This window comes from Streptomyces sp. NPDC091272 (assembly GCF_044757485.1).
GTDB lineage: Bacteria > Actinomycetota > Actinomycetes > Streptomycetales > Streptomycetaceae > Streptomyces.
In genome coordinates, this window is record NZ_JBIVVC010000014.1 from 57,672 (window position 1) to 115,342 (window position 57,671).

General features: G+C 72.2%; 41 protein-coding genes (2 of these 41 cut by a window edge). 18 read left to right on the forward strand and 23 right to left on the reverse strand.

The features are described from left to right. On the reverse strand, nt 1-2,505 hold the 5' portion of the coding sequence (locus tag ACIQM4_RS30090; RefSeq protein WP_401598092.1) for an alpha-L-rhamnosidase. Its footprint begins 726 nt before the window's first position; 2,505 of the gene's 3,231 nt are visible here — the first part of the coding sequence; it begins with the start codon at nt 2,503-2,505; its stop codon lies off the left edge, out of view. A gap of 353 nt (nt 2,506-2,858) precedes the next feature. On the opposite strand from ACIQM4_RS30090, the gene ACIQM4_RS30095 reads away from it, so the two are divergent. From ACIQM4_RS30095 to rhaS, 4 genes are all read left to right on the forward strand, one after another. After that, nucleotides 2,859-4,355, forward strand: a complete 1,497-nt coding sequence (locus tag ACIQM4_RS30095; RefSeq protein ID WP_401598093.1) for a sugar ABC transporter ATP-binding protein — start codon at nt 2,859-2,861, stop codon at nt 4,353-4,355. Continuing rightward, nucleotides 4,352-5,389 (forward strand): ABC transporter permease, encoded by a 1,038-nt coding sequence (locus ACIQM4_RS30100; RefSeq protein WP_401598095.1) that lies wholly within the window; start codon nt 4,352-4,354, stop codon nt 5,387-5,389. The genes ACIQM4_RS30095 and ACIQM4_RS30100 overlap by 4 nt, the downstream gene beginning before the upstream one ends. 66 nt (nt 5,390-5,455) lie before the next feature. Beyond that, complete coding sequence (locus ACIQM4_RS30105) at nt 5,456-6,376, forward strand: ABC transporter permease (RefSeq protein WP_401598278.1); 921 nt, start codon at nt 5,456-5,458, stop codon at nt 6,374-6,376. Nucleotides 6,377-6,406: 30 nt separating this feature from the next. After that, nucleotides 6,407-7,498: a rhamnose ABC transporter substrate-binding protein gene (gene rhaS, locus ACIQM4_RS30110; RefSeq protein WP_401598097.1), complete on the forward strand. Its 1,092-nt coding sequence runs from the start codon at nt 6,407-6,409 to the stop codon at nt 7,496-7,498. 88 nt (nt 7,499-7,586) lie between these two features. On the opposite strand, the gene ACIQM4_RS30115 is transcribed toward rhaS, so the two are convergent. The 9 genes from ACIQM4_RS30115 to ACIQM4_RS30155 all read right to left on the reverse strand — a co-directional run bounded on the left by ACIQM4_RS30115 (nt 7,587) and on the right by ACIQM4_RS30155 (nt 16,817). Continuing rightward, on the reverse strand, nt 7,587-8,645 hold the full coding sequence (locus ACIQM4_RS30115) for a vWA domain-containing protein (protein WP_401598099.1): 1,059 nt from the start codon (nt 8,643-8,645) through the stop codon (nt 7,587-7,589). Nucleotides 8,646-8,751: 106 nt separating this feature from the next. Then, entirely contained in the window at nt 8,752-10,158 is a 1,407-nt protein-coding gene (locus tag ACIQM4_RS30120; RefSeq protein WP_401598101.1) for an NADase-type glycan-binding domain-containing protein, read from the reverse strand. After that, the gene (locus ACIQM4_RS30125; protein ID WP_401598103.1) at nt 10,155-10,712 is read right to left on the reverse strand and encodes a phage tail protein; all 558 of its coding nucleotides are present in this window, start codon (nt 10,710-10,712) and stop codon (nt 10,155-10,157) included. Before ACIQM4_RS30125 ends, ACIQM4_RS30120 begins: the two co-directional genes overlap by 4 nt. After that, nucleotides 10,709-12,667, reverse strand: a complete 1,959-nt coding sequence (locus ACIQM4_RS30130; RefSeq protein WP_401598105.1) for a putative baseplate assembly protein — start codon at nt 12,665-12,667, stop codon at nt 10,709-10,711. Before ACIQM4_RS30130 ends, ACIQM4_RS30125 begins: the two co-directional genes overlap by 4 nt. Next, nucleotides 12,667-13,110, reverse strand: coding sequence for a GPW/gp25 family protein (locus ACIQM4_RS30135; RefSeq protein WP_401598107.1), 444 nt, complete (start codon nt 13,108-13,110; stop codon nt 12,667-12,669). Before ACIQM4_RS30135 ends, ACIQM4_RS30130 begins: the two co-directional genes overlap by 1 nt. 111 nt (nt 13,111-13,221) lie before the next feature. After that, the gene (locus tag ACIQM4_RS30140) at nt 13,222-15,123 is read right to left on the reverse strand and encodes a VgrG-related protein (protein ID WP_401598109.1); all 1,902 of its coding nucleotides are present in this window, start codon (nt 15,121-15,123) and stop codon (nt 13,222-13,224) included. Beyond that, nucleotides 15,123-15,848, reverse strand: coding sequence for a tail protein X (locus ACIQM4_RS30145; RefSeq protein ID WP_401598111.1), 726 nt, complete (start codon nt 15,846-15,848; stop codon nt 15,123-15,125). Before ACIQM4_RS30145 ends, ACIQM4_RS30140 begins: the two co-directional genes overlap by 1 nt. Nucleotides 15,849-15,984: 136 nt before the next feature. After that, nucleotides 15,985-16,410, reverse strand: coding sequence for a phage tail protein (locus tag ACIQM4_RS30150; protein ID WP_401598113.1), 426 nt, complete (start codon nt 16,408-16,410; stop codon nt 15,985-15,987). Between the two features lie 107 nt (nt 16,411-16,517). Continuing rightward, complete coding sequence (locus ACIQM4_RS30155; RefSeq protein WP_401598115.1) at nt 16,518-16,817, reverse strand: hypothetical protein; 300 nt, start codon at nt 16,815-16,817, stop codon at nt 16,518-16,520. A gap of 2,887 nt (nt 16,818-19,704) precedes the next feature. On the opposite strand from ACIQM4_RS30155, the gene ACIQM4_RS30160 reads away from it, so the two are divergent. Next, entirely contained in the window at nt 19,705-20,004 is a 300-nt protein-coding gene (locus ACIQM4_RS30160; RefSeq protein WP_401598117.1) for a hypothetical protein, read from the forward strand. A 41-nt stretch (nt 20,005-20,045) separates the two neighbouring features. Here ACIQM4_RS30160 and ACIQM4_RS30165 read toward each other — a convergent pair whose 3' ends face one another. The 4 genes from ACIQM4_RS30165 to ACIQM4_RS30180 form a co-directional block, all read right to left on the reverse strand. Beyond that, nucleotides 20,046-20,201: a DUF6760 family protein gene (locus tag ACIQM4_RS30165; RefSeq protein ID WP_401598118.1), complete on the reverse strand. Its 156-nt coding sequence runs from the start codon at nt 20,199-20,201 to the stop codon at nt 20,046-20,048. Continuing rightward, nucleotides 20,198-20,707: a hypothetical protein gene (locus tag ACIQM4_RS30170; RefSeq protein ID WP_401598120.1), complete on the reverse strand. Its 510-nt coding sequence runs from the start codon at nt 20,705-20,707 to the stop codon at nt 20,198-20,200. The genes ACIQM4_RS30165 and ACIQM4_RS30170 overlap by 4 nt, the downstream gene beginning before the upstream one ends. Continuing rightward, entirely contained in the window at nt 20,707-21,150 is a 444-nt protein-coding gene (locus tag ACIQM4_RS30175) for a phage tail protein (protein WP_362421830.1), read from the reverse strand. The genes ACIQM4_RS30170 and ACIQM4_RS30175 overlap by 1 nt, the downstream gene beginning before the upstream one ends. 153 nt (nt 21,151-21,303) lie before the next feature. Then, the gene (locus ACIQM4_RS30180; protein ID WP_401598122.1) at nt 21,304-22,905 is read right to left on the reverse strand and encodes a phage tail sheath subtilisin-like domain-containing protein; all 1,602 of its coding nucleotides are present in this window, start codon (nt 22,903-22,905) and stop codon (nt 21,304-21,306) included. Nucleotides 22,906-23,238: 333 nt separating this feature from the next. On the opposite strand from ACIQM4_RS30180, the gene ACIQM4_RS30185 reads away from it, so the two are divergent. After that, on the forward strand, nt 23,239-24,642 hold the full coding sequence (locus ACIQM4_RS30185) for a hydrolase (protein ID WP_401598124.1): 1,404 nt from the start codon (nt 23,239-23,241) through the stop codon (nt 24,640-24,642). 124 nt (nt 24,643-24,766) lie between these two features. Here the strand turns inward: ACIQM4_RS30185 and ACIQM4_RS30190 are convergent, their stop codons facing one another. From ACIQM4_RS30190 to ACIQM4_RS30200, 3 genes are all read right to left on the reverse strand, one after another. Then, the gene (locus ACIQM4_RS30190) at nt 24,767-27,046 is read right to left on the reverse strand and encodes an ATP-binding protein (RefSeq protein ID WP_401598126.1); all 2,280 of its coding nucleotides are present in this window, start codon (nt 27,044-27,046) and stop codon (nt 24,767-24,769) included. A 179-nt stretch (nt 27,047-27,225) separates the two neighbouring features. Beyond that, on the reverse strand, nt 27,226-27,900 hold the full coding sequence (locus tag ACIQM4_RS30195; protein ID WP_401598127.1) for a DUF4255 domain-containing protein: 675 nt from the start codon (nt 27,898-27,900) through the stop codon (nt 27,226-27,228). Nucleotides 27,901-28,034: 134 nt separating this feature from the next. After that, a complete protein-coding gene (locus tag ACIQM4_RS30200; RefSeq protein WP_401598129.1) occupies nt 28,035-28,685 on the reverse strand; it encodes a LuxR C-terminal-related transcriptional regulator in 651 nt (216 codons plus the stop codon). A gap of 374 nt (nt 28,686-29,059) precedes the next feature. Between ACIQM4_RS30200 and ACIQM4_RS30205 the strand changes: the two genes are divergently transcribed. Both ACIQM4_RS30205 and ACIQM4_RS30210 read left to right on the forward strand, forming a co-directional pair. Further along, a complete protein-coding gene (locus ACIQM4_RS30205) occupies nt 29,060-32,065 on the forward strand; it encodes an AAA family ATPase (protein ID WP_401598131.1) in 3,006 nt (1,001 codons plus the stop codon). Between the two features lie 337 nt (nt 32,066-32,402). Then, nucleotides 32,403-33,632 (forward strand): M23 family metallopeptidase, encoded by a 1,230-nt coding sequence (locus ACIQM4_RS30210; protein ID WP_401598133.1) that lies wholly within the window; start codon nt 32,403-32,405, stop codon nt 33,630-33,632. Between the two features lie 78 nt (nt 33,633-33,710). On the opposite strand, the gene ACIQM4_RS30215 is transcribed toward ACIQM4_RS30210, so the two are convergent. Then, nucleotides 33,711-35,030 carry an ROK family protein gene (locus ACIQM4_RS30215; protein WP_401598134.1) on the reverse strand — a complete coding sequence of 440 codons (1,320 nt, stop codon included), beginning with the start codon at nt 35,028-35,030 and terminating at the stop codon, nt 33,711-33,713. 186 nt (nt 35,031-35,216) lie between these two features. On the opposite strand from ACIQM4_RS30215, the gene ACIQM4_RS30220 reads away from it, so the two are divergent. The 9 genes from ACIQM4_RS30220 to ACIQM4_RS30260 all read left to right on the forward strand — a co-directional run bounded on the left by ACIQM4_RS30220 (nt 35,217) and on the right by ACIQM4_RS30260 (nt 48,385). Next, nucleotides 35,217-36,530 (forward strand): ABC transporter substrate-binding protein, encoded by a 1,314-nt coding sequence (locus ACIQM4_RS30220; protein ID WP_401598135.1) that lies wholly within the window; start codon nt 35,217-35,219, stop codon nt 36,528-36,530. Between the two features lie 13 nt (nt 36,531-36,543). Further along, a complete protein-coding gene (locus ACIQM4_RS30225; RefSeq protein WP_401598136.1) occupies nt 36,544-37,542 on the forward strand; it encodes a carbohydrate ABC transporter permease in 999 nt (332 codons plus the stop codon). Nucleotides 37,543-37,570: 28 nt separating this feature from the next. Next, nucleotides 37,571-38,410, forward strand: coding sequence for a carbohydrate ABC transporter permease (locus ACIQM4_RS30230; RefSeq protein WP_401598280.1), 840 nt, complete (start codon nt 37,571-37,573; stop codon nt 38,408-38,410). Between the two features lie 123 nt (nt 38,411-38,533). Next, nucleotides 38,534-39,898 (forward strand): GH1 family beta-glucosidase, encoded by a 1,365-nt coding sequence (locus tag ACIQM4_RS30235; protein WP_401598138.1) that lies wholly within the window; start codon nt 38,534-38,536, stop codon nt 39,896-39,898. A 149-nt stretch (nt 39,899-40,047) separates the two neighbouring features. Continuing rightward, nucleotides 40,048-42,249 carry a discoidin domain-containing protein gene (locus ACIQM4_RS30240; protein WP_401598140.1) on the forward strand — a complete coding sequence of 734 codons (2,202 nt, stop codon included), beginning with the start codon at nt 40,048-40,050 and terminating at the stop codon, nt 42,247-42,249. 247 nt (nt 42,250-42,496) lie between these two features. Continuing rightward, nucleotides 42,497-44,686 carry a discoidin domain-containing protein gene (locus tag ACIQM4_RS30245; RefSeq protein WP_401598142.1) on the forward strand — a complete coding sequence of 730 codons (2,190 nt, stop codon included), beginning with the start codon at nt 42,497-42,499 and terminating at the stop codon, nt 44,684-44,686. A gap of 97 nt (nt 44,687-44,783) precedes the next feature. Further along, a complete protein-coding gene (locus tag ACIQM4_RS30250; RefSeq protein ID WP_401598144.1) occupies nt 44,784-45,875 on the forward strand; it encodes a DUF1996 domain-containing protein in 1,092 nt (363 codons plus the stop codon). 251 nt (nt 45,876-46,126) lie between these two features. Continuing rightward, nucleotides 46,127-47,905 carry a chitinase gene (locus ACIQM4_RS30255; RefSeq protein ID WP_401598282.1) on the forward strand — a complete coding sequence of 593 codons (1,779 nt, stop codon included), beginning with the start codon at nt 46,127-46,129 and terminating at the stop codon, nt 47,903-47,905. Nucleotides 47,906-47,968: 63 nt separating this feature from the next. Beyond that, nucleotides 47,969-48,385, forward strand: a complete 417-nt coding sequence (locus ACIQM4_RS30260) for a DUF5133 domain-containing protein (RefSeq protein ID WP_401598146.1) — start codon at nt 47,969-47,971, stop codon at nt 48,383-48,385. Between the two features lie 79 nt (nt 48,386-48,464). Here ACIQM4_RS30260 and ACIQM4_RS30265 read toward each other — a convergent pair whose 3' ends face one another. Further along, nucleotides 48,465-48,725, reverse strand: a complete 261-nt coding sequence (locus ACIQM4_RS30265; protein ID WP_401598147.1) for a hypothetical protein — start codon at nt 48,723-48,725, stop codon at nt 48,465-48,467. A 196-nt stretch (nt 48,726-48,921) separates the two neighbouring features. On the opposite strand from ACIQM4_RS30265, the gene ACIQM4_RS30270 reads away from it, so the two are divergent. After that, nucleotides 48,922-52,941: an amino acid adenylation domain-containing protein gene (locus ACIQM4_RS30270; RefSeq protein WP_401598149.1), complete on the forward strand. Its 4,020-nt coding sequence runs from the start codon at nt 48,922-48,924 to the stop codon at nt 52,939-52,941. A 36-nt stretch (nt 52,942-52,977) separates the two neighbouring features. Here the strand turns inward: ACIQM4_RS30270 and ACIQM4_RS30275 are convergent, their stop codons facing one another. The 4 genes from ACIQM4_RS30275 to ACIQM4_RS30290 form a co-directional block, all read right to left on the reverse strand. Further along, on the reverse strand, nt 52,978-54,591 hold the full coding sequence (locus ACIQM4_RS30275; protein ID WP_401598151.1) for a glycoside hydrolase family 13 protein: 1,614 nt from the start codon (nt 54,589-54,591) through the stop codon (nt 52,978-52,980). A gap of 181 nt (nt 54,592-54,772) precedes the next feature. Beyond that, a complete protein-coding gene (locus ACIQM4_RS30280) occupies nt 54,773-55,648 on the reverse strand; it encodes a carbohydrate ABC transporter permease (RefSeq protein ID WP_401598153.1) in 876 nt (291 codons plus the stop codon). A gap of 17 nt (nt 55,649-55,665) precedes the next feature. Continuing rightward, a complete protein-coding gene (locus ACIQM4_RS30285) occupies nt 55,666-56,625 on the reverse strand; it encodes a carbohydrate ABC transporter permease (RefSeq protein ID WP_401598155.1) in 960 nt (319 codons plus the stop codon). 96 nt (nt 56,626-56,721) lie between these two features. Next, nucleotides 56,722-57,671: the 3' portion of an extracellular solute-binding protein gene (locus ACIQM4_RS30290; protein WP_401598156.1), read on the reverse strand. Its footprint extends 472 nt past the window's final position; 950 of the gene's 1,422 nt are visible here — the last part of the coding sequence; its start codon lies beyond the right edge, outside the window; its stop codon occupies nt 56,722-56,724.

Sequence of the window (57,671 nt, forward strand, 5' to 3'; positions counted from 1 at the left end):
GCGCACACCGGTGAAGAGCGCGGTGTGGGGCGCCGGGTCCTTGCCGAGTGCCTTCGCCGCCCGGGACACCAGGTCGGCGGCGTGCGCGAAGTACGCGGTGGCGATGACGTCCTTGGGCGTCTCGTCCTGGATGTTGAGCCAGTCGCCGTAGCCCTCCGCAGGCCGCAGGAAGCCGCTGCTGTGCTTCTCCAGGTAGTCGAGCCACTTCACCATCGAGGGCCAGGACTCCTCCAGGACCCGGGTGTCGCCGTACGCCTGGTACAGCGCCCAGGGCACGGTCACCCCGGCGTCGCCCCAGCCCGCCGCGCCCGCGCCGACCGTGCCGACCATGGGGGCCACGTCGGTGAACGCGCCGTCGTCGGCCTGGCCGTCGCGCAGGTCGACGAGCCACTTGGTGAGGAAGCGCCCGGCCGCCATGTTGTAGGCGGCCGTCGGCGCGAAGACGTTGATGTCACCGGTCCAGCCGAGCCGCTCGTCACGCGCGGGAGTGTCGGTGGGTACGGACACGAAGTTGCCGCGCTGCCCCCAGGTGATGTTGCTGTGCAGCTGGTTGAGCATCGGCAGGTTGGTGGAGAAGTCCATGGTGAGGGGCGCGTCGGTGTGCACGACCCGGCCCGTGACCGCGCTGAGCGGCGGCCTGCCCGGGTAGCCCGTCACCTCGACGTAGCGGAAGCCGTGGAAGGTGAACCGCGGCTCGTACCTCTCCTCGCCGCCGCCCTTGAGGGTGTACGTGTCGGTGGCGCGGGCGGTGCGGAGGTTGGTCGTGTAGATCGTGCCGTCCGGATTGAGCACCTCCGCGTGGCGCAGGGTGACGACCGTCCCCGCCGCGCCGGAGACGGTGAGCCGGACCGCACCGACCATGTTCTGGCCGAGGTCGTACACGAAGACGCCGGGCTTGGGCTCGGTGACCTTCCTGGCGGGGACCTCCTGGACCGCGCGGGTGGGGCCACCGACCTCGGCGACCACGGCAGCGCCCGTCCGCTCCACCGCTTCGGCGGGCGACCAGGCGGAGTCGTCGAACCCGGGGCTCGCCCAGCCGGCGGTCTCCCGGCGGGCGTCGTAGTGCTCGCCGGACATGATGTCGGCGCTCGTGACGGGGCCGAGGGCGACCCGCCAGCCGGTGCCCGACAGCACCCGCTCGCTCGTGCCGTCGGTGTAGGTGACCTCCAACTGCCCGAGGAAAGCAGGGCGTTCGCCGTACTGGTGGGGGCCGAACATGCCGACGTTCCCCGCGTACCAGCCGGTGGCCACGCTCACGCCGAGGGCGTTGACGCCCGGCCTGAGCAATGGCGTCACGTCGTACGTCTGGTACTGCACCCGGGTGCGGTAGTCCGTCCAGCCGGGTGCGAGGCGGTCGTCGCCCGCCCGGCGGCCGTTGATCTGTGCCTCGTACAGCCCGAGGGCGGTGGAGTGGAGCCGGGCCCGTGCGATCTTCCGGTTCTTCAGGCGGAACTCGTGGCGCAGTTGTACCACGGGATCCGACAACGTTGTCACCTTCCCCCACGGACCGGCCCCCCACCGTGCGACGTCCTTGGCCGGCTGCCAGGCCCCGTCGTCGTACCCGGTCGCGCGCCAGTCGCCGGACGGCTCCTTGTCGGTGGCCTTCCAGGCGGTGCCGGTGGTGAAGGTGCGCACCCCGTCCGCGGTGGTCAGTTCGAGCAGGCCGATGAGGCCTGCCGGGCTCACCGTGGCGTTCGTCGCGGCCACGGCGATCACCGCGGCGCCGGGGCGCAGCTGCGAGGTCACGTCGACGAGGACCGGGCGGCGCCAGTTGTCGGCGGGGCCGTCCGCCTCGACGTGCGCGGCCCGCACTCCGTTCACATGGGCGGTGAAACCGTCGTCGGCGCTCATGACCAGGCGCGCCCTGACCACGCCTGCGGGGACGTCCACGGAGCCGCGGAAGTAGCGGGTCCCCGCGGGGGCCTCGGTGGCCGGGTCACCCTCGGCGAACCAGATCCAGGAGGCCTCGTCGAGCGCCGGGGCGCCGACCAGTGCCGCGGGCGCGGCGATCCACTTCGCGGCCCAGTCGGACGCCACGCCCAGACCGGTCTCCCACCAGGATGGCTCGCTCCACGCGGAGGCGCGGTCCTTCTCGTCCCAGACCTGGACCGACCAGTAGTAACGGGTACGGGACTTGAGCGCGGGGCCCGCGTAGGGAACCAGGGCCGAATCCCGGGAGGCCACCTTTCCGCTGTCCCACACGTCGGGTTCGGCGAGGCGCCCGGGTGAGCTCGCCACCCGGATCCGGTAGGCGCTCTGGGCCAGCTCCGGCGCGTCGGAGACCAGGGGCCAACTCAGCCTGGGGCGGGGCACGTCGAGCCCGAGCGGGTGCTGCGCGTACTCGACGGTGGGCGCGGTCACGCGTACGGCCCCGGCCGCCCCGGTTCCTCCGGCGGCGGCTCCGGGGGCGGGGGACGCCTGGGCGGCGCCCGGTACTGCGGACGTCAGGGCGGTCGCCACAGCTGCTGTGGCGGTCGTGCTGAGCAGTCGTCGCCTGCTGATCACACTGAGCTCCCTACGACTCGGCGGTGAATCGTTTCAGTCGAGGAAACTAGGGTGGGGGAACTGCCGTGTCAAGGGTTCGGACGGGCCTGCGCACGCTTCGTGGACTTCCACGTCTGTGCCATCGGATTTCCACGTCCCCACCATTGACGCCGCCCTGGGTGCGGGGCTAGCTTCCGTGCCATCTCTTTGAAACCTTTCATACAGCGGCTGCGCCAACGGCCGGCCCCGGGACCTCCTGCCGCTCCACCTTCCGGCCGGCCCCGCAACTCCCCTTTCTCGGACGGCCGTTCACCTTCCTTCGGTCGGCGCTCCCCCTTCCCAGCCGGCCCTTCAGACCCGATCGGTGCCATCCCATGAAAGAGCCTCCCGTCCTGGCCGTGCAGGGTCTCACCAAGTCCTTCGGGGCCGTGCGCGCCCTGCACGGTGTGTCCCTGCGACTCCACGCAGGGGAAGTACACGCTCTCGCCGGTGAGAACGGCGCGGGCAAGTCCACCCTCATCAAGATCCTCGCCGGTGTCCACCGCCCGGACGCCGGGTCCGTCCTGCTCGACGGTGATCCCGTCGTCCTGCACGGCCCCAAGGACGCCCGGGACGCCGGGATCGCGGTCATCTACCAGGAGCCCACCCTCTTCCCCGACCTCTCCGTCGCCGAGAACATCTTCATGGGGCGCCAGCCCCGGCGCAGCCTCGGCCGGATCGACCACCGGGCCGTCAACTCCGCAGCGGCCACGCTGTTCGCACGCCTCGGTGTCGACCTCGACCCCGACCGGCCCGCGCGCGGGCTCTCCATCGCGGACCAGCAGATCGTCGAGATCGCCAAGGCGCTCTCCTTCGACGCCCGGGTACTGATCATGGACGAGCCGACGGCCGCGCTCACCGGCAGCGAGGTCGCCCGCCTCTTCGCGGTGGTGCGCACGCTGCGCGAGCAGGGCGCCGCGATCCTCTTCATCTCGCACCGGCTTGAGGAGGTCTTCGCACTCTGCCGGCGGGTCACGACGTTGCGCGACGGCGCTCTGATAGCCGACGAACCCGTCGCGGGCCTCACCGAGGACGACCTGGTGCGCCGCATGGTCGGCCGCGATCTCGACGAGCTCTACCCGAAGCAGCACACCGAGGTGGGCGAGGTCGCGCTGCGCGTGCACAGGCTGACCCGCGAAGGCGTCTTCACCGACATCTCCTTCGAGGTGCGGCGCGGTGAGATCGTGGGCCTGGCCGGGCTCGTCGGGGCCGGCCGCAGCGAGGTCGCCCGCGCCGTCTTCGGCGTCGACCGCCGGGACGCGGGGACCGTCGAGGTCGAGGGCCGCGCCCTCGTCAGCGGTGCGCCGAGCGCCGCGATGGCCGCCGGGCTGGCCCTGGTACCGGAGGACCGACGGGCCCAGGGCCTGGTGATGGGCATGTCCATCGAGCGCAACATCGGCCTCACCGGGCTGCGTTCGACGGTACGGGCGGGGCTCGTGGACCGGCGCGCGGAACGCAGCCGGTCCCTCGACTGGGCGCTGAAGCTCCAGGTCAAGTACGCGCGGATGGCTGACGCCGTCGCCACCCTGTCCGGCGGCAACCAGCAGAAGGTGGTACTCGCCAAGTGGCTGGCCACCGGGCCGCGGGTGCTGATCGTCGACGAGCCGACCCGCGGCATCGACGTCGGCACCAAGGCCGAGGTGCACCGGCTGCTCTCCGCGCTCGCAGCCGAGGGCGTGGCGGTGCTGATGATCTCGTCCGACCTGCCCGAGATCCTCGGCATGGCCGACCGCGTGCTGGTGATGCACGAGGGGCGGCTCACCGCCGAGATCCCGCGTGCGCGGGCCACGGAGGAGTCCGTGATGGCCGCGGCGACCGGGAGGGCCGCATGACCACGACCGGGAGCGCCACGACCGCGACCGGTCCGGCACCGCGGGGCGGCGCCAGACTCGTCGACCGGGTCTTCAAGGTGCGTGAACTCGCGATCCTGCTGGTGTTCCTGGTGATGATCGGCGTCACCCAGGCCGGCAACAGCGAGTTCCTCTCCGAGCAGGGCATCAGGGACCTGCTCCTGAACGCCACCATCCTCGTCCTGGTCGCCACCGGGCAGGCACTCGTCGTCGTCACGAGGAACGTCGACCTGTCGGTCGGCTCGACCCTCGGCGTCTGCGCCTTCGCCGCCGGCAACCACCTCCAGGGCGGCGGCAGCCCGGCCGTCGCGCTCGTACTCGCGGTGCTGCTGGGCGTCGGTTGCGGGCTGCTCAACGGGGCGCTCGTCAGCCTCGGCCAGGTGCCCGCGCTCGTGGTGACCCTCGGCACGCTGTACGTCATCCGGGGCATCGACTCGATCTGGGTCGGCCCCCGTCAGATCACCGCATCCGACCTGCCGGGCGGCTTCGTGGACTTCGGCTCCGGCGGGATCTCGGCCGTACCGTATCTCGCCCTGATCGCCCTCGCGGTGCTGGTCGTCGTCGCCTACTACCTGCGCCACTTCGGCGGCGGGCGCGAGCTGTACGCGCTCGGCTCCCACCCGGAGGCCGCGCGACTGGCCGGCATTCCGGTACGCAGGCGGATCCTGGCCGCCTACACCGCGTGCGGAGCGCTCGCGGGGCTGGCGGGCGCCCTGTACCTCGCCCGGTTCGGCAACGTCGACTCGGCCACGGGCACCGGCTACGAACTCACCGTGGTCAGCGCCGTCGTGGTCGGCGGCGTCGCCTTCACCGGCGGCTCCGGCAGCGTCTACGGGGCCGCGCTCGGCGCCCTGCTGCTGACCTCGGTCAACAGCGTGCTGCCCGCGCTGGGGGTCAGCTCCGTCTGGGTGCTCGCCATCAACGGCGTGCTGCTCGTCCTCGCCATCGCCGTCGACCGCGTCGTCGCCCTGCGCGTCGCCAGGGCCCTGAAGAAGAGGAACGCCCGCCATGGCTGACTCCCCCTCACCCGTGCCGTCCGCTGGGACACCGTGGTGGGCGCCCTTCTGGTGGTCCTCCTGCTGATGTCGTTCGGGTTCGTCGACGGCTTCGGGAACGCGCTCAACCTGTTGTTCCTGCTCGGCAACACGCTGCCCATCGCGCTGATCGCGCTCCCCATGACCATGCTGGTGATCTCCGGTGAGATCGACCTGTCGGTGGCCTCCACGGCCGGGCTCTCCGGGGCCGTGATGGGCGCCCTGTGGAACGCCGGGATGGCCATCGAGACGATCATCCCGCTGTGCCTGGTGCTCGGCCTGGTCTGCGGCCTGGTGAACGGTCTGCTGGTGACCAGGCTCGGGCTGCCCTCCCTCGCCGTCACCATCGGCACGATGGCCGCCTACCGGGGAATCGCGCAGATCGTCCTCGGCTCGGACGCGGTCACCGACTTCCCTCCGCAGTACCTGGACCTCGCGTCGCAGCCGATCGGCGACACCTTCGTCCCGTACGCATTCCTGCCGTTCCTGGTGCTGCTCGGGATCGCGGTCGTCGTGCTGCACGCCACGCCCTTCGGCCGCTCGCTCTTCGCGATCGGCGCCAACGAGGAGGCGGCCCGCTTCGCGGGGGTCCGCGTCAGGCGGCACCGGCTGTGGCTGTTCGTCTGTACGGGGCTGATGGCCGCGCTCACCGGTGTGTTCTGGGCGCTGCACTACGCGAGCGCCCGCTACGACAACGCCATGGGCCTGGAGCTGTCGGTCGTCGCGGCCGTCCTGCTCGGCGGCATCGACTTCGACGGCGGCAAGGGCACGCTCGGCGGCGCGGTCGCCGGGGTGTTCCTGCTCGGCGCCCTGCAGAACGCGATGAGTCTGCTCGACGTCTCCGCGCAGTCGCAGATCGTCGTCACCGGTGTCCTGCTGATCGTCTCCGTGCTCGGACCGCGGACCGCGCGGCAGCTCGCCACCGCGCGGGCCGGCCGGGCCGCCGCCGCTTCCTCCCCCTCCCGCTGACCTCACGCACCCGCCCGAAAGGGGCCCACCGTGTTCTCTCCCTTCCCTCCGTCCCTGCGCCGTGCCGGTGCGACGCTGGCCGCCGTCAGCTGCCTCGCCCTCGCCGCCACCGCCTGCGGCGGCACCACCAAGGACTCGGCGAAGAACGACGACTCCGCCAAGTCCTCGGCGGCCAAGGCCGATCCGGGCGCGGCCACCAAGAAGGGCCTGACCGTCGCCTTCCTGCCCAAGCAGGTCAACAACCCGTACTTCACGACCGCCGACAAGGGCGGTGAGAAGGCCGTGCAGTCGCTGGGCTCCACGTACAAGGAGACCGGTCCCAACAGCGCGACCGACACCAGCGGCCAGGTCTCCTACGTCAACACGCTCACCCAGCAGCAGGTCGACGCGATGGCCGTGTCCGCGCAGGACCCCGGCGCCCTCTGCACGGCGCTGAAGCAGGCCATGAAGAACGGCATCAAGGTCGTCACCTACGACTCAGACACCAAGACCGACTGCCGGCACGCCTTCGTCTCGCAGTCCGGCGCCGAGGCCCTGGGCCGTACCCAGGTGAAGCTGCTCGGTGAACAGCTCGGTTACAAGGGCGACATAGCGATCCTGTCCGCCGCGCAGACCGCGACGAACCAGAACACCTGGATCGACTTCATGAAGGACGAGCTGAAGCTGCCGAAGTACCGGAACATGAAGCTGGTGAAGATCGCTTACGGCAACGACGACGCCCAGCAGTCCTTCCAGCAGACCCAGGGGCTCCTCCAGGAACACCCCTCGCTGGCCGGGATCGTCTCGCCGACGACCGTCGGCATCAAGGCAGCGGCGCAGTACCTGTCCGGCTCCAAGTACAAGGGGAAGGTCGCGCTCACCGGCCTCGGCACCCCCAACGACATGCGCAAGTACGTCAAGAACGGCACCGTCGAGGCGTTCGAGCTGTGGGACCCGGCGAAGCTCGGCGAACTGGCCGCGCACACCGCGGTCGCGCTGTCGTCTGGGCAGATCACCGGCAAGGAGGGCGAGGTCTTCACCGCCGGCGGGATGGGCCGGTTCACCGTCGGCAAGGACGGGGTGATCGACCTCGGCAGGCCGACCGTCTTCGACAGCAAGAACATCGACAGCTTCAACTTCTGAGCGCGGGCACGGCGACCCCGGGCACGGCGGCCCCGGTCAGGCGACCCTGGGCACGGCGACCCCGGCCAGGCGACTCCGGGCAAGCGGCTCAGAGCAGGATGAGCAACCGGGTGTTCGGCTTGAGCTTGCGGTTCACCGACTTGCTCTGCACATAGACCTCCAGCTTGGGGTTGTTGCCGGCCTTCACCGAGACGGTCCCCTGGATGCCCGTACCGAACAGCAGGCTGCGGGCCGCGTCGCCCGTGTAGGCGCGGTCGGTGTCCTTCTCGACCACGATGACCTCCTTGTTCGCCTGGACCTGGGCGCGGGCGCCCAACTGGTAGTAGCAAGAGCCCCGTTCGTAACTGACCCCCGGGTGCGAGTCGACGAAGGGGCGGATCTCGATCTCCTTGTCGACCTTCAGGAGCCGGTACCTGTCGGCGGGGACCGGTTCGAGGTTCGCCCGCACGTCGTCGACCGAGAGGTCCTGGCCGACGGCGAAGAGGTTCTTCGTGCCGCGCACACCCTGCTCGCGGGCGCGCAGGAAGTTGGTGGCGGCGGCGCGCACGGTGCCGATGGCCTCCTCCACGCCCGCCTGGGACTCGGCGTCCCAGACTGCGATGTTCCCCGCGGGGAAGCCGTAGTTCTGCGCGGTGCGCTTGGCCAGCGAGTTCGGCACGAGGATCGCGGAGGTCCAGTGGCCGGGCAGGGAGCCCATCGTCCCCGCGATCCTGTCCAGCCACGGGCCGAGGATGCTCATGTCGCCGTCGTGCCGTCTGTCGCCGCCCGAGGCGTTCTCCTCGCCGTCCGTCACCACGATCTGCAGGAAGCTGTGCTCGCCGTACTCCTCCCATATGTGACCCAGGTCGTCCAGGGACTTCAGCGAGGCCTCGATGAGGGCCGTGGCGCCGTTGTTGACCCGGTAGAGGCCCCGCATCGACGGCAGGTGCTTCACGTCCATGTCCCAGACCAGGTTCTCCACCTGGTGGTCGAAGGAGTAGAGGCTGATCCGGGTCTCGTGGCCGAGGCTGTCCGACTCGGCCGCGAGACCCGCCACGAACTCGTCGACCACCCTGATGAGCTGACTCTGGTGCGGACGCATGGAACCCGAGCAGTCCACTACCAGCGCGACGTGGTTCACCTTGTGCTGGATCCTGCTGGCGAACATGGCTGTGCTCCTTCTCCGAGGCTTCCCGAGTGATGAACTCACACTATGGGGAGGCACTGACAACGGGCCTTGACTGCCCGTCACCCCCTCGCGGGCGGCGCCGGGCTCAGGCGTTCTCACCCCGCGAGGGGCCGAAGAACTCGATCTCGGCGAGCGCCACCTGCTTGCTCGCGGAGGCGCCGTAGGCGGACTCCACGGTGAAGCGGACCTTGGTGACTTCCGCGACGCGGAAGGCGCGCCGCTGCCCGCCAGGACCCTGGTCCAGGATGAGCGTGCGGGTCGTGGTCCTGCCGTCCTTGGTGGTGACGGTGGCCTTCAGCCGGTGCGGCAGGGCGGACTCGCCGAGCCGGTTCGCGTTCTTGGAGACGCCGGGGGTGAGGATCAGGTCGAGCAGCCTGGTCGGCTCGTCGAAACGGGCCTCGATCCACTCGCCCTCGCCCGTCTGCGAGACGCCCGGCCCCCACCAGGTGTTGCTCAACTTGTCGAAGAGGAGCGCCGGTTGGTGTCCCTTGAAGGAACGCGACGCGGTGAACTCGTCCGGCGACACCGGGGCCCGCTTGGCGAAGTGGTCCTTGGTGGCCTGCACGGCGGCCGGCGCCTTCATGCCCAGGAAGATCAGCAGGGCGAGCACGACGGCGGCGCCGACCCAGCGCAGCACGCTGTCGAAGGTGCGCCGCAGCCGGGGGCGGTCACCCGCCCACGGGGTCTCCCCGCCGCGGGAGCCCAGGAGGCGGCGCCACCACGGCAGGCGCCCGCGGAACTGCTCCTCACGGCGGGTCATGGGCATCGCGCAACGGGCGCAGAAGTGCCGGTCGGGGCGGTTGGGGGTGGCGCACCACGGGCACGCGAGGCCGCCCGCGGCGCCCTCCTCGTGGCCGGGGGTACGCACCTGGGGCCGGTCGGCGTCGGGCCGGCCGGGCAACACGGGTGCGACCGACGGGAACTCGGCGGCGCGCGGCTCCGGGTCGGCCACCGGCACGAGCAGGGAGCGGGCCCGGCGGTCCTCGGGCCGCTCACCTCCCGCGCCCGCGCCCGCGCCGGACGCGGGACCGTGCTCGGGGGAGACGGCGTACGGGTCCGGGTCGGTGGCGGGGGGCCGGTGCTGTCCCGGAACGCCGGCGTCCGTGCCCGTGACCGTGCGGGCCGTCGGGGCGGTGCGTTCCTCCTCCCACCTGCTGTCGTGCGGGGCGGCGGTCGCGGGGGCGGCCGTACGGACCGACCGTGGCGATGTGAGCGTCCCGTCCGTACGGGACCCCTCCCGCACCACGTCCGTACGCGCACCATCCGTACGCGACCTGTCCGCACGGGCACTGTCCGCACGGGCACTGTCCGCACGGGCACTGTCGGTACGGGCACTGTCGGTACGGGCACTTTCCGTACGCGACCTGTCCGTGCGTCCGGAGGCGCCCGGCTCCGCGCGGCCGGCCCAGCTCAGTACGGCGCCGCAGGCGTCGCAGAACGACTGGTCCGGCTCTGCCCTCGTACCGCAATCGGCGCAGTTCTGGGTGGTCATCGTTCCGAGGTCCTTTCGGCGGCGGTCACCTTGACCGTGTACGGCATGTGGGCGGGGCGGGCGGCCGCCACGAGGGCGCTCAGACGGTGTTCGTCCGCGGGGCCCGGGTCGTCGAGGCGCACGGTGACGTGCAGATACGGTCGGGCTTCGCCGGGGAACGGGCCGAGCGGCCTGGCGCTCCACGCCGCTCCGCCGCTCTCGGTGATCTCCGGCTCGACCCCGAAGGCCAGGCGCACCGTCTCGGCCAGGCCGTGCCGGGTGCCCCTGACGCGGTGCAGGTAGGCGGCGGCGGCCACGGCGGCGCGCAGCCTCGCCTCAGGTTCGGTGCCGTCGGTCTCGGCGCCGACCCAGTCGGCCAGCCAGCGGGTGAAGTCCACGGGGGCCAGCGCCGGGTCGAAGTAGGCGGGCAGGCAGTCGAGAACGTTCAGGATGGGCGCGACGACCTCGTCGAGACCGGCCACGAAGCGCTGCGCGAGGTCGTCGTCGGCGAACACGGCGGGCAGCATGGCGCCGAGCGGGGCGGACGAGCCGAGCCCGTCGACCGATCCCCTCACGAGGTCCCCCCGAGCACGCGGACGCGGTGGTCGAAGGAGAAGACCAGGGACGGTGCCTGGAGGTCGATCCGGTCGGTCGCCTCACCGCGCTTGCCGGTCAGGGGGTCGGCGGGGTGGAGGGTGACCTCGTCGACCAGTTCCACGCCAGGGACGCGCTGCAGCACGGCGAACACCTCGCCGGACTGCACGGGCCGCCCGAACGGCCAGCCGGTCCCGTCGACGCCGCCGGTCAGCGGGTCCAGGTGCCGGTAGAGCGCGTCGTGCGCCTGGCGCCGCACGCGGTCGGTGTCCACGCTCCTGAAGGCGTGCACGGTGGCCACGACGGTGACGCCCTGGTAGTAGGGCGGCCCGACCGCGAGCCGGGTGCCGATCAGCCGCCGCTCGTCGAGGTGGTGGGTGATCCGCTGCAACAGGGCGTCGCCGGGCACGAGTTGTTCGAAGCGCAGCCGGCCGCCCGGGTCCGGCACCGCCTGCGGTACGACCAGGACCCGGACCGCGTACGAGCCGTGCTCGTTCTCGCGGCCCTCCAGGCAGGTGATCCGCGCGGTCTCGGGGGCGGCGCGGCGGGCCAGTTCCTCGTAGTCGCGCAAGGTCACGGCGCGCTCCTGGGCGCGCAGCGTGATGGGCGCCCTGACCTTGGCCTCCTCGACCGTCTCCCCCTCGACGCCACCGCGGGCGGCCACGCGGTTGACCACCTCCGAGACGTAAGGCACGGAGGTGCGCAGCACCTGGACGGCGCCGCGGGCCACGTTGCCCGCCCGGCCGCCGCCGATGCGGTAGCGGCGGGCGCGCAGCACCGCTCCCTTCGCGGGTACGGCGCCGTACTGCCGCAGGGTGCCGTCGGGTTCGCGGACGGAGGGGCCGAAGGCGACCTCGCCCGTCGTGGCGTCCAGCGTGACGTGCCGGTCCTGCGGCCTTGAGGCGGCGAAGTGCGGGACGACCGCCCAGTCCTCCCAGCCCTCGCGCCCCGCGCTCTGCAGCAGCAGCGGCGGGTTGTCGCCCACCACGGGTGCGTGGGCGAGCCGCAGCCGTTGGCCCGGCAGTCCCGTCGACTCGCCGAGCGCCTCGTCGAGGACGGTCTCGGCGTGCACCGCGGGGGTGGTGCCGCCGATGGTGCAGGCGTCCGCGGAGCGCACCGTCGGACTGGTCGTGTAGAAGGGCTGGTTGGCCAGCGGCTCGGTGACCCGGCAGCGCAGCCAGCCGGCCTCCTGGCCGCCGGAGCGGGAGAGCACATGGCCGCCGGGAACGTGCAGCACGACGTCACCGGGGCGGTTGAGCCCGCCGGTGCCGTCCCGGTCGATCTCGCACTCCTGCCAGCCGTCCTCCGTCCACGCCTCCCACACCAGGGGCGGCTGGCGCGGGTCGACGCCGACGCCGTCCACCCGGCTGTCCAGTTCAACGGCCACCGCGCAGTGCGGCGCCGCCGCGGTCAGCCCGAACAGCAGGCAGTCACCGGGGCGCGGGGCCTCGGCGAAGCAGAACACGTCCTTCTGCTCGGCGAGGTCGGTGGTCCTGTCGGTGACCGGTTCGCCGTGCAGCTGGACCACCAGGTGCCGCAACGAGGTGGGCGGCAGCGGGAGTTCGTGCTCGGTGGCGAAGACGACCGCCTCCTCGCTCTCGGTGCGCAGGGTGGCCACCTCGGTTCCGGCGGGCAGCAGCACCGTCTCGTCCTGGGGTGCGGAGAGCCAGAACGTGACGTCGGTGCGGGCGGCGGTGGGCGGGAAGAGGGTGATGCCCACGAGGTCGAGGAAGGCCAGGTGGTTCTTGTCGGGCACCCGGTTGAGCCGGTAGACGACCTGGTCGGCCATGTGGGCGACGGTCTCCACCAGGGTGACGCCGGGGTCGGAGACGTTGTGGTCGGTCCACTCGGGTGCGCGCTGCTGGATGTAGCGCTTGGCGTCGTCCACGAACTGCTGGAACCGGCGGTCGTCGAGGTTCGGTGCGGGCAGGGCCATCAGTGATCGCTTTCGTGGGGGGTGCCTGGCCCGCCGGCCGGGCCTGGCTCCTCGTGGGAGGGGATGACGTAGAAGGGGAAAACGAGGCTGCGCGGGTTGTTGGTGCCGCGGATCGAGTAGCGGACGTCGATGAAGAGCACGCTCTGCTCGGTGCCCGCGCTGACCTCGACCTCGTGCACCTCGATGCGCGGCTCCCAGCGGTCGAGGCTGGCGTACACCTCGTGCTGGATGCGGCCCGCCGTCGCCTCGTTGACCGGGGCGAAGACCATGTCGTGGATGGCGCAGCCGAACTCCGGGCGCATCGGCCGCTCGCCCGGCGCGGTGGCCAGGACCAGCCTGATGGCCTCCTCGACCTCCCGCTCCCCGCTGACCAGCGCGATGCCCCCGGTGGGCCCGATGCGCAGGGGGAACGCCCAGCCCGAGCCGACGAACTGTTCAGCCATCTCCGGTGCACCTGCTTTCGTCTTCGCCCGCCGTCGCGGGGCCTTCGTCCTCGCCCGCCGTCGCGGGGCTCCCGTCCCGTGTCGACGGGCCGTCGTCAGCCTGACGGGACGTCACGGGATCGGGTACGGCTTGTTGTTGACCAGGACGACGCCTTGCAGCAGCAGGCTGGCGGCCCGGATGCCGACGTTCGCCGTCGCGTTGACCTGCACGGTGCCGCCGGAGCTGAGCGTGGCCGCGCCCGCCGCCTTGAGGCTGAGCGCGCCCACGGCGTCCACGTTCACCGCGCCGCCGAGCGATCTGAGATTGACCATGCCGCGCCCCTGGATGCTCAGCGGGCCGCCGCTCTTGATGGTCAGTCTCCGGCCGGCGCTCAGGGTGAGGTCCGTGCCCGCCTCCACCGACACCGACCTGCTGCCGGTGATGCTGACCGACCCCTTGCTGTCCACGGTGATCTCGGTCTGCGCGCGGTCCAGGTTGATGACGAGCTTGTCGTCACCGCTGCTGAGCCGCACGCCCTGCTTGCCGCCGGTGCGCTGGCTGAGCAGGTCCATGCGGTTGCCGGTCCGGTCGGAGAGGGTGTGCCGGGAGGCCCGCTGGCGTGCCCCGTCGTGCAGCGGCACGTCCTTCACCGGGGTCGGCTTGTCCTTGCCGTTGTAGAGGCCGCCGATGACGTACGGGTGGTCGAGCGCGCCCCGGTCGAAACCGGCCAGCACCTCGTCGCCGACGTCCAGCGGGAAGACGGAGCCGCCGCGCTTGCCGCCGGCCTGCGCCACCCGGGTCCAGTCGCTGACGTACGCGTCGTCGAGCCACGGGAAGCGGAGCTTGACCCGTCCCTGGCGCAGCGGGTCCGACACATCGGTGACCAGCGCGTTCACCAGGCCGGGCAGCCGCAGCCCCTGCTGGCCGCCGCCGCCCGACGTCAGGCCGTACAGCGAGCGCCACTGCCTGCCGCTGACGGTCACCATTGCCTCGTAGTGCTTGCCGTCGCCGAAGACGTGCCGTACCGAGGTGGCGGTGTACTTGCCCTCGAAGGGCGCGCCGACGTCGGCGAGGGTGACGGGCAGTCCCGGCCTGAGCTTCGGCGTGCCGCGGGCCACCACCTCCAGTTCGGCGAAGGAGGAGGTGATGTCGCCGGCGAGCGCCTCGGCGGCGTACTTCACCTCGGACTGGCGGTCGTACGGTGTCTGCGCCTCGACCAGCTTGGCCGGTTTGAAGCGGCCCGCCGCCTTGCCCGGTGTGGTGCCGATGCTGATGCCGGGGTCGGTGGTGGCCTTGGCGGTCGCGGTGAGTTCCTTCTTGGCCGTGACGTCCCAGCCGCGTGCCTGGACCGTGCCGACCTGTTCGGCGGCGGCCACCGAGGCCCGCAGCCGCAGGATGTCGGTGCCCGCCTCCAGGACGAACGGGCTCTTGTCACCCGGCGTGCTGACGGCCGGCGCACCGGAGGCCGGGTCGGGACGTACGAACTGGAACTTGCCCTTGGCGTCGACCGACATCACCATCTCGTTCTCGTCCGCGAGGCGGGCGAGGAAGTCCCAGTCGCTGACGTTGGCCTGGCTGATGAACTCGTACACCGTCTTCGTCGACTGGATGCGGCCGACGGGCACGCCGGCGAGCGCGGCGAGCTTGCGGGCGATGTCGGAGGCGGACTGGTTGCGGTACGCGGCGACCCGGCGCTGGCGCAGCAGTCGGTGGCCGTGGTCGTAGCCGCGGACGACGGTGAAGGAGCCCGTGCCGTCGTAGTCGGCCTCCAGCCCGCACACCTCGCCGGTCAGCAGCGGGTCGGAGGCGCCCTTGCCGTCGGCGACCGGGGCGATCACCACCGGGGTGCCGAAGTCGACGCCGAGCTTGCCGAGCAGGATCCGGTACGGGTCGCGGAAGGTGAGCCGGAACGCGGCGGGCACCCCGATGCCCTGGTCGACCCAGCCGTCCACCAGCAGCGGGGCGAGGTCCCGCGGCAGCGGCCGGCCGCCCAGGGTGACCTGGATGACACTGGAGTAGGCGGTCTGCGTCATCAGAAACGCACCTCCTCGGCGGCGGGCAGCACCAGTTGGGTGCCGTTCGGCAGGGCCGTGGGGTCGTCGATGGCGTTGGCCTCGGCGATCGCCCGCCAGGCGGCGGTGTCGCCGTACTCCCGCCAGGCCAGCGACTGGAGGGAGTCCCCCGCCACCACCCGGTGCACGCGCCGGGCGGTCAGCGCGCCCGAGGTCGGGTTCTGTCCCTTGGTACGGCTGGGAATCTCGTGCAGCTTCAGCTGGCAGGTGGCGCGGATGGGCACGCCCGTCGTGCCGAACAGCGAGTACGTCGCGTCGACACTGCTGACGTACGCCGTGAAGCGGGCGGTGGAGAACGAGCCCCACTGGAAGACCACCCAGGGCGGTGAGGGCTGCTTGGCGGCGATGCTCTTGGCGGTCACCTGGCAGCACTCCAGAAGTGAATCGACCTTCCGCAGCACGGAGTTGCTGCTCGGCCGGTCGGAGGAGTCGAGGAAGATCTCCACTCCCATCTCGCGCGGCTCGGGCCCCATGAACTCCGGTATCGGGCTGTCGCGCACCGCGGGCGCGGGCGTCATCTTCCAGTGCGCCCGGCGGCCGATCGACAGCTGGGCGGGGTTGAAGTCGAAGTCGAAGGTCCTGATGAGCCCGCCGGGCGTGGTGCTGGTGCCTACGGGCGGCTCGTGAATGGCGAGGGTGGCCCGCACCAGGCTCTTCCCCGCGCCGCCGCCGCTTGACTTGGCCATGCCTGTCTCCGCTTCCCCTTGGTCCCTTGTGCCGCTGTGGCCCTGTGCTGCTACGTCCGTGGGCCCGTGGTGGCCCTGTGCTGCCGCGCTCCTGGGCCCGTGCCGGCCCGGTGGCCCGCGTGTCCCCCGGGGGCGGTCAGTCGGTGAAGCCGTGGTGGGTGATCTCCAGGACCTCCGTCGCCACCGAGGGACTCGCGGGGTCGAGGGAGGGCCCCTGCCAGCTGACCGGAAGCACGTCGATCAGCCCCCAGCGGGCCACTTCCGACCCGTCCGCGCGCAGCGCCGCGATCTGGGCGGTGGGGCGGGTGACCCCGGTGGTCACCGACGAGATCCACTTGGCGACCTTCGTGGTGTCCGGGGTGAGCGGCCGGGTGAGCCGGATCGTGGAGAAGGTGACGCGCGAGGGCAGCTGCCAGACGAAGCCGTTGTTGCCGCCCTCCTGGCGCTGCTCGACCTCCACGGTGGACGACAGTCCCTCGCACCCGTTGAAGAACCCGAGGCTCTCGCCGTCGATGGTGAGGGTGAAGAAGATGGTGGAGCCCGGGTCGAGATCGCGGGACATCGCAGGGCCTTTCTGGAGCTGGGGAACGGGTGGTACGGGGCGCCTGCGGCGCGAACGGCCCGGCCGGGCGGTACGGGAGCACGGCGTGCGGGCCCGGGGTGGCGTGTTCACATCCGGGGATCGCGCAGTCTGCCGATCCGTTCGCGGTCGAGCCGCAGTTCGGTGCGCAGCAGCCTGGTGATCCTGCCGGTCAGCCGGTGGGTCAGCTCGTCCAGCTGGAAGTCGGTCAGCGTCCGCGGGTCGAAGCCACCCTCCGCCACGGCGCTGTAGGCCGGCGGCCGGCCCCCGGACTCGTGCGTGGGCGGCGCCGCACCCGGTGTGTACGGGGGAGGCGGAGGCGTACCCCCTGCGGCGGACCGCTCGGCGGGCGGCGGCTCCTTGGCCAGTGCCTCGGGTGCACGCTGCACGACGGGCGAGGCAGGGGCCGGCGAGGCAGGTGCCGACGGAATGGGTGCCGACGGGGTGGGAGCAACGGGCGGCGGCGCGGACACCGGCGCCCTGCCGCCGACGCCGGGAGGCGGAACGGTGGGCAGCCCGGCGGCGGCCTGCGGAACCGCTCGAACCGCGCCCGCGGCCGGTGCGGAAACCGGGCGAGGTCGCGCGAGGGGCAGAGCGGCCCCGCCGGGCGCGGCACGCCGCAGGGGCACCGGCACGGTACCGGCACGCCGTTGCACGGACGGCACGTGCGCGGGCTGCAGGGAGGACGGGTGCGGCACGTGCGCGGGCCGCACGGAGGACAAGTGCGGTACGGGCTGCTGGAACGCTCCCGGCTCGGGGGTGCGGGGAGTCACGGGGCCCGAAGCGAGGGGGCGGACCGGCTCGGCGTGGGCCGGCGGGGCGCTGGTACGCGGTGCCGGGGCGTGCGGGACGGGGGTGGGAACGGTCCTCACGGGCACACCGGAAGCGGCGCTGCGCTGGATCGAGGGCATGGCCGGGGCAGCCGCTGCGGACGGGGGTGGGCCGGCGGGCGCCGTCGGTACGGCGGAGGACGCGGTGATGGGCGCGGTCACGGCGATGGGGCGAGTGGCGTGGGGAGTCGACGGGGGCACGGCCGTGGGCGTGGCGAGGGGTGCGGGCGGCTGGGCGGTGGGCGTGAGGGGTGTGCCGACGGAGGGCGTGACGTGCGCGCCGACGGGCGGCGTCAACGCCGGGCCGGCGGTGGGCACGAGTGGCGCTCCGACGGAGGGTGCAAGGGGCGCTCCGGCGGTGGGCGCGAGCGGTGGTCCTGGTGTGGAAGCGCGTGGCGGTTGTGCTGTGGCGCTGAGCGGGGTCGCGTGTACGGGACGGGCGGGCAGAGGTGCGCCGAGCTGGGGGCGCGGGGCGACGGCCGGAAGCCGAACCCCCGCAGAGCCGCTCGGCGCGGCGCTTGCAGTCCCGGGACCGAGCCCCCTGGTCTGTACCGTCGTCGCGTCGCGAGGCGTCGACTTCTGCGGGGACGCCGGGGTGCTGGGTACCGCGGTGCTGGGTGCCGGCGCGGCCGGGAGGGCGTGGGCGGGCTCGGGCGGCCGGTGGCCGGATGCCACAGGACCCGCGGGGGCCTGCCCGGCGTGCGACTGCCGGCCGGTTACGGGACTCGCGGCGGTCGGGGCAGGGGGGTTGGCGGCGGCGGGGCCGGGCGCCGTGGGGCGTGGGGCAGGCATCGGAGCTGTGGGATTCGGCGCTGTGGGGTTCGGGGCCGTTGGATTCGGCGCCGTGGGATTCGGCGCCGTGGGATTCGGCGCCGTGGGCATCGCAGACCGTTGCACGGTAGGCGTGAGCGCGGGGCCGAGACCTCGGGCGGGGGTTCCGGCCGCCGTGGCCGGTGGGACTGCGGGGGTCCCGGAAGCAGGGGGTACGGCGGGACGCCCCGCGGCGGACGGCTGCGCGGGCGCGTGGCCGGGGGGAAGCGGGGCCCCGAGCCCCGCACGTGCGGCCGGACGGGCCGGGGTCCTACGCGTCGCAGGGGCGACCGGCCCGGTAGCGCGCGCGGGGCCGTCGGGCGTCGGGAGGGTGGCGGGCGCGACCGCGCGTTGCACGGAGGGCGAGGCCTGCCGCGTAGAACTCTGTCCGGCGGGAGGGACGGAGGGCGTACGGACCGCGTCCGCTTCCCCTGGCAGACCGGCGGCTGCGTCCGGTGCCGGACCAACTCGTCGTCGTACGGCCGGGGAAGGGGCCGAGGCGGTCGTTTGCGCGGAAGGCGCGGGCGCCGGGGGTACGGGTCGGCCTGCCGCCGGTTCGGCCGCGGGCCCGCTGGACGGCCCGGGATGACCGGGGTTCGGCACGTTGCCACCGACGGGCTCCGCTCCCTGCGGACCAGGGCGCACGACAGGGGACCCGGGCGCCTGTCGCGATGCCGTGCCGGACTCGGGCACGGGTCGCGGCGCAGAAGCAGGCGCACGCGCAGGCGTACGGCCGGCCGGAACCGGCGCGGCGGAAGTGGAGGCGGCCGTGTCGGTTGGGACCGCACGGTGGACGGTCGTCGGGGGCTCATTGGACGCCGCCACCTCACGCGCAGGCAGGCGCGGCGTTGCGGCCGGGGGCACGGACGCCCGCTGCACGACGGCCGGCTGCGCACCGGCGCCCTGGTCCGACCGTACGGTCTGCGAAGTTTGCACGGACGGTACGGACCGCTCACCGCGCGCGGCCGGAGGCCCTTCGGCCTGCGCGGACGGCGCGGTCGGGGCGGACAACGGCGCGGCCGGCGAAACCCGGGGCGGCACGGACGTCGGCTGCACGGGTGCGGACCGCACCGACGCCGGTCGTACGGGCACCGGCTGCACGGCCGTCGGCCGGTCCCCCACTCCCCTGGGACCGTTCCCGCCAGGTTCCGCCGTCCCGTCGTCCGCCCCGCCGTCACGGCGCGCCTCGGCGGAGGCGGCGGGCCGTACGGGTGCGGACGCCGGCTGCGCCGCAGCGCTCGACGGCTGCGTGTCCGGCCGGTCGGCGGCCCGCGACGGCAGCCTGGCGGGCAGCGAACGACGCTGGACCGGGGCGGAGGCAGACGTGGTGAACGAGCCAGGTGTCCTCCCGGCCTGCCGCGCCGAGACGGGCGGCGCCGCGACGCTCGGAGCGGCCGCCGTCCGCGCCCCCCGGACCGGGTTGGGACCAATGGCCGGGCTCGGGACGGTGACCGGGCTCGGGACGGTGACCGGGGACACGTGCGCAGGACTCGTACGGGCAGGTGCCTGCCCGTGCGCCCGACCGTTCCCGCGTCCGGGCGCGGGAGGCTGCGGTGCCGTGCGCGGCACGGCGGCAGGAGCGCCCGTCCGGGTCCCTTGCGCGGGAGGTGAACTTGGTTGTGGGGAAGGCGGGTTGATGAGCATGGCGCCCGCGCCGCCGTCGAGGACAGTGAGCCGGGCGGCGCCGGAGGAGGACGGGTTCTGCCAGGTCGCGAGCCGGTCGGGGAAGCCCGTGTCGGCGACACCGGTGGCGCCCGTCGACACCGCGCGCCGGAGCGGCGGCAGGGCCGTCCAGGCCGCCGGACGTGCCCCGGCGCCGACGGCCGGCGCAGCGTCCGCCGCGGGCAGCGCGTGGGCCGACGCGTCCGGTGCGGGCAGCGGGGAGGCCGACGCCTCCGTCGGCGCGTCCGAGGAGGTCGCCGAGGCCTGCGCCTGACTCTGCGGAAGCCGCCTCAAGCGGTCCAGGAAACCCATGGTTCAGCCTCCTGAGCCACGCGCCACCAGGGACGCGATCTGGTCGACGAAGCGACGGCGGTCCTGGTGTTCCAGGTCCAGGATGTCCTCCAGGCCCCAGTGGAAGTGGAAGGCGACGTACGCGACCTCCTCGTGCAGCCGGTCGGTCGCGTACGTCACGATTCCCCCAGGCGGCTCCCGCCGAGGTCGATCTCGAAGGGCTCCGCGCAGTGCGGGCACTCCACCGCGGCACGGGTGTGGCCCTCGGCGTTGACCTGGCGGTAGAAGTCCTGGAGGAACGCCAGGTCGGAGGCGAACATGTTCTCGACGATCCCGTCGTGCACCATCGCCAGCGTGCCCAGCCGGGTGATGACCCGGCCGAGCAGCACGACGGAGAGGTACGCGGGGTTCTCCTGGACCCGGACGTCCCGCAGCGGGACCAGTTCGTCCCGGGCGGTGGCCAGACGCATCACGCCGTCGCGGTGCAGGGTGCCCGCGTCGTCCACGTACCCGCGGGGCAGCTCGAAGGGGAACTCGGTCTGCAGACGCCGCGGCGGGGCGGAGGACACGGGGACGCCCGCGGGCTGCGCCGCGGGGGCCTGCGCCGCTCCCCCGTCCGCCGCCGTCTGTGCCGGGCCGGGCTGCGGGGCGGCTGCGCCCGCCGCCCGGACAGCCGTGCGCCGCATTATTCGATGACCAGTTCTTCGAACGTGATGGTGACGGTCTCGGTCAGCGCCGCCGCCTCGCCCGCCTTCACGGAGCTGGTGTCGATCTTGCTGCACCAGGCGTTGCGCATGTTGTACCGCTTGACCGGGTTGTTCTGGTAATCCATCACCATGATCGTGGCGTTCTTGCGGGCGCTGCCCATCTCGCCCCGTACGGACTGGTTGATCCACTCGTTGAACGCCTTGGACTGCGTCATGCCACGGACCACCGTGCAGTTGCCCGCCTTCTGGACGCCCGGCATCTTCTTGACGACGGGCACGCCCTGGGCGGAGACCTGCTGGTACTCGATGACGTCCTGTTCCAGGCTGAGTCCGCTGACCTCGGCCAGGTACTCGACCATGACGCCGTCGATCTGGAGGCCGAAGTTGTGTGATGTGAGGGCGTCGCCCGGCTGGAGACTCATGTGCTGGTCCTTCGCGCTGATGTGCTGAGGAGGGGAGGGTGGCGGCGGTACGGGAGGGGCCCGGGGGCCGCCCCGGGCAGGCCGTTGCCGTCACGGAGAGGCCCGGGGGCCGCCGCCGTGACGGCGGCGGCCGGGAGGGGGAGAGGGGAGAAGTTACTCCTCCAGCTCTCCGCTGCCGCTGGAGAACTGGGCCAGCCGGAAGACCACGAACTCGGCCGGCTTCACCGGTGCGATGCCGATCTCGCAGACCACCCGGCCCACGTCGACCGACTCGGGCGGGTTGGTCTCCTCGTCGCACTTCACGTAGTAGGCGTCCTCCGGCTTCGCGCCGAACAGGGCGCCGCCGCGCCATTCGTTGACGAGGAAGGCGGAGATGTTGCGCCGGATCCTGGCCCACAGCTGGTGGTCGTTGGGCTCGAACACCACCCACTGGGTGCCGATCAGGATCGACTCCTCCAGGTAGTTGAAGTACCGGCGGATGTTGAGGTAACGCCAGGCCGGGTCCGAGGAGAGGGTACGGGCTCCCCAGACGCGGATGCCGCGGCCGGGAAACGCACGGATGCAGTTGACCCCGATCGGGTTGAGCAGGTCCTGCTCGCCGCGGGTGATCTGGAGTTCGAGGTCGACGGCGCCGCGCACGACCTCGTTGGCGGGGGCCTTGTGCACCCCTCGCTCGGAGTCGTTGCGCGCCCAGACGCCCGCGACGTGACCGCTCGGCGGGACGAGGCGCGTCTGGCCGCTCGCGGGGTCGAAGGACTTGATCCACGGGTAGTACAGGGCGGCGAACTTGGAGTCGTAACCGGCCGTCTCCTGTCGCCACACGCGGATCTGCTGGGCGTTCAGGGAGGGCGGCGGGTCGATGATCGCCACCCGGTCGCCCATCAGCTCGCAGTGCGCGATGAGGCCGAGCTGGACCGCCTTCACGGCCTCCAGGTCGATGCTGCCCCGCTGGTAGGCGGCCATCAGGTCGGGAACCGCGACCATGGACACCTCGTCGACGGCCTCCAGACCGCCGAAGCCGGTGCGGTCGGCGCTGTCACCGAGGTACTGCGCGGGGCCCGCCGTGGTCGTCGCGGACGCCGTCCGTGCCGGTGCGGGCGCTGCGACGGGCGCCGGAGGCGGCGCGGGCAGCGCCACCGACTGGTTCTCGGGGCGCGCCAGCTGACCGGCCGGGGCGGCCTCGGTCACGGTGATGAGCTTGGAGTTCTCCTTGACCTGCGTGACGACGTAGGAGCGGTTGCCCTTCTTCGCACTCACGTCGAAGGACTCGACCGGCTTCTCGCCGTCCTTGACGACCAGCTTGAAGCGCTCGGCCGGGCCCTCGCCCTCGGGGTCGGAGACCTCGACGCTCAGGTTGCCGCTCTGTCCGGCGCCGGTGGCCGCGACCACGAAGGTGCCCAGCTGGCGGGGCTCGGCCGCGGGCAGCGCCGCGGGAGCCGCCGGGGGCTGTGCCTCGGTCCGGGGCGCGCTCTCACCGGCCGCTCCCTCGGTGGAGCCGCCGACGCGCACGACGTAGGCGGCCGAACCGCCGTTGTTGAAGAAGCCGTAGACGGAGTGCGCGAGGTAGTACCCGTCGGTGAACTCCCCGAAGGCCGCCGTGTACTGCGTCCAGTTGGTGACCAGCGTCGGCTGGTTCAGCGGTCCGGTCGGCGCGAGGCCGACGAAGGCCGCCACCGAGGTGCCGACCCCCTCGATCGGGCGCGAGCCGCTGGCCACCTCCTCGACGTATACACCGGGCGACAGGTACGACGGCATGCTCTGCTCTCCTCGGGGTAACCAATGGTCGACTGTGATCTTCACGCGCGGGACGCACGGGTCGAAACGTCCGCAGGTGCCTGACCGGGGGCACCCCGGTTGCCCGGAAGGGCGCGTTCGGGTACGGCCGGGGTGCTCCCGGTACGGACCCGGCGGGACCCGCTCCCTGCCCGCCGGACCCGCCCCCACGGCTCCCCGGCCCGCCGCGTCCACCGCCGGGCCCGCGCCGTACCGCCCGCCTGCCTGTTCCGCTGCGCGGAAGCGCCCGATCGCGCACCGGATCGTGCCCGTCAGCCTCCTGACGCCCGCTCAGTCGGCGCCTAGCCTGCCCGGGTGAGCCTCTGGACCTCCCTCGAACCCCCATCCGCGACCGTCGACCCCGGCAGTAGCACGCGTGTGCGCCTGCGGGTGCGCAACACCGGTGACGTCGTCGACGAGTACCGCTTCGAACCCGTCGGGGACCTCGCGCCCTGGACCGTGGTGGAGCCGCCCACGCTGCGGCTCTATCCGGGCACGACGGGGACCGTCGAGCTGACGTTCTCGCCGCCGCGCACCCCGGACGCGACGGCCGGGCCCAATCCGTACGCGGTACGGATCACCCCGACCGAGCACCCGGACGCGGTGACGGTCCCCGAGGGCAACCTGACCATCCTTCCGTTCAGCGAGATGCGGACCGAGCTGGTGCCGCCCACCGTCAGGGGGCGGCTGCGCGGCCGTCCCCGCCTGGCGGTGGACAACCTCGGCAACACCAAGCTCACCGCCTCCGTGAGCGGCAGCGACAACGGCGACCACCTCTCGTACGAGATCCGCCCGAGCAGCACGCAGATCGAGCCGGGGCGCGCGGTGTTCCTCGACATGACGCTGCGGCCGAAGCAGACCATCTGGTTCGGCTCCAAGGAGCAACGGCCGTACTCGCTCGCGGTACAGCGGTCCGGGGTGGCGCCGGAGACCGTGGAGGGGACCTTCGTGCAGCGCGGCTTCCTGCCGCGCTGGCTGGCCACCTTCCTCGGGGTCGCCTTCGCCCTCGCGATCACCTTCCTCATGCTGTGGATCGCCTACAAGCCGTCCCTGGTGACGGCCGCCACCGAGCAGACCGCGCCGGCCGGGGCCCCGCTGGCGCCCAGCCCCTCGGCGCCGGCCGTGCCCAAGCCGTCGGCCCCGGTGGCGCCGCCCCCGGTCGCCGAGGAGAAGCCGAAGCCGGAGGGCGGCGGGCAGGAGACCAAGAAGCCGGACGCCCCCAAGCCGCCGCCGGTGGAAACCGCGGCGACGGCGATCCGCCGGCTCGTCCAGGACGACCCCGGTGGGCGGCACATCTGCTACCGCGCCCGCATCTCCGGCGGCAAGTGGCAGAAGCCGGTGTGCGACGGCGCCCTCTCCGGCACCACGAACCAGGGCAAGAAGATCACCGGCTTCAACATCGCGGTGACCGGTGTGGAGGCCACGTCCGCCAACGCCTACCTGCACGACCCCGCTCCTGACGCGAAGGGGCCCCGGTGGATGAAGGACTGGACGCGCCTCCACGACGAGGAGGACATCTACATCGGCTCGAAGGAGAAGAACCCGCCGTACTTCGTCGGGCTGGCGCTCAACGTGGGCAGCGGCAAGGTCTGCCACGTCGCCCACTTCCGCAACAACACGTGGGGCGACCGCATCTGCTCCGACCCGCGCCCCCAGTACCTCTTCATCGGGACCAACGACAACAACGTCTGGATCGACGCGGTCAAGCTGAGCGTCTGACCGGGCAGTTCACGCGAGGTTCGGGGCGGTAGGGACGGGTGTCCCTGCCGCCCCGAACCTCTCTCCTCCACCGCTCGGGCCGCCGGGGCCGGGGCACCCCAAGTCCCGGGCGCCCCGGCCCACTTCACCAGCCGACGTCCTCCATGACGAGCCGGCCGGCCTTGCGGTACTCCCGCCGGGCGCCCTTCACCAGGTCGTGCGTGTTCACCGGGCCGCCGCGCGCGGCAGCCGCGTAGGCGGCGGTCACCACCGCGCTGCGGATGGAACCGCCCGCCAGTTCGTAGTCGCGGGCGCAGCCGGAGGGGTCGAGGTCGTCCGCGCACGGCACATGGGTCAGGCTGTGCCGCCACAGGGCGAGCCGTTGGTCCTCCTGCGGGAAGGGGAAGTCCACCACCAGGTCCAGACGCCGGGTGAACGCGTCGTCGATGTTGGCGCGCAGGTTGGTGGTGAGCACGGCGACACCGTTGAACGCCTCCAGGCGTTGCAGCAGGTAGGCGCTCTCCAGGTTGGCGTACCTGTCGTGGGAGCTCTTGACCTCCGAGCGCTTGCCGAACACGGCGTCGGCCTCGTCGAAGAGCAGTACGGCGTCGGTGCGGTCGGCCTCCGTGAAGATCCGCTCCAGGTTCTTCTCCGTCTCGCCGACGTACTTGTCGACGACCGAGGAGAGCTGGACGACGTACAGGTCGAGCCCCAGGTCAGCGGCGAGCACCTCGGCGGCGAGGGTCTTGCCGGTCCCCGACTCCCCGGCGAACAGCGCCAGTACGCCGCGCCCGCGCCCGCCGCCCGCGCTGAGCCGCCAGCTTCCGAGCACCCGCTCGCGGTGCCGCGAGCGGACGGCGAGTTCGCGCAGATGCGCGAGCGACGCGGCCGGCAGGACCAGGTCCTGCCAGCCGACGTCCGGCACGATCCGCCGCGCGTGCCGCTCCAGGCCGGACGCGGAGTGCTGCCGGGCGGCCAGCCGTACGTGGTCGGCGGTCAGGTCTGTCCCGTCGAAGGCCGCCAGGTCCAGGGCGGACCGGGCGGCCCTGCGCACCCGGTCACCGCGCATCCGGTACGGGGCGACGGTGGTGGCCAGGTCGAAGCCGGGGCCGGAACCGGAACCGGAACCGGAACCGGGCACTGTGCCCGCGCCGTCGCGCGGCCCCTCGGTTCCGGCGAGCCCCAGCGCGGTCGCCCACTGGTCGAGGGCGCTCGCGCGCGGGGCGGGCGCCTCCAGGATCACCGGGGCGGCCTCCGCGCACCACCCCGGGTCGTACGGTACGGATCCGGCGAGGACGACCGGAACGTCGGACGCGGCGGCCAACTCCGCGACGAGCGGCGCGGGTTCGGCGGGCAGCGGGGACACCACGACGGCGCAACCGCGCAGCCGGGCCTCCAGCAGCAGCTCCCGCACCGGCGGCGGGGGCGTGGCGGCCCCGGCGTCCGTGCGCGCGCCCGCGTCGGCCGAGCCGTCGGCGGCGCGTGGCCGGCTCGCCCCCGTGGCGGTGACGGGGCTGAAGTGCAGTGCGGGCCGGCCGCCCGCGGCAAGCGCCGCGCCAGCGCAGGCCAGTGCGTCGCCCTCGTGACGCTCGCGCAGGTAGACCAAGGGCGGCCTGGCCCTCCCCAGGAGGGCGGCGAGGCGCAGGGTGAGGGCGTCGTCCTCCGCGGGGTGCAGGGGGTGGAGGTGCTGGGCCAGTACGGGGTCCGGGGTCTCGCTGCCCAGCAGGTGGGCGAGCAGCCGGTCGGGAACGCGCAGTACGCGGCCGAGGAAGGGCGCGTCCGGGTCCTCGACGCGCACCAGGCCGAGCCGGACGAGGGGCGCGGCCGGGTGGAACCGCTCCCGGGCCCCGGCGTCGCCCACGGAGAGTCCGCACACGTCGAGCACCAGCCCGACGGTCGCGCGCCGCCGGCCGACGTCGTCGTTGAGGTAGCCGTAGAGCGTCTCGAAACCACGGTCGAGGTCGGGTGCGAGGGCAAGCAGCAGGATCGCGGTGTCGACCTGGGTCAGCCCGGTACGCGCGGCAAGGGAACCGAGTCGGTCGTCCTGCGACAGCCCGGTACTGGCGGCGGCAAGGGAACCGAGTCGGTCGTCCTGCGACAGCCCGGTACTGGCGGCGGCGAGGGAACCGAGCCGATCGTCAGCCGTGTCCCCCCTCTCGCCGCCAGGGCCCTCGTGCTCGACGGGAAAGTCGTGCGCCGCACGTACGTTGTGCGCCGACGGTCCCGTGCGCAGGAGGCGGCGCACGGTGTCCTCGGACACGTACAGGCCGCGCAGCGGGTCGTCGGCGGTGGGGTCCCCGGCGGCGCGGTCCTCGACCAGGGCGGCGATCCGTTCGCGCAGGCGGGCGAGCCTGGTGAGCAGCGCCGCCGAGGCGTCACCGGTGGTGGGCACAGGACCGCCCGCGGGGTCCCCCGTCCCGCGCACGTCGGTCGAATCGTGCCCAGGTCCGGACGCCCCCCGGCCGGCCCCCGCCCCACGCGCGCCGCCTCCCCGGCCGGTCGGTCGGTCGGCCTCGGAGCTGCTCCCTCGGGCGTTCGGCGGACGCTCGGTGGACGTGCGTGACATGGCCGACGGGCCCGTCGTCTCTCCCGTGTGCGGGGCCATCACTTCTCCGTGTGCGGGGTGTTCGCGGCGCGGTGGGCCTCGCGGGCTGCCGCGAGGTGGTGCGGGCGGTGGGAACGCCCGCCGGTCAGCGGTGGGTCGTCGTTCGTCCCGCGGACCCGTACCGTCGCGCCTTCCGTGACCGGCGGGCCCGCGTCGTACTCCGGGAACGCCGGGAAGGGCACGGTGACCACCACGTCGAGCGAGGGCTTGAGTTCGCCGCCGAAGGCCGACCAGATCTCGGCGAAGGACCTCGCCTCGGACTGCGCGCTCGCCACGGTGAGCGGCATCGCGAGCCCCAGCTCCCGCAGCGCGGGCGGCAGTTGGTCGGCCGACAGCAGCTCGTGCGGGAGTAGCGTCGCCAACACGGCGGACAGCAGCCTGTGTTCGTCCTGCGGCGCCCTCGTCCAGGCGCTCACCAGGTACGAGAGCCGGAACCAGCGCGGCGGCGTGCGCCGGCGCACCACGACTTCACGGCTGTCGCGCACCGGCATCTGGCCGCGCTGACGACGGCTCAGATCCTCCCTGATGTCGTACAGGTGGACATTGATCGCCGGTCCTGTCCTGCGCGCCGCCCACTCCCGGTTCGGGGTCTCGAAGGACACGTCGATCCCCGCCCCGGTCAGTGCGCCGCCGCTCAGGAGTCCCTTGAGGACCTCGTCCACTTCGTGGATCACCGTCGTGCTCTCTTCCACTCGCTGCCGGCGGCGGGCCGGTGGGCACACCAGGCCGCTCAAGACGACACCGGGCCTGATAAGTTGCCTGTTCAGTCAGATATTGGCGCCCACGAAAGGCAATGCCGTCTTTTCGGTCAGATGTAGCCCTGCCGCAGGGCGTACGCCACCGCGTGCGCACGGTTGCGCAGGTGCAGCCGAGTAGTCAGACCGTGCATGACGTTCTTGACGGTGCGCTCGGAGTAGGACAGCTTTCCGGCTATCTCCCCCGTGTCGAACCCGTCGGCCACCAGCCGCAGGACATCGGCCTCGCGCGGAGCGAGACCGAGCACCGGCCCCGTCGTGCCGGTGATACCCCTGTGCAGCGTGCCCACTTGGCTGATCAGCCGGCCGAGCAGGTCGGCGGGCAGGTCGCCGTCGCCCCGCGCGGCGACGCGCAGTGCCTGCAACAGACGGTGCCCGGTGGCCTCGCGGCGCCAGACGACGGCGCTGACGCCGCCCTCGATGACGTCCAGCAGGTCGCTCTCGCGGATCGCGCCCACCACGAGGACGGCGCGCGCACCCTCGCTGCGCACCACGCGGCGCAACCGTGCGAAGGCGTCCTCGTCGAGCCCGTCCTCGATCAGCAGAGCCACCGTGCCGGGTCCCGGCTCGTCCCGCAGCTCGATCTCCGGCTGGCGGCGCAGCTGGCTCACGGCGCCCTCACGGGTGAGGGGGTCGGGGGCCGTCACCGTCACGGATATTCGTTCCCGTGCGTCGCGTGCGAGCGTCCCGGATGCCTGGCTCAACCGGCTCCCCCATGTGTGCGGTTCACCTTCCGGCGCAGGCCGGAGGGCTTGTTGGTCGTGGTCGTCCCCATCCTGACCAGGTGGGCCCGGCGGGCGCAATCGTGGAGAACCACGAGCACGACCACGAGGCAAGGGGCGCCCCCACCCTGTACCCCATCACGAAGCGTCCGCCACGACCAGCGTCCGTACGGGCCGATCCGGTTGCCCCGCAGGACCGGCGCGGCCGGGCCCCCGCGCCGGGGAGCCGGTGCCCCCCGGGACCCGGCCCTCCGTGTCCCGCAGGACCTGGGGCGTTGCCCCGCGGTACCGGCCCCTCGTGGTCGCCGCACCGTGGCCGCGGCGGTTCGCGGGCCGAAGAACAGCAGGAGGATGCCATGACCGGACCGCTGCGGGAGCGTACGGACGCTCTGGCGATGCTCGCCGCCGAGACCGGGCGGACCAAGAGCGGCCGGGGCCGTCTCGTCCTGCTCCGCGGAGCCACCGGCACCGGCCGGACGGCCCTGTTGGAGGCGGCGGCGCAGTACGCGGCCGGCCAGGGCCTGCGGGTGCTGCGGGCCCGCTGCTCGCCGGACGGCACCAGCGGACCGCTGGCCACGGTCCGACGGCTGCTGGCGAGCGGGACCGGTCGCCCGCGAGAGGCCCATCGCCCGCCCGCGGCCCAAATCCCCTCCCCGCACGGGGACTCGGCCGGCGTCCTCACCTGCGACCAGGCATCCGGCCCCGGTCGGGCCGTGCGCCCGGACGCCCAGCTGCTCTGGGAGGAGTTGTGCGGGTACGCGGCGGACGGGCCGCTGTTGCTGGCGGTCGACGACGCCCACCTCGCCGACGACGAGTCGCGGGCCTGGCTCGCCGAGACCGCCCGGCGCATCGACGACTTACCGGTACTCGTCGTGGCCACCGAGCGCAGCCAGTTCGACGTCGAACAGCGGCCCGCGGGGCTCGCCCATGCCCTGCCGCCCGACCTGCTGCGCACCCACAGCCTCGCCCCGCTCAGCGACGCGGCGGCCACGGCCCTGGTGCGCGACGCCCGGCCGGACGCCGACGAGCAGTGGACCGCGTCCGTCGTAAGGGCGGGTGCGCGCAATCCCCTGCTGCTGCACGCCCTGTTGGAGGACCTGGCGGACGTTCCGCCGTCCGCCGTGCCCGAGTCGTGCGCCGCGCTCTACCCCGGCACCTTCCGGGCGGCGGTCTCCTGGTGGCTGGAGAGCGCGGGACCGGACACGGCACGCGTGGCCAGGACGCTCGCCACGCTGGAGCGCGCCCCGGACGGGCCGCAGGACCCCGCGCGGCCCGACGCCCGACCGCAGGACCCCACCCGGCCCGACGCCTGGCCGCAGGACCCCACACGACCCGACGCCCGACCGCAGGACCCCACACGACCCGACGCCCTGCCGCAGGACCCCTCGCGGCCCGACCCCCTGGGCCCCGACGCCGAGCCGCCCCGCGCCCGGGAGCCCAGCGCGCCCGGTCCCGAAGTGCTGGCCGGGGCCGCTCGGGCCGACGCGTCCAGGACGTCCGGGTGGCTGGCCGCGATGACGGGGCTCGGGCTGCTGGTGGGCGCCGGGCCCGGCCGCCCGGCCCGCTACCCCCACCCGCTGCTGCGGGACGCGGTCCTCAGCGGCTGGCCCGTCGCCCGTCGGCAGGAGGCACACCGCGCGGCGGCCGAGACGATGCTGCAACGGGGCGAGAGCGCCGAGCCGGTGGCCCGGCAACTGCTCCACGTCGACCCCGCCGGAGCCCCCTGGGTGCCCACGGTCCTGCGTGATGCCGCGACGGCCGCCCTGGGTGGCGGCAGGGCCGACGACGCGGTGCGCTACCTGCGCCGGGCCCTGCGGGAGCCGTTGCCCGACGGGCACAGGCAGCGCGTGCTGACGGAGCTCGGCTCCCTCGAGTACGCCACCGCGGCCGCCGCCGACGGCGTGCCGCACCTCGCGGAGGCGCTGCACCTGCCGGTCGCCCCGCAGGAGCGCGCGCACACCGCGATCGCGCTCGGCACCGCTCTCTTCGGACGCGGCGAGAGCGGGGCCGGTGCGGAGGTGCTGCGCAGCGTCGCCGGTCAGCTGGCCGGCCACCCGGAGCCGGCCCGTGCGGCCCGCGCCGCGTACGTCCTGCTCTCCGACCGGAATCTGACGATGCGCCGGGAGGCGTACGAGTGGCTGGCCGACACGGCGGAGCACAGCCCGGAAACGGTGGGCGCGGCCGGCCGGGCGCTGCTGCTGCGCCACGCCGCCACGGCGGGCGCCTGCTCGGCGCGCCAGGCCACCCGGCGGATCCGGGCGCTGCTCGCCGAGCCGGCCGATCCGCTGTCCGAGCCGTTCCTGTTCGGTACGGTCGCGGCGGTCGCCCAGTGGGCGGACGAACTGGACGAGGCGGACCGCCTCGTGGACCGCGGCCTGGTGGGCCTGCGCCCCTCCCTGCTGCACCCCACGCACCACGCGCTGCACAACACCCGGATCGACATCGCGGCCGCCCGCGGCTCGTACGGCAGGCTGCTCGCCGTCTCCCGGACCCGTCCCGCCGCGCTGCGCGGGCGGGGCCCCGCCAACATCGACGCGCACGCCCTCGTCGCCCTCGTGGAGACCGGCCGTACGCAGGAGGCACAGCACTTCGCCGAGAGCTTCGACCTGGGCGGGGCCGCCGACTCCTGGGAGCTGAACCGCTTCCTGTACGCGCGCGGGCTGCACCGGGCCGCGCGGGGGGAGCACTCCGCGGCGCTGCACGACTTCCTGGAGTGCGGCCGGCGGCAGTCCACCCGTGGCGTGGTCAGCCCTGTGGTCACTCCGTGGCGGACGGCGGCTGCCGAGTGCCAGCTCCGGCTGGGCGCGCGCCACCACGCCGTCGCCCTGGCGGAGGAGGAGCTGCGGCTGGCCGGGGTGTGGCGCACCCCGCGCACGACGGGGCGGGCGCTGCGGGTGCTGGGGCTGGCGGTCGGCGGGGCGCGGGGGCGGGAGTTGCTCGGGGAGGCGGTGGACGTGCTGCGCGGTTCACCGGCCCACACCGAACTGGTGGAGGCGCTGCTGGCGCGGGGGCGCGAGCTGGTGGCCGCCGGCGGGGCCGCGGAGGGCGACACACTGCTGCGGGAGGCGGCCGCGCGGGCGGGGCGGCTCGGTGCCGTACGGCTGCGGCTGCGCGCCGAGCGGGCGCTGGAGTCCGCGGGTTACCGCCCCGCGACGCGTTCCGGCGCGCTCACCCCGGGAGAGGAGCGGGTCGCGCGGCTGGCCGCGGACGGTCGTACCAACGCGGAGATAGCCGGGCTGCTGCGGGTTGCGCTGCGCACCGTCGAGACCCACCTGACGCACACGTACCGCAAGTTGGGCATACGGCGCAGGACGGGGCTGGGGAAGGCGCTGGACGCCCTGGACGCGCAGGTACGGGAGTGACGGCGGACGCCGGGCGCCCGGGGCCCACGGCCGCGGGGTCCACGGCCGCGCGGTACCCACCGCCGCGCAGGGCCCACGGCCGCGTGCGAACCTCGGACCGTACAGGGGCCTCGGACCGTACGGGGCCCACGGCCGCGCGCGAACCTCGGGCCGCGCGGGCAGGAGAGCCCAGGTCTCCCGTACGGAAAGGGCTGCCCGAACGGCCCCCCGCCCCTGCCTCCCCGCACCCTGACGCCGGGCCCGGACGCCGGTAACGTCCGGCGGACCGGCCCGCGTCCGCGTGCCCACGCGCCCCCCGCTCTCCGCCACACCTCGCGCCCAGGAAGTGCTCCGACCGGTGAACCACCCGTCCCCCGCCCAGCACGAGGCCGACCGGCACGGGGCCGACCCGCACGGGACCGACCCGCACGGGACCGACCGGCACGGGCCGGACCCCGGCGCGACGGCCCAGGAAGAGGCCGGCCCGCACGCCGCGACCGACCACCCGCACGAGGTGGCCGCCCCGCACGACGTCGCCGCGGCCCCCCGGCGGCGCCGCGGCCCCGGGCCCTTCACGCTGCTGGTGCTGCCGGGGCTGACCGTCCTGATCGGCTGCGCGGTCTTCCTGACCGTGACGGGGCGGCTGCCGGGCACCGGTTCCGACGGGCCGGCGGGCCAGGACGAGCGGCCCCCGACGGCGGCGGAGCGGGTGGACAGGTCCTATGTGCCCTGGCTGAAGGAGGCGGCGAAGAAGTGCGCCGCGGTCCGGCCCTCGGTGCTCGCCGCGCAGATCGAGGCGCGCTCCGGCTGGAACACCGACTCCGCCGCACTGTCAGGCGCCACCGGCATCGCGGGCTTCGGCGCCGCGCAGTGGCGCGTGTGGGGCGGGGACGCGGACGGCAACGGCCGGTCGTCGCCCCTGGACGCGGCGGACGCGATCATGGCTCTCGGCCGGCAGGACTGCGCGCTCGCCGCGGAGATGGCCGAACTCCGCACCCGGGGAACGGTCACCGGCGAGCTCCTCGACCTCACCCTCGCCGCGTACACGGCGGGACGCGGCAGCGTGGAGACCGCGGGACGGGTTCCGGCGAAGGCAGCTCCCTACGTCAAGGAGATCGGCCGACTCGCCTCCGGTTACGCCGAGTTCGACGCGTCGGACCTCTCGCCGGGTTCGCAAGCCCCACCGCCGAGCATGCTCCGGCGGCCGGTGGGGACGACGGTGGTCAGTTCGCCGTACGGCACCCGCGCCCATCCGCTGACCGGGGTGACGAAGCTGCACACCGGGGTCGACTTCGCCGCGGGACGTGGCGCGCCGGTGACCGCGGCGTGGCAGGGGACGGTCGTCTTCGCGAGCCTGACCAAGGCGTACGGCAACCGGGTCGTGGTCGACCACGGCTCCGTCGGCGGCAAGCACCTGCAGACCACGTACAGCCATCTCTCCGTCCTGCGGGTCGCGCGGGGCGAGTCGGTGACCGTCGGCACGGTGCTCGGGGACGTCGGTTCCACCGGTCTGTCCACCGGCCCGCACCTCCACTTCGAGGTGGTGCTCGACGGCTACTACACCGATCCCTTGCCGTGGCTGGGCTGAGCGGGTTCCGGCGGCCGGGCCCGGCGGCCACGCGGCCCGGAGGGTCGTACCCGGCCGCAGCACTCCGGACCGGCCGCCTCAGTGGGCCGTCCGCTCCTGGAGCGTCCGCTGCCAGGCCGGGGCCGGCTCCTCGGGTTCGACCCTGGCCGGGTGGCCGCCACGGGCGAAGAAGTCGGCCAGCGGCAGGATCGCCGCGCCGACGGTCACCGCGTCCGGGCCCAGCGTGCCGAGGCTGACGGTGACCAGGCTCGCCGGGTAGCTCAGGGCGTACGACGTGGCGTGGGCCCGCACCAGGTCCAGGAAGCGGGCACCGAGCTGGAGACCCGCCCAGCCGCCGACCAGGATGCGTTCGGGCTGGAAGAGGTTGATCAGGTCGGAGAATCCGGCGCCCAGGTACTCGGCGGTCTCCTCCAGGACGGCGAGGGCGGTGGCGTCCGACTCCGCGGCCGTGCCGTCCTCGTGCGGCGGCGGGTAGGCGGCGGCGAGCATCGCGGTGAGCGCGGTCTCCTCGTCGGCGCCCGCCGGGGGCCGCCCGCCCGCCTCGGCCCAGCGGTCCAGGAGCGCCTCGGCCCCCGCGTACGCCTCCAGGCAGCCCTGCGCCCCGCACCGGCAGCGGCGGCCCTTGACCCGCACGGTCAGATGGCCCCACTCCACGGCGCGTCCCGGATTCACGTCGTCGCTGACGACGCACGCGCCGACACCCGAGCCGAAGAGGACCACCACCGCGTCCCTGGCGCCGCGTCCGGCGCCGAACCACATCTCGGCCTGGCCGAGGGTCTTCGCGCCGTTGTCGATGTAGTACGGGACGCTGCCCGGCAGTTGGACCGATTCGCGGAGCAGCCGCTCCAGCGGCACCGCGTCCCAGCCGACGGTCTGGCCGTGCACGACGGCCCCGTCCTCGGGGGTCCTGGCGACGATGCCGGGAACACCGACCCCCACGCCCAGGAGGCGTTCGGGTTCGATGCCCGCCTGGGCCAGGACCTCGGTGATGCCGTCGCGGAGGTGGGCGACGACCACGTTGACGTCGTAGCGGTCGGTGCGCCGGGGGCCGGTGTTGCCCAAGGGGCGTTCCACGCGGGCGAGTTCGGACAGGGCGAGGTCGAACAGCTCGACCCGGATACGTGTCTCACCGATGTCGACGCCGATCATGTAGCCGCTGTCCGGCGCGATCCGCAGCAGGATGCGGGGGCGGCCGCCTGCCGAGTCCACGCTGCCCGCCTCCTCCACCAGGCCGTCGGCGACGAGTTCGGTCACCACGTTGCTCACCGAGCCGGAGCTCAGCCCGGTCGCCGGCCCCAGGGAGTACCGGCTCAACGGGCCGTCGAAATACAACCGTTGCAGAACCGCGGTCCGGTTTTCCCGCCGCAGGTCACGCACAGTCCGTCCGCCGCTCGCCATCGTCTGCCCACCATCTTCTCGAAACCTGACCGCAACATACCTCTGCCGAAGCCCTTGACGCGACATTCGCTTGAGGTTTAACTCACACCATAAATTAAGCCATGGGGCACTTCAGGAGTTGAACGAGTACCGGTCAACTTCGGTTCCCCAACGGCGACTTCAGCCTCATCGAAAGGCCCTGGAGCCATGCCCAGAATCAGAGCCGCAGCCGTCGGTGCCGTCACGCTCTCCCTCGTCCTCTCCGCGGCAGCCTGCGGAGGCGGCTCGACCGGTGGCGGGTCCAACGACCAGCCCAAGACCCTCACGTACTGGGCTTCCAACCAGGGCGCCAGCATCGAGGTGGACAAGAAGGTCCTCCAGCCCGAGCTCGACAAGTTCGAGAAGCAGACCGGCATCAAGGTCAAGCTGGAGGTCGTCCCCTGGGCCGACCTCCTCAACCGCATCCTGACCGCGACGACCTCGGGGCAGGGCCCGGACGTCCTCAACATAGGCAACACCTGGAGCGCCTCGCTCCAGTCCAGCGGCGCCCTGCTCGACTGGGACGACGCCAACTTCGCCAAGATCGGCGGCAAGGACCGCTACGTCGAGTCCGCCCTCGGCTCCACGGGCGTGGCGGGCAAGCCGCCGGCCGCCGTGCCGCTGTACTCGATGGCGTACGCGCTCTACTACAACAAGAAGCTGTTCAAGGAAGCGGGCATCACCAAGCCCCCGACCACCTGGGACGAGCTGATCGCGACCGGCAAGAAGCTCACCAAGAACGGCAGGTCGGCGATCGGTGTGGAGGGGTCGAACCTCTCCAACAACATCCACCAGGTCTTCGTCCTCGGCAAGCAGCACGGTGCGGACTTCTTCACCCCCGACGGCAAGGCCGACTTCACCTCCGAGGGCGCGGTCGCGGCCGTCAAGCAGTACATCGACCTGATGGCCGCCCACAAGATCGTGGCGCCGGGCAACGCCGAGTACGCGCAGAACCAGTCACTGAGCGACTTCGCCAAGGACAAGACGGCGATGGTGCTCTGGCAGACCGCGTCCGCCACCTTCAAGGCGCAGGGCATGGCAGACGACGCGTGGGGCGTGGTGCCGGCACCCGTCGTCTCCGGCGCCCCCGGCCAGGGCAAGAACACCAACTCCATGGTCGCCGGCATCAACATGGCGGTGTTCAAGAACACCAAGAACTCCGACGGCGCCATGAAGTTCGTCAAGTTCATGGGCAGCGACACCGAGCAGAAGATCCTCAACAAGGCCTACGGCTCCATCCCGCCGGTCAAGACCGCGCAGGAGGACCCCGCGTTCAACGGCCCCGCCACCAAGGCGCTCCGCGAGACCCTCGCCACCAGCGCCGCCGCCCTGCCGCAGGTCCCCGAGGAGTCGCAGTTCGAGACGGTCGTGGGCACCGCGGTCAAGGAGCTGTTCGCGGACGCGGCGGCCGGCCGTCCGGTGACGACCGCGTCGGTCAAGGCGAAGCTCGAAAAGGCCCAGCAGCAGATGCCCAAGAAGTGAGCCCGGATCTCCCATGACCACCATCGCCGCACCCGAAGCGGGTGAGCGGACGGCAGCCAAGGACCGTCCCGGAGCGCCGGCGCCACGCGCGCCGCGCTTCGGGCGGCTCCGCCGCATCGGACTGCCCTACCTGCTGCTGCTTCCCGCCCTGCTGCTCGAACTCCTGGTCCACCTGGTGCCGATGGTCATCGGCATCGTGGTCAGCTTCAAGGAGCTCACCCAGTTCTACATCCGTGACTGGAGCACCGCCCCCTGGGCCGGGCTCGACAACTACGGCATCTCGGTCGACTTCAGCGCGCCGGTGGGTGAGGCGCTGCTCAAGTCCTTCTTCACCACCTGTCTGTTCACCCTCTTCTCGGTCGCTCTGTGCTGGCTGCTCGGGGTGAGCGCCGCGGTCTTCCTGCAGGAGAACTTCCGGGGCCGCGGTCTGCTGCGCACGATCTTCCTGGTGCCGTACGCACTGCCGGTCTACGCGGCAGTCATCACCTGGGCGTTCATGTTCCAGCGGGACAACGGCCTGATCAACCACGTGCTGCACGACCAGCTCGGGCTCACCGACAGTCCGCCGTTCTGGCTGATCGGCGACAACGCCTTCATCACCCTGCTCGTCGTGTCGGTGTGGAAGGGCTGGCCGTTCGCCTTCCTGATCGTGATGGCCGGGCTGCAGAACATCCCGCGCGACCTGTACGAGGCCGCCGCACTGGACGGCGCCGGGATCTGGCAGCAGATCCGGAAGATCACCCTGCCGTCGCTGCGGCCGGTCAACCAGGTGCTGGTGCTGGTGCTGTTCCTGTGGACCTTCAACGACTTCAACACACCATTCGTGCTGTTCGGGAAAGCCGCACCGGAGTCCGCGGACCTGATCTCACTGCACATCTACCAGTCCTCGTTCCAGACCTGGAACTTCGGTACGGGCTCCGCCATGTCGGTCCTGCTGCTGCTGTTCCTGCTGGTCGTGACCGGGGTCTATCTGACGATCACCTCCCGAGGAAGGCAGGCAGGCGATGCCTGAGCTCGCGAAGCGCGCCCCCCGCTCCCCCATGGCGGCCCCGGCCTCCTTCCTCTGGAGCCGCAGGATCTTCCTCACCCTGCTCACGGTGTTCGTCCTGCTGCCGGTGTTCGTGATGGTCTCCAGCTCGCTGAAGCCGCTGGCCGACGTGTCGGGGAAGTTCCAGTGGATCCCCTCGGGGCTCACCATCCGCCCCTACCTCGACATCTGGAAGACCGTCCCGCTCGCCGACTACTTCCTGAACTCGCTGATCGTGGCCGGCACGGCGACCGTCTGCTCGGTGATCATCGCCGTGTTCGCGGCGTACGCGGTGAGCAGGTACTCCTTCCGGGGCAAGCGCGCCTTCACTGTCACGGTGCTGTCCACGCAGATGTTCCCCGGCATCCTCTTCCTGCTCCCGCTGTTCCTCATCTACGTCAACATCGGCAACGCCACCGGCATCGCGCTCTTCGGGTCCCGGATCGGGCTGATCATCACGTATCTGACCTTCTCGCTGCCGTTCTCGATCTGGATGCTCATCGGGTACTTCGACTCGGTGCCCCGGGACCTGGACGAGGCGGCCAAGGTCGACGGCTGCGGTCCGCTCGGCGCACTGGTGCGGGTCATCGTGCCCGCCGCGCTCCCCGGCATCGTCGCCGTCGCGGTGTACGCGTTCATGACCGCCTGGGGCGAGGTGCTCTTCGCCTCGGTGATGACCAACGACACCACCCGCACCCTCGCGGTCGGGCTCCAGGGCTACGCCACCCAGAACGACGTCTACTGGAACCAGGTCATGGCCGCCTCCCTCGTGGTGAGCGTGCCCGTGGTCGCCGGGTTCCTGCTGCTCCAGCGCTATCTGGTGGCGGGCCTCACCGCGGGCGCCGTCAAGTGACCCGCCGCACGGACCGGCCGCGCCCCGCGGCCCGGCCGCCCGCCGTGCGCGGCACCGCTCCCCGCACACCAGCCACTTCTTGCTTCTTGTCTTGCTTCGTGCCGAACCACCGAGAGGTTCCCCGTGTCCGAATCGCTTGATCTCGCCGCCTTCCCGAAGGGGTTCTCCTGGGGAACGGCCACCGCTGCCTACCAGATCGAGGGCGCCGTCGCCGAGGACGGCCGCTCCCCTTCCATCTGGGACACCTTCAGCCGCACCCCCGGCAAGATCGACGGCGGCGACACCGGTGACGTGGCCTGCGACCACTACCACCGGTGGCGCGAGGACATCGAGCTGATGAAGCAGCTGGGCACCGACACCTACCGGATGTCGGTGGCCTGGCCCCGGGTGGTGCCGGGCGGTGACGGCCCCGTCAACGCCGCGGGCCTCGACTTCTACGACCGGCTGGTCGACGGCCTGCTGGAGGCCGGGATCACCCCCTCGGTCACCCTGTACCACTGGGACCTGCCGCAGATCCTCCAGGAGCGCGGCGGCTGGACGGTCCGCGAGACCGCCGAACACCTGGCCTCGTACGCGAGTGTGGTCGCCGAGCGGCTCGGGGACCGGGTGGGCCAGTGGGCCACCCTCAACGAACCGCTGTGCTCGGCCTGGATCGGGCACCTGGAGGGCCGGATGGCTCCCGGGCTCACCGACCTCACCGCGGCGGTCCGCGCCTCGTACCACCTGCTGCTCGGCCACGGGCTCACCGCCCGGGCGATCCGTGCCGCCGTCCCCGGCGCCCGGGTCGGCCTGGTCACCAACCACTCCACCGTCGAGCCGGCCAGCAGCCGCGCCGAGGACATCGACGCCGCCCGCCGCATGGACGGCCACATCAACCGCTGGTGGCTCGACCCGGTGTACGGCCGCGGCTTCCCCGCCGACATGCGCGACCACTACGGCGTCGAACTCCCGGAGCGCGAGGGCGACCTGGACATCATCGCCACCCCGCTGGACTGGCACGGACTGAACTACTACTTCCCCGCCACGGTCACCGACGACCCCACCGGTCCGGTCCCGAGGGCCCGCGAGGTCCGGCTGCCCGACGTGCCCCGCACCGGCATGGACTGGCAGATCGACGCGGGCGGGCTGGAGACGCTGCTGATGCGGCTCACCGACGACTACGGGGTGCGCGAGCTGTACGTCACCGAGAACGGCTCGGCCTTCCCCGACACGGTGCGCCCCGACGGCACCGTCGCCGACCCGGAGCGCACCCGCTACCTGGAGCAGCACCTGGCCGCCTGCGCCCGTGCGCTGCGCAAGGGAGCCCCGCTGGCCGGCTACTACGCGTGGTCGCTGCTGGACAACTTCGAGTGGGCCTACGGGTACGACAAGCGCTTCGGCCTGGTCCACGTCGACTACGCGACCCAGCAGCGCACCGTCAAGGCCAGCGGCCACCGCTACGCGGACATCGTCCGCGCCCACAGGCGGACGGCGTCCGAGCCGTCCTGAACCACCCCGCCCCCCGCCGGCCCCCGCCGGCGCCGGGAGAACACCGCATGTCGCTCCACCACTGCTCCACATGGCAAGGACCGGCCCGCACCTCCCCGCGGGCCGGCGAGCACTCTCCCGTTTCCCTTCCGTGAACAAGGAGATCCTGCATGCCCGCAGTCGGCACCCCCCTCGCCAGACCCCCGCACCGTCCGCCTCGCACCACCCTGCGGCGCACGCTGGCGGGCGTCCTCACCGGCGCCATGACCGCCGTCCTGCTCGCCCTCGCGCCCTCCCCCGAGGCGGAGGCCGCCCCCACCCTGCTCTCCCAGGGCAAGCCGGTGACCGCCTCCAGCCAGGAGCACGTCGGCACCCCCGCCGCCGACGCGGTCGACGGCAACAACGGCACCCGCTGGTCGAGCGCCGCCTCCGACCCCCAGTGGCTCCGGGTCGACCTCGGGACCGCGGCCCCGCTCAGCCAGGTCGTCCTGCGCTGGGAGGCCGCGTACGCGAAGTCGTACCGCATCGAGCTGTCGGCCAACGGCACCGACTGGACGACGGCCTACTCGACCACCACAGGAGCGGGCGGCACCGAGACGCTCAACATCTCGGGCACCGCGCGCTACGTCCGGATGCTCGGACTCACCCGGGCCACCGGATACGGCTACTCGCTCTACGAGTTCCAGGTCTTCGGCGGCGAGGGCGGCACCGGTCCCACGCTGCCGGGCGGCGGCGACCTCGGCCCCAACGTGCACGTCATGGACCCCTCCACGCCCGGCATCCAGGCCAAGCTGGACCAGGTGTTCAAGGAGCAGGAGTCCGCGCAGTTCGGCACCGGGCGGCACGCCTTCCTCTTCAAGCCCGGCACGTACAACGGCCTCAACGCGCAGATCGGCTTCTACACCCAGATCGCCGGCCTCGGTCTGAAGCCGGACGACACCACGTTCAACGGTGACGTCACCGTCGACGCGGGCTGGTTCAACGGCAACGCCACACAGAACTTCTGGCGCTCCGCCGAGAACCTCGCGCTGAACCCGGTGAGCGGCACCAACCGCTGGGCGGTCTCGCAGGCCGCGTCCTTCCGTCGGATGCACGTCAAGGGCGGTCTCAACCTGGCGCCCAACGGCTACGGCTGGGCCAGCGGCGGCTACATCGCCGACTCGAAGGTCGACGGCCAGGTCGGCAACTACTCGCAGCAGCAGTGGTACACCCGCGACAGCTCGATCGGCGGCTGGTCCAACTCCGTGTGGAACCAGGTGTTCTCGGGCACCGAGGGCGCTCCCGCCACCGGCTTCCCCGAGCCCAGGTACACCACGCTGAACAACACGCCGATCTCCCGTGAGAAGCCCTTCCTCTACCTGGACGGCAACGAGTACAAGGTCTTCGCCCCCGCGAAGCGCACCAACGCCCGCGGCACCACATGGGCCAACGGCACCCCGGCCGGCACCTCCGTACCGCTGAGCCAGTTCTACGTCGTCAAGCCGGGCACGTCGGCCGCCACCATGAACGCCGCGGTGGCGCAGGGCCTGCACCTGCTGTTCACCCCGGGCATCTACCACGTGGACCGCCCGATCGAGATCAACCGCGCCAACACCATCGTGCTGGGCCTCGGCCTGGCCACGATCATCCCGGACAACGGCGTCACCGCGATGAAGGTCGCCGACGTCGACGGGGTGCGCCTGGCCGGCTTCCTGATCGACGCGGGCCCGGTCAACTCCCCGACCCTGCTGGAGGTCGGCCCGCAGGGCTCGGCCACCGACCACGCGGCGAACCCCACCACCGTCCAGGACGTCTACATCCGGATCGGTGGCGCGGGCCCCGGCAAGGCGACCACCAGCATGGTGGTCAACAGCGACGACGCGATCATCGACCACACCTGGATCTGGCGCGCGGACCACGGCGCCGGTGTCGGCTGGGAGACCAACCGGGCCGACTACGGGCTGCGGGTCAACGGTGACGACGTGCTGGCCACCGGTCTCTTCGTGGAGCACTTCAACAAGTACGACGTCGAGTGGTACGGCGAGCGCGGCCGGACGATCTTCTACCAGAACGAGAAGGCCTACGACGCGCCGAACCAGGCCGCCATCCAGAACGGCGCCACCAAGGGCTACGCCTCCTACCGCGTCGACGACTCGGTGAACACCCACGAGGGCTGGGGTCTGGGCAGCTACTGCAACTACAACGTGGACCCGAACATCCGCCAGGACCACGGGTTCAAGGTGCCGGTGAAGCCGGGGGTGAAGTTCCACAGCCTCCTCGTGGTCTCGCTCGGCGGTATGGGCCACTACAACCACGTCATCAACGACACCGGGGCGTCCACCGTCCCGTCCGGCACCTCGACGGTTCCCTCGACCGTCACGTCCTTCCCCTAGCCGGACCTCCCCACCGGCCCTCTGCCCGTCCGCACCTGACGCGGCAGAGGGGTGATCACCCCCTCCGGGGGCCGGGCGCCGCCACCATCCGCGCGCCCCGCCCCCGGAGGGCCACCCGCACCGTCCGACACCCGGTCCTCCGGACCCCGGCCCCCGGACCTCCAAGATTGGCATGATCATGTCATCTTGACGTCGTCCGGCACGGCCCGTCTCCCGCGAGTCCCGGCCCCCCTCATCTGGAGCGGTCATGACACGTCCACCCCTCCCTCCCTCCCCCGTCCTCGCGCCACCCCGCGTCCGCGGCCCGGTCGCGCTGATCGCCCTCGGCGCCCTGCTCGCCTCCGGCCTCACCCTCGCCGCCGCCCCCTCGGCCGACGCGGCCGACACCCTGCTCTCCCAGGGGAAGGCGGCCACCGCGTCCTCCCAGGAGGGTGACGGGCTCGCCGCGTCCGCCGCCGTCGACGGGAATCTCACCGGTACCCGGTGGGCCAGCAAGTGGACCGACGCCGAGTGGATCCAGGTCGACCTCGGCGCCACCCGCAACCTCAGCCGGGTGGTGCTCAGCTGGGAATCCGCGTACGGCAAGGCGTACACCCTGCAGGCCTCCGACGACGGCACCAACTGGCGGACCCTGAAGGCGGTCACCGGTGGTGACGGCGGTACCGACGACATCGCGGTCTCCGGCACGGGCCGGTACGTGCGGATGCAGGGCAACGCCCGCGCCGGTGGCTACGGCTACTCGCTGTGGGAGTTCCAGGTCTTCGGCAGTACGGGTGGCACGGTGGACCCGCCGCCGGGCGGTGCGGTCAAGGTCGCCGGCTCGCAGGGCAACTGGCAGCTGACCGTCGGGGGGCAGCCGTACACGGTCAAGGGCCTGACCTGGGGTCCGTCGGTGGCGGATGCCCCGAAGTACCTGCCGGATGTGAAGTCGATGGGTGTGAACACGATCCGCACCTGGGGCACCGACGGCTCCACCAAGCCACTCCTCGACACCGCGGCAGCGCAGGGTTTGCGGGTCGTGAACGGTTTCTGGCTCCAGCCTGGTGGCGGCCCCGGCTCGGGTGGCTGTGTCAACTACGTCACCGACGCCACGTACAAGACGAATTCGCTGAACGAGTTCGCGAAGTGGGTGGACGCCTACAAGAGTCACCCGGCCACCTTGATGTGGAACGTCGGTAACGAGTCGGTCCTGGGTCTGCAGAACTGTTACAGCGGTGCGGAGATGGAGGCCCAGCGCAACGCCTACACGAGCTTCGTCAACGATGTCGCGAAGAAGATCCATTCCATCGATCCGGACCACCCGGTGACCTCGACGGACGCGTGGACGGGTGCGTGGCCGTACTACAAGCGCAACGCCCCGGATCTGGACCTGTACTCGATGAACTCCTACGGCGATGTGTGCGGGGTGCGCCAGGACTGGATCGACGGCGGGTACAGCAAGCCGTACATCATCACCGAGGGTGGTCCGGCGGGTGAGTGGGAGGTGCCCGACGACGCGAACGGTGTCCCGGACGAGCCGACCGACGTGCAGAAGGCGGACGGCTACGCCAAGGCCTGGAACTGCATCACCGGTCATCAGGGGGTGGCGCTGGGTGCGACCTTGTTCCACTACGGTCTGGAGCACGACTTCGGCGGGGTGTGGTTCAACCTGGTGCCCGACGGGCTGAAGCGGCTGTCGTACTACGCGGTGAAGAAGGCGTACACAGGTTCCACGGCGGGCAACAACACCCCGCCGGTGATCACGAACATGACGGTTACCCCGGCCTCCGCGGCGCCGGCGGGGCGGGAGTTCACGGTCCGCGCCGACATCCGCGACCCCGACGGGGACCCCGTCACCCCGAAGATCTTCCTGAGCGGGAACTACGCCAGCGGTGACAAGCGGCTGGTCGACGCGCAGTGGCGCGCCACCGGCAACAACACCTTCGCCGTCACCGCCCCGGAGAAGCTCGGGGTGTGGAAGGTGTACATCCAGGCCGAGGACGGCAAGGGCAACGCGGGCATCGAGACCAAGTCGGTGAAGGTCGTCGCCCCGCCGGTGTCCGGCACCAACGTGGCACTCAACAAGCCCACCACCGCGTCCTCCGCGCAGGGCTCCTACGGTGACTGCCCCTGCACCCCGGCCATGGCGGTCGACGGCAAGCAGGAGACCCGCTGGGCCAGCGACTGGTCCGACCCGCAGTGGATCCGCACCGACCTCGGCGCGATGACCCCGCTGCGTACCCTTCAGCTGGTCTGGGACCCGGCGTTCGCCAAGGCGTACGAGGTGCAGGTCTCCAACGACGGCACCACCTGGCGCACGGTGCACTCCACCACCACGGGCAACGGCGACATCGACACCATCACCCTCAACGAGACCGCCCGCCACGTGCGGCTCAACCTGACCCAGCGCGGCACCGGCTGGGGCTACTCCCTGCACGAATTCGGCATCTACAGCTGACCACCGGCCCCGGGCAGGAGCCGCCTGCCCGGGGCCGGAGTGCGGTACCGCATCGCCGCACGTCCGTCCATCCCTTCGACATGGGCAGGAGAATCCCGTGCGAGTGAGCAACAGAGGCCTTTCGGCTCTGCTTCTCGGTACGGCGCTGATTGCCGGCACCCTGGGTGTCGGCACCCTCGCCAACGCCGCGCAGCAACCCGACAGCGCCGCCACCTCCACCGCCGCCACGAGTACCCACACCGGGCACGTCATGGCCGCGTCCACCAAGGCGTCGGGTGACGACCCCGACGGGGACGGTTACATTCCGGCCGTTCCGCCGGTCACGGGGGTGACGCCGTCCGACCGGACACCGCCGCCCGCCTACTTCCACGAGTTCCAGGCCAACTGCTCGGCCACGCACACCGCTCCGGACGACCCGATCGTCTACCCGGGCCAGTTCGGCAAGTCCCACGACCACACGTTCATGGGCAACAAATCGACCAACGCCGCGAGCACCACGGCGAGCCTCTACGGCGGGGCCACCGCCTGCAAGGCGCCGGCCGACGCCTCCGCGTACTGGATGCCCTCGCTGTTCAAGGGCGACCAGAAGATCCTCCCCGTCGGGCCGCAGACCATCTACTACAAGTCGGGGGTCACCGACTACACCAGCGTGCGTCCCTTCCCCAAGGGGCTGCGGTTCGTCGTGGGCAACCCGATGCAGAGCGCCCAGGAGTTCCGCGCCCACAAGGGATTCGTCGAGGGCTGGGAGTGCGGTGACAGCTTCTTCAACACCGACATCCCCGCGTCCTGTCCCAGCCGTCCCGACGTGCAGCTCAACCTGCGTATGCAGGCGCCCAGCTGCTGGGACGGCAAGTACCTCGACACCCCCGACCACAAGAGCCACATGTCGTACACGGTCGTCAAGCCGGGCACCAACGACAACATGTGCCCGGCCTCCCACCCGGTCGCCCTGCCGATGATCGAGTTCAAGATGGCATGGCCGGTCAACGGCGACATGAGCCAGGTCCGCCTGGCCAGCGGACGCGGCTACTCCTTCCACTACGACTTCTTCAACGCCTGGGAGGAGCGCACCCTCAAGGCCCTCGTCGACCACTGCGTCGTCGGCGGCCTCCAGTGCGACGCACGCGGTTACGACCAGACCAAGCCGCAACGCGGCGCGGTACTGAACGCGGACTACCGACTGCCCTAGGCAGGTCCGGTCGCTGGGCCCGGTCGCCCCTCCCGTACCACCGGGGAGGGGCGGCCGGGCCCTCCGTCGTGCGATGCCGTCCCGAGCCTTGACAAGGTGATTGGTCTGGACCAAATTGAGCGCACCTTCAGCCGTCAAATCCCCCCTCCCCGGAGGCAGTTGTGGACCGTAGAAGCCCGTTCCGCAGACCCCGCAGAGACCGCGGACCCCGCCGAGCGCAGGGACGCCTCGCGTCCACCGCCGCGCTCGCCCTGACCGCCCTCGCCCTCGCCGCATCGGGCCTGACCGTCGCCGCCCCGGCCGCGCACGCCGCCGACACCGAGCTGGCCCGCAACGGCGGTTTCGAGTCGGGCCTCACCGGCTGGTCCTGCACCGCGGGAGAGGTGGTGAGCACCCCCGTCCACTCCGGGACCGCCGCCCTGAAGGCCACCCCCGCGGGCAGCGACCACGCCAAGTGCACGCAGACGGTGAGCGTGAAGGCGAACTCGACGTACACCCTCAGCGGCTGGGTCCGCGGCTCCTACGTCTACCTCGGGGCGAGCGGCACCGGCACCACCGACGTCTCGACCTGGACGCAGTCCGCCGACAGCTACAAGCAGCTGAGCACCACCTTCAAGACCGGCGCGAACACCACCCAGGTGACGCTCTACACCCACGGCTGGTACGGCACCCCGGCCTACTACGCCGACGATCTCAGCCTGCTCGGCCCCGGCGGCACCACTCAGCCCCAGCCGCCCGCCCCGCCGGCCGGCCTGAAGGCGTCCTCCGTCACCTCGACCGGTGCCTCGCTCAGCTGGTCCGCCTCGTCCGGCGCCACCTCGTACACCGTCTACCGCAACGGTGCGCAGGCCACCACCGTCACCGGCACCTCCGCCACCCTCACCGGGCTCACGCCCGCCACCGCCTACAGCATCCAGGTGGCCGCACGGAACGCGGACGGGGAGTCGGCCAGGTCGGCCGCCGTCACCGTGACGACCGCCGCGGGCGGCGGCGACCCCGGTCCCGGCCCCGGGCTGCCCGCCCACGCCCTCGTCGGCTATCTGCACGCCAGCTTCGCCAACGGCTCCGGGTACACCAGGATGGCCGACGTCCCCGACTCCTGGGACGTCATCGACCTCGCCTTCGGCGAACCCACCTCGGTGACCAGCGGCGACATCCGGTTCGGCCTCTGTCCCGTCACCGAGTGCCCGAACGTGGAGTCGGCGGCCGAGTTCAAGGCGGCGGTCAAGGCCAAGCAGGCGCAGGGCAAGAAGGTGCTGATCTCCATCGGCGGCCAGAACGGCCAGGTCCGGCTGACCACCGCCGCCGCGCGCGACATGTTCGTCTCGTCCGTCTCGAAGATCATCGACGAGTACGGGCTGGACGGCCTGGACATCGACTTCGAGGGCCACTCGCTCTCCCTGGACACCGCGGACACCGACTTCAAGAACCCGACGACCCCCGTCGTCGTCAACCTGATCTCGGCCGTCAAGAGCCTCAAGGCGAGGTACGGCAGCGACTTCGTCCTGACCATGGCGCCCGAGACCTTCTTCGTACAACTCGGCTACCAGTTCTACGGCGTGGGCAAGTGGGGCGGCCAGGACCCGCGTGCGGGTGCCTACCTGCCGGTCATCCACGCGCTGCGGGACGACCTGACCCTGCTGCACGTCCAGGACTACAACTCGGGCCCGATCATGGGTCTGGACAACCAGTACCACTCGATGGGCGGTGCCGACTTCCACATCGCGATGACCGACATGCTGCTCACCGGCTTCCCGGTCGCCGGCGACGCGGGCAACGTCTTCGCACCGCTGCGCCCGGAGCAGGTCGCCATCGGCATGCCTGCCTCCACCCAGGCGGGCAACGGCTACGTGTCCTCCGCGGAGACCAACAAGGCCCTCGACTGCCTGACCAGGAAGACGAACTGCGGCAGTTACCAGACCCACGGCAGCTGGCCCGCCCTGCGCGGCCTGATGACCTGGTCGATCAACTGGGACCGCTTCAACAACCAGGAGTTCAGCCGCAACTTCGACGCCTACTTCGGGAGTTGAGCAGCTGAAGGCCGCAGCGACGGGAGGCCGCTCTCCATATCTCGGCATAAGAATACAAATGTCGTGATTGAACCTGCCCTCGTGGGGCAGTCGGACTACATCGCAGGACTCCGCATCCCACCCCACGAGACAAGGACCCGCCCCGTGCTGATGCCCGACCCGAAGACCCTCCGCGCCTGCCTCGCCCGGTTCGCGGACGCCCGTATCGCCCATGTGCAGAGCTCCCGTGCGGGCACGGAGCAGGAGCTTCGCGACACCTCGTACACCCTGTGCGTCATGACGGGCACCAGGACGGTCAGGGAGGCGCTCACCGTGGCCGACCGGCTGCTCGGCCGGGCCGCGCTGGTCCCGGCCGTCCCGGTCGGCGGGGTGGTGCCCGGCGCGGCGCCCGCCGAGGTGGTACCCACGGCGGTCCCCGCCGAGCTGGTGCCGGAGAAGGCGGTCCCCGGTGACGAGCTGCCCCTGGCGGCGGCGGCCTGACCCCGCCCGCCGGAAGGGTCCGGGGCGCGGTGGCCCCTCGTCGTGTCCGCCGCGCCCCGCCGGGCCGTGATCGACTCCGTCAGGAGCCGATCACGGCCCGCAGTCCGTAGTCCAGCTCCGCGCCGTCGACGAGCAGCGCCTCCACGGTGCGGGTCGCGGGGTCGACGTCAGCCTCCAGGCCCTCCCCCGTGTAGCGGGGATAGCCCGTGTTGCCGGTCTCCCCCGTCGCCACCACCTGCGCCGACCGTACGGCCGTCGCCTCGGCGGAAGCACCTTCACCCGCGCCCTCGACGTGCTCGGGAACCAACAAGATCGTGAACTGCTGCGGCTCTGTCGTCATGGTCCGCAATTCAAGCGCACTCGCCCTGCCCCGCCTCCGTTCACCACGCCCGGTGCGGGGCCGGGGCGCGTCGCTGCTCGAACGGACACACCAGTGCGGACCCAACGGAGTCCCCGCGTGGCCGGTACGCCGCTCGGGGAGGGCTCGTTGGTCCCTGTGTCCCGTGCACGACGCGCTTTGGCAGGAGAAGGTGTCCATGAACAGCAGGACCGGAATCGAGGCCCATCGGTTGCCGCTCACGGCATCCCAGACCGGGATGTGGCTGTACCAGCAGCTGGACGCGGCGAGCCCCAGCGCGTGCGCGGCCGAGTTCGTCGTGATCAGGGGGCAGCTCGACGAAGGACTGCTGGAGCAGGCGTTGCACCGCACGGTTCTGGACACCGAGACGCTACGGGTCCGCTTCGAGGAGGACGAGCAGGGCCAGGTCTGGCAGGTGCTCGACGAGACACCGCCAGGACCGCTCCTGCGGCTCGACCTGCGCGAGCGGTCCGACCCGTGGACCGCGGCGCACGAGTGGATGCGCGCCGACCTGGTCAGGCCGGTCGACGTACGGCACGAGGCGCCGCTCTCCGTCGCCCTGCTGCGCACCGAGGACGAGTGCCGGCTGCTGTACATCAGCGTCCACCACATCGCCATGGACGGCTACGGCTTCGCCCTCTTCGTCCAGCGGCTCTCCGAGGTCTTCGGCTGCCTGGACGAGGGCCGTCCGGTGCCGCCCGCCGCGTGGCCGCCGCTCGGCGAGCTGCTCGCCGACGAGGAGGAGTACCGCCGCTCGCCGCGCTGGCAGGAGGACCTCGGCTACTGGCAGGAACAGCTGCGCGACCGCGACTCGGCCCCGGGGCCGACGGCCCGGCTCAAGCCGCTCACCAACCTTCCGCTGCGCGAGACGGGGTACGTCGACCCGGCGACCGCGCAGTCGCTGCGGGCGCTCGCCCGGCAGGCCAGGACCAGTCTTCCCACGGTCGCGATGGCGGCCCTGGTGCTGTATCTGCGCCGGCTCGCGGGCCGGGAGCAGGTCACGCTCGACCTGACGGTCACCGGGCGCACCGGCGGGGTGGCCCGTGCGGTACCGGCGATGCTGGCCAACGTCCTGCCGCTCACCGTGCGCTGCCCGTCCGGACTCACCGTGCGGGAGCTGGTCCGGGAGACCTCCCGGCAGGCGCGCGGGCTGCTGCGGCACCAGAGGTTCCCGGCCGGACATCTGGTGCGGGACCTCGGCGCCCCCAAGCAGGGCGGGCACCTGGGCGACTGGGGCATCAACATCATGGGCTACGACCTGCCGCTGGCCTTCGGCCGGTGCTCGGCGGAGCTGCACAACCTCTCCAACGGCCCGTGCGAGGGGCTGGGCGTCAACGTCTACGAGCGCTCCGGCGACGGGTCGCTGCGCATCGACTTCAACGCCGACCGGGACGTCTACGGCCCCGCCGAGGTCGGCGCGCACCACCGGCGGTTCCTGGCGCTGCTGGAAACCCTGGCGGGCGCGGACCCGGACTCCCCCGTCGCCGCACTCGACGTCACCACCGCCGAGGACCGCGAGCGGTGGGAACTGGCGGCGCGCGGCCCGGAGCCGGAGGTCCCCGCGACGCTGCTGACCGAGCTGGTCCAGCGGTGCGCCCTGCGCTCCCCCGACGCCGTCGCGGTGGTCGACGGCGCCACCTCGCTGACGTACCGGGAACTCAACGCGCGGGCCAACCGGCTGGCCCGGCTCCTGGTCGCCCGTGGCGCTGGTCCGGAGAGCCACGTCGCGCTGGCCCTGCCCCGTACCGGCAACTACCTGGTCGCCGTACTGGCCGTGCTGAAGGCGGGCGCGGCCTGTGTGCCGCTGGACCCGGAGCACCCCGCCGAACGGATCCGGCACGTGCTCGCCCAGACCCGCCCGGTGTGCGTGCTCACGACGGGCGGTACGAAGATCCCCGCGGACGGGTCCCCCGCGGACCCGGCGGACGAAACCCCGGCGGACGAGGCCGGGGCGGACGTCCCGCATCCGCAGGCCGTACGCACGGACGCCGTACACACGGACGTCGTACGCATGGACGCCCGACGGACGGTCGAGGCGCTGGACCGTTTCTCCGCGGCGGACCTGGACGACGGCGACCGCCGCGCGCCGCTCCTGCCGCGGCACGCCGCCTATGTCAGCTACACCTCGGGCTCCGGCGGCGCCCCCAAGGGCGTCGTCGTCGAGCACCGCAGTCTCACGTACCTCTACCACGACCACGAGCGGGAGCTCATCGCACCCGCGGTGCGTGCGGCCGGGCGCCCGCTGCGGGCCGCGCTGACGGCCGCGTTCACCTTCGACACCTCGTGGGAGGCGCTGCTCTTCCTCGCCGCCGGGCAGGAGGTGCACGTCATCGGCGAGCGGGTGCGCAAGGACCCGGACGCCCTCTGTGCCTACGTGGACGCGCGGGGCGTCGACTTCCTCGACGTCACCCCCTCCTCGCTGCACCAGCTGATCGCCTGCGGCCTGTTCGCCGCGGACCGGCGGCGGCCGGGACTGCTGATGGTCGGCGGCGAGCGGCTCGACGCGAAGCTGTGGCAGACCCTGCGCGCCCAGCCGGGGACGGTCTCGTACAACTACTACGGGCCCACCGAATGCACCGTCGACGCGGTCTACTGCCGGCTGGACGAGCAGGGCGACCGGCCCGTGATCGGCCGGCCGGGACACCATGTGCGGGCGTACGTGCTCGACGGGGCGGGCGCCGTGCTGCCGCCCGGCACCCCCGGCGAGCTCTACCTCGCGGGACCGCAGGTGGCCCGCGGCTATCTGGGCAGGCCCGACCTGACCGCGCAGCTGTTCCTGCCCGATCCCTTCGGCGCTCCCGGCGACCGGATGTACCGCACCGGCGACCTGGTCCGCTGGACCGACGAGGGCACGCTCGAATTCCTCGGCCGCACCGACCACCAGCTGAGCCTGCGCGGCTGCCGCATCGAGCCGGGCGAGGTCGAGGCCGTGCTCGGCCGTCACCCGGAGGTGGCCCAGGCTGCCGTAACGGTCATGCACCCGAAGGCCGGCGGGCCCGCCCTCGTCGCGTTCGTCGTCCCCCGCGGGGCCCGGCTCCCCGAGGGGCTGCGCGGCTGGGCCGCCGCGCGGCTGCCCGACCACCTGACGCCCGCGCGCTACCTCGCCCTCGACTCCCTGCCGCTCACCGCGCACGGCAAACTCGACCGGGCCGCCCTGCCGACGGCGGCGGACATCCCCTCGCCGCGGGCCGGGCGCCCCGCCCGCAGTTCCGCCGAGCGGCAGCTCGCCCGGCTCTTCGCCCGGGTCCTCGACGTTCCCGACGTCGGCACCGACGACGACTTCTTCGCACTCGGCGGCAACTCGCTGTCCGCGGCCAGGCTCGCCCGGCAGGTGGGCGCCGAACTCGGACAGGACCTCTCGCTGAGTACGGTCTTCGCGGCGCCCACGGTGGCCGAACTCGCCCGTCACCTCGCGGTGCGGGTGCCCGAGAACGACTCCTTCGGCGCGCTCCTGCCGCTGCGGGTGGGGCGCGCACAGGTGCCGCCGCTGTTCTGCCTGCACCCGGCTGGCGGGCTCGGCTGGTGCTACGCGGGGATGCCACGGCAGTTGGGCCCCGACCGGCCCGTCTACGCGCTGCAGGCACGCGGTCTGGCCGAGTCGGACCCGCTGCCCACCCGCTTCGCCGAGATGATCGACGACTACGTCGCACGGATCCGTTCCGTGCAGCCCGCCGGCCCGTACCACCTGCTGGGCTGGTCCCTGGGCGGCGCGCTGGCCCACGCCGTCGCGGCGCGGCTCCAGGAGCTGGGCGAGCGCGTGGAGCTGCTGGCCATGCTCGACTCGACCCCCATCTCGGCCGGGGACCGCATCCCGCTCGGGCTCGACGACTCGGCCGTGCGGGGGCTGCTGCTCGAAGCGGCGGGCCGGACGGCCGACGAGTCCGGGTTCCTGACGGAGCGGAACGTGAGCGCGGTGACGTCGGTGCTCGCCAACTACCGGAGACTCGGCGCCACTTTTACCGCCTCCGTCTTCAGCGGGGACCTGCTGTTCTTCGAGGCGACCCCTGCCCCTGGCAGCTCCGTCCGGGCGAGCGCCCGGTGGGAGCCCTGGGTGACGGGCACCGTGGAGGCTCACGCGGTGGCGGCCTCGCACCACGCCATGATGCGGCCCGAGCCGCTCGCCGCCGTCTGCCGGCTGCTCGCCCGGCGGCTGGCGGCGGGGGCCGGGCGCCCCGCCGCGGGGGCGGAGCGCCGGTGAGGGGCGCGACCCGGCCGGCGCCGGCCGGGTGAGCGGTCAGGAACGCAGCCAGACCGCGTGGTCCTGCGGCAGCCGCCCCTGCATGTCGAGCGGGCCGCTGGCGAGCAGGACCTCGCGGTGGTCCGGCAGTTGCGCGGCGGCGGCGCCCAGATTGACGACGCAGCTCAGGCCGTCCGTACGGCTGAAGGCGAGGACACCGTCGGCGGCGGGCAGCCAGGTCAGCGGTCCGTCCCCGAAGCCCGGGGCGGTGCGCCGTATCCGCAGGGCGTCGCGGTAGAGGGCCAGCATCGAGTCCGGGTCGGCGAGCTGGCGGTCCGCCGCGTAGTCCTGCCAGCCCTCGGGCTGGGGCAGCCAGGGCTCGACCGTGGAACCGAAGCCGCTGTACGGCGCGTCGCCGGCCCACGGCAGCGGGACCCGGCAGCCGTCCCGGCCCGGGTCGGCGCCCCGGGACCTGAAGTGCATCGGGTCCTGGATCCGGTCCAGCGGGATGTCGGCCTCCGGCAGGCCCAGCTCCTCGCCCTGGTAGAGGTAGGCGGAGCCGGGCAGGGCGAGGGAGAGCAGGGCTGCCGCGCGGGCCCGGCGGGTGCCCAGTGCCAGGTCGGTGGGGGTGTGGAAGGCCTTGGTCGCGAAGTCGAAGGCGGTGTCCTCGCGCCCGTAGCGGGTCACGGTGCGGGTCACGTCGTGGTTGCACAGCACCCAGGTGGCCGGGGCCCCGACGGGCGCGTGCTCGGCGAGCGTGTCGTCGATGGAGCGGCGCAACCGGTCCGCGTCCCAGGGGCAGGCCAGGAAGCTGAAGTTGAAGGCGGTGTGGAGTTCGTCGGGCCGCAGGTAGCGGGCGAAGCGCTCGGCGTCCGGCAGCCACACCTCCCCGACGAACACCCCCTCGTACTCGTCGGCGATGGTCCGCCACGAGCGGTAGATGTCGTGCAGTTCGTCCTGGTCGATGAAGGGGTTGGGGTCGACGCCCTCGACGAAGTCGGGCAGCGCCGGGTCCTTGGCGAGGAGGGCTGCCGAGTCGATGCGTACGCCCGCGACCCCGCGCTCGAACCAGAAGCGCAGGACGTCCTCGTGCTCCTGGCGTACGGCCGGGTGGGCCCAGTTGAGGTCGGGCTGCTCCGGGGTGAACAGGTGCAGGTACCACTCGCCGTCGGGCACCCGGGTCCAGGTGGGGCCGGCGAACTGGGAGGGCCAGTCGTTGGGCGGCAGTTCACCGTTCGCGCCGCGGCCGGGACGGAAGTGGAAGAGTTCGCGCTCGGGGCTGCCGGGTCCCGAGGCGAGCGCGGCCCGGAACCAGGCGTGCTGGTCGGAGACGTGGTTGGGGACGATGTCGATCAGGGTGCGGATGCCGTACTCGCGGGCCTCGGCGATCAGCTTCTCCGCCTCGGCGAGGGTGCCGAAGGCGGGGTCGACGGTGCGGTAGTCGGCGACGTCGTAACCGCCGTCGACCAGCGGGGAGACGTACCAGGGGGTGAACCAGACGGCGTCGACGCCCAGTTCGGCGAGGTACGGCAGTCTGGCCCGTACCCCCGCGAGGTCCCCGGTGCCGTCACCGTCGCCGTCGGCGAAGCTGCGCGGGTACACCTGGTAGATGACGGCGTCGCGCCACCAGTGTGCGCTGCGGGGGCTGCGGGGAGGGAGGGCGTCTGCCACGTGACGGTCCTTTCGGGCAGGTGGGACTTCGCCGCCGGCGCGGCGGGCGGGAGGCAGCGGGCAGCGCCGGCGGCGAAGGTGTGGGAGGTACGAGGGCAAGGAGGTGCAAGAGGGGTGCAAGAGGGGTGTGCGGGACGGCTGTGCAGGGTGCGCGGGGTGGCGCAGGACGGCGGGGCGGTGCTCAGCCCTTGAGTCCGCCCGCGGTGAGGCCGCTCATGATGTTGCGCTGGAAGATCAGGAAGATCAGCAGGGTGGGGATCGAGGCGATGGTCAGGGCCGCGATCAGCACATTGACCGGGACCCCGTTGGACAGCGAGTAGATGCCGACGTTGAGGGTCTGTTTCGCGGGGTCGGGCAGGGTGAGCATGGGCCAGAGGAAGTCCTTCCAGACGCCCACGATCGCGAAGATGGAGACCACGCCGAGGATCGGCCGGGAGATGGGCAGGACGATCGAGCGCAGGGTGCGCATCGGGCCCGCGCCGTCCATCGAGGCCGCGTCCAGGAGCTCGCGCGGTATCGAGTCGAAGAAGCGCTTCAACAGGAAGATGTTGAAGGCGTTGGTGACCGAGGGAAGCCAGATCGCCCACGGGGAGTTGAGCAGGTTGCGCTCCACCACGGGCACGTCCAGGACGGTCAGGTACTGCGGGACCACCAGTACCGTCGCCGGGATCATCAGCGTCGCCAGCATCATGCCGAGGACGACCTTGCCGAAGATCGGGCGGAGCTTGGAGAGCGAGTACGCGGCGGCCACGTCGAAGATCAGCTGGAAGGCGAGGGCGCCGAAGGCGTAGTACAGCGTGTTGAACAGCAGCGAGGCGAGGTCCATCACCTCCCAGGCCCGGGTGTAGTTGGCCGGCTCGAAGGACTCGGGGACCAGCGTGGGCGGGGTCCTGATGACTTCCTGAGGATCTTTGAAGCCGCTGGAGATCAGCCAGTACAGCGGCCCGAGGAAGACCAGCGTGAAGCCGCCGACGACGACGGCGAAGGTCAGCCAGTAGAAGAACTTGCCCCGTGGCCTGCCGAGTTGGGCGGGTGAGACGAGAGTGCGTGTGGACATGGTGTTCTCCCCCGGTCCTATTCGTCCTCGGCGCGGCTGAGCTTGACGTACGCCGCCGAGAATCCGGCCAGGAGTACGAGCAGGAGCAGTCCGAGGGCCGCCGCGGCGCCGTAGTTGTTGAAGTTGAAGGCGTACTGGTAGATGAGGTAGACGACCGTGGTGGTCGAGCCCTCGGGGCCTGCGCCGCCGGTCAGCAGGAACGGCTCGACGAAGACCTGCATGGTGGCGATGATCTGCATCAGCAGCATCAGCGACAGGATGAGCCGGGTCTGCGGCACGGTGACGTGCCAGATCTTGCGCAGGATGCCCGCGCCGTCCAGCTCGGCCGCCTCGTACAGCTCGCCGGGTATGCCCTGGAGGGCGGCGAGATAGATCAGGGTGGCGCCGCCCATGTTCATCCAGGTGGAGGCGACGACGACCGCGAGCATCGAGATGTCCGGGTCCTGGAGCCACTGCTGGGCGGGCAGCCCGAAGAAGGTGAAGAGTTCGTTGAGGAGTCCGTAGCCGGGGTCGTAGAGGTACTTGAAGAGCAGCACCGAGGCGACCGGCGGCAGCATGACGGGCAGGTAGACGAGGAGCCGCAGATAGCCCTTGCCGTGCCGGAACTCGTTGATCGTCACGGCGACGACGAACGGCACCGCGAAACCGAGCAGCAGCGCGAGCGCGGTGAACAGCAGGGTGTTGCGCCAGGCCTGCCAGAACGCCGGGTCGTTGAAGACCGTCGCCAGGTTGTCGAACCCGACCCAGCTGACCTCGCCCCCTTCGGTCTTCTGGAAGGCGAGGAAGAACTCCCGGACCATCGGGTACCAGGAAAAGACCGCGAAGCACAGCACCGCGCCGATGAGGAAGCCGTGGGCGGTGAGGTTGCGGCGCAGGCTCTTGGCGAACCGGCCACCGGGCTGCTCGGGGCCCGCCGGACGAGGTTTCGTATCAGCTGGGTTGCCCGGTCTGCTCGGGCTCAGGCTGGGGGCCGACATCGTTGCTCCTCGGTACGGGTGTGCCGGTGCTGTTCCGACGGGCGGGGACGGCGGGCGGGGACGGGGTGCGGCCCGTCCCCGGCCTGCCGGGAGTCACTACTGCGTCGCGAGGACCTGGTTGACCTGGGTCTCGGCGGTGGAGAGCAGCTTGGCGATGTCGGCGTCCTTGTTGGTGAGGAGGCCGGACATCACGTTGTCGAGGACCTTGTAGACCTCCTGCGCCTTCGGCGGCTCGGCCTTGCCCTGGACGGGGTTGTCCATGAAGGTCTTGAAGTTCTCCACCGGCATGGTGGCGTGCTGGACGCGGGCGGCGTCGTCCTTCTTCTTGGACTCGCCCAGCCAGAAGTTGGGCTGCGGGATGCCGACCGGGAGGCTGTCGGCCTTGGTCCGCTGCCAGTCGAACTGGCCCTTGCCGACGGTGAGGTTCTTGTAGTTGAGCCAGGCGATCGCCGCCTTGACCTTGTCGGCGGAGATGCCCTTTTTCACCATGTAGTTGTTGCCGCCGGCCAGGGTGTTCTTCTCGCCGGGTATCGGACCCATGCCGAAGTTCTCGTACTTGGCGCCGAGTTGCTGGACCATGTAGGCGATGTCGTCGGGTGCAGCGAGGAACATGCCGAGCTTGTCGGTGGCGATCTGCTTCTGCAGGTCGCCCCACTTCAGCAGCTGGGTCTTGCCCATGCTGTCGTCCTGCCAGCGCATCGCGTGGATGTTCTCGGCGACCTGCTTGCCGAGCTCGTTGTTGAACGCGGCCTTCTTGCCGTCCGCGGCGACCACATCTCCGCCGACGCTGTACATCTGGGCGGTGAAGTGCCAGCCGCCGGTGTTGCCCGCGCTGTACTCGCCGAAGCCGGCCACCCCGCCGCCGAGTCCCGCGATCTTCTTGGCGGCGGTCCTGACGTCGGCCCAGGTGCGCGGCGGGGCGTCCGGGTCCAGGCCCGCCTGCTGGAAGAGCTTGCGGTTGACCAGCAGGCCCATGGTGTAGTTGCTGGTGGGCAGACCGTAGAGCTTGCCGTCCTGCTTCAGTGAGTTGAGGACGCCGGGGTCGA

Coding starts and splice junctions, on each gene's coding strand:
- ACIQM4_RS30095 (WP_401598093.1), top strand. CDS start 2,859: ATGAAAGAGCCTCCCGTCCTGGCCGTGCAGGGTCTCACCAAGTCCTTC.
- ACIQM4_RS30100 (WP_401598095.1), top strand. CDS start 4,352: ATGACCACGACCGGGAGCGCCACGACCGCGACCGGTCCGGCACCGCGG.
- ACIQM4_RS30105 (WP_401598278.1), top strand. CDS start 5,456: ATGTCGTTCGGGTTCGTCGACGGCTTCGGGAACGCGCTCAACCTGTTG.
- ACIQM4_RS30115 (WP_401598099.1), bottom strand. CDS start 8,645: ATGTTCGCCAGCAGGATCCAGCACAAGGTGAACCACGTCGCGCTGGTA.
- ACIQM4_RS30120 (WP_401598101.1), bottom strand. CDS start 10,158: ATGACCACCCAGAACTGCGCCGATTGCGGTACGAGGGCAGAGCCGGAC.
- ACIQM4_RS30130 (WP_401598105.1), bottom strand. CDS start 12,667: ATGGCCCTGCCCGCACCGAACCTCGACGACCGCCGGTTCCAGCAGTTC.
- ACIQM4_RS30135 (WP_401598107.1), bottom strand. CDS start 13,110: ATGGCTGAACAGTTCGTCGGCTCGGGCTGGGCGTTCCCCCTGCGCATC.
- ACIQM4_RS30140 (WP_401598109.1), bottom strand. CDS start 15,123: ATGACGCAGACCGCCTACTCCAGTGTCATCCAGGTCACCCTGGGCGGC.
- ACIQM4_RS30145 (WP_401598111.1), bottom strand. CDS start 15,848: ATGGCCAAGTCAAGCGGCGGCGGCGCGGGGAAGAGCCTGGTGCGGGCC.
- ACIQM4_RS30150 (WP_401598113.1), bottom strand. CDS start 16,410: ATGTCCCGCGATCTCGACCCGGGCTCCACCATCTTCTTCACCCTCACC.
- ACIQM4_RS30160 (WP_401598117.1), top strand. CDS start 19,705: ATGAGCATGGCGCCCGCGCCGCCGTCGAGGACAGTGAGCCGGGCGGCG.
- ACIQM4_RS30170 (WP_401598120.1), bottom strand. CDS start 20,707: ATGCGGCGCACGGCTGTCCGGGCGGCGGGCGCAGCCGCCCCGCAGCCC.
- ACIQM4_RS30175 (WP_362421830.1), bottom strand. CDS start 21,150: ATGAGTCTCCAGCCGGGCGACGCCCTCACATCACACAACTTCGGCCTC.
- ACIQM4_RS30180 (WP_401598122.1), bottom strand. CDS start 22,905: ATGCCGTCGTACCTGTCGCCCGGTGTATACGTCGAGGAGGTGGCCAGC.
- ACIQM4_RS30205 (WP_401598131.1), top strand. CDS start 29,060: ATGACCGGACCGCTGCGGGAGCGTACGGACGCTCTGGCGATGCTCGCC.
- ACIQM4_RS30215 (WP_401598134.1), bottom strand. CDS start 35,030: ATGGCGAGCGGCGGACGGACTGTGCGTGACCTGCGGCGGGAAAACCGG.
- ACIQM4_RS30220 (WP_401598135.1), top strand. CDS start 35,217: ATGCCCAGAATCAGAGCCGCAGCCGTCGGTGCCGTCACGCTCTCCCTC.
- ACIQM4_RS30225 (WP_401598136.1), top strand. CDS start 36,544: ATGACCACCATCGCCGCACCCGAAGCGGGTGAGCGGACGGCAGCCAAG.
- ACIQM4_RS30230 (WP_401598280.1), top strand. CDS start 37,571: ATGGCGGCCCCGGCCTCCTTCCTCTGGAGCCGCAGGATCTTCCTCACC.
- ACIQM4_RS30240 (WP_401598140.1), top strand. CDS start 40,048: ATGCCCGCAGTCGGCACCCCCCTCGCCAGACCCCCGCACCGTCCGCCT.
- ACIQM4_RS30245 (WP_401598142.1), top strand. CDS start 42,497: ATGACACGTCCACCCCTCCCTCCCTCCCCCGTCCTCGCGCCACCCCGC.
- ACIQM4_RS30265 (WP_401598147.1), bottom strand. CDS start 48,725: ATGACGACAGAGCCGCAGCAGTTCACGATCTTGTTGGTTCCCGAGCAC.
- ACIQM4_RS30270 (WP_401598149.1), top strand. CDS start 48,922: ATGAACAGCAGGACCGGAATCGAGGCCCATCGGTTGCCGCTCACGGCA.
- ACIQM4_RS30280 (WP_401598153.1), bottom strand. CDS start 55,648: ATGTCCACACGCACTCTCGTCTCACCCGCCCAACTCGGCAGGCCACGG.
- ACIQM4_RS30285 (WP_401598155.1), bottom strand. CDS start 56,625: ATGTCGGCCCCCAGCCTGAGCCCGAGCAGACCGGGCAACCCAGCTGAT.